The 57,671-nt window shown below is 63.1% G+C and carries 40 protein-coding genes and 1 pseudogene (2 of these 41 cut by a window edge); 17 read left to right on the top strand and 24 right to left on the bottom strand.

Translation table 11 applies throughout. The features are described from left to right. Positions 1-6,029 carry the 5' portion of an Ig-like domain-containing protein gene (locus tag BMX78_RS15065; RefSeq protein ID WP_091420758.1) on the bottom strand. Its footprint begins 7 nt before the window's first position, so 6,029 of the gene's 6,036 nt are visible here — the first part of the coding sequence; the start codon lies at positions 6,027-6,029; its stop codon lies off the left edge, out of view. Between the two features lie 474 nt (positions 6,030-6,503). On the opposite strand from BMX78_RS15065, the gene BMX78_RS23700 reads away from it, so the two are divergent. The 3 genes from BMX78_RS23700 (at position 6,504) to BMX78_RS15050 (ending at position 9,148) form a co-directional block, all read left to right on the top strand. Then, positions 6,504-6,839 (top strand): DUF4236 domain-containing protein, encoded by a 336-nt coding sequence (locus BMX78_RS23700; RefSeq protein WP_091420756.1) that lies wholly within the window; start codon positions 6,504-6,506, stop codon positions 6,837-6,839. Between the two features lie 66 nt (positions 6,840-6,905). Then, on the top strand, positions 6,906-8,117 hold the full coding sequence (locus BMX78_RS15055) for an HIRAN domain-containing protein (protein ID WP_170850836.1): 1,212 nt from the start codon (positions 6,906-6,908) through the stop codon (positions 8,115-8,117). A gap of 656 nt (positions 8,118-8,773) precedes the next feature. After that, positions 8,774-9,148, top strand: a complete 375-nt coding sequence (locus BMX78_RS15050) for a hypothetical protein (protein ID WP_139204986.1) — start codon at positions 8,774-8,776, stop codon at positions 9,146-9,148. Positions 9,149-9,941: 793 nt separating this feature from the next. Here the strand turns inward: BMX78_RS15050 and BMX78_RS15045 are convergent. Together BMX78_RS15045 and BMX78_RS15040 are read right to left on the bottom strand one after the other, a co-directional pair. Then, positions 9,942-10,448, bottom strand: coding sequence for a hypothetical protein (locus tag BMX78_RS15045; protein WP_091420746.1), 507 nt, complete (start codon positions 10,446-10,448; stop codon positions 9,942-9,944). A gap of 16 nt (positions 10,449-10,464) precedes the next feature. Continuing rightward, positions 10,465-10,803: a histone-like nucleoid-structuring protein Lsr2 gene (locus BMX78_RS15040; protein ID WP_091420743.1), complete on the bottom strand. Its 339-nt coding sequence runs from the start codon at positions 10,801-10,803 to the stop codon at positions 10,465-10,467. Positions 10,804-11,139: 336 nt separating this feature from the next. On the opposite strand from BMX78_RS15040, the pseudogene BMX78_RS23875 reads away from it, so the two are divergent. From BMX78_RS23875 to BMX78_RS15020, 3 genes and pseudogenes are all read left to right on the top strand, one after another. Then, positions 11,140-11,564 (top strand): annotated as a pseudogene (locus tag BMX78_RS23875) (DUF8548 family protein). A gap of 547 nt (positions 11,565-12,111) precedes the next feature. Further along, a complete protein-coding gene (locus BMX78_RS22805) occupies positions 12,112-15,414 on the top strand; it encodes a hypothetical protein (RefSeq protein WP_139204985.1) in 3,303 nt (1,100 codons plus the stop codon). Further along, the gene (locus BMX78_RS15020; RefSeq protein ID WP_139204983.1) at positions 15,407-17,188 is read left to right on the top strand and encodes a hypothetical protein; all 1,782 of its coding nucleotides are present in this window, start codon (positions 15,407-15,409) and stop codon (positions 17,186-17,188) included. Before BMX78_RS22805 ends, BMX78_RS15020 begins: the two co-directional genes overlap by 8 nt. A 283-nt stretch (positions 17,189-17,471) precedes the next feature. On the opposite strand, the gene BMX78_RS15015 is transcribed toward BMX78_RS15020, so the two are convergent. The 3 genes from BMX78_RS15015 to BMX78_RS15005 form a co-directional block, all read right to left on the bottom strand. Further along, positions 17,472-19,718, bottom strand: a complete 2,247-nt coding sequence (locus tag BMX78_RS15015; protein WP_139204981.1) for an ATP-binding protein — start codon at positions 19,716-19,718, stop codon at positions 17,472-17,474. 1,298 nt (positions 19,719-21,016) lie between these two features. Beyond that, positions 21,017-21,232, bottom strand: a complete 216-nt coding sequence (locus BMX78_RS15010) for a hypothetical protein (protein ID WP_091420727.1) — start codon at positions 21,230-21,232, stop codon at positions 21,017-21,019. 241 nt (positions 21,233-21,473) lie between these two features. Next, complete coding sequence (locus tag BMX78_RS15005) at positions 21,474-22,427, bottom strand: aldehyde dehydrogenase family protein (protein WP_286139041.1); 954 nt, start codon at positions 22,425-22,427, stop codon at positions 21,474-21,476. On the opposite strand from BMX78_RS15005, the gene BMX78_RS15000 reads away from it, so the two are divergent. The 4 genes from BMX78_RS15000 to BMX78_RS14985 all read left to right on the top strand — a co-directional run bounded on the left by BMX78_RS15000 (position 22,416) and on the right by BMX78_RS14985 (position 28,016). Beyond that, the gene (locus tag BMX78_RS15000; RefSeq protein ID WP_286139039.1) at positions 22,416-23,360 is read left to right on the top strand and encodes a tyrosine-type recombinase/integrase; all 945 of its coding nucleotides are present in this window, start codon (positions 22,416-22,418) and stop codon (positions 23,358-23,360) included. The genes BMX78_RS15005 and BMX78_RS15000 overlap by 12 nt on opposite strands. Further along, positions 23,354-25,867: a tyrosine-type recombinase/integrase gene (locus tag BMX78_RS14995; protein ID WP_091420720.1), complete on the top strand. Its 2,514-nt coding sequence runs from the start codon at positions 23,354-23,356 to the stop codon at positions 25,865-25,867. The genes BMX78_RS15000 and BMX78_RS14995 overlap by 7 nt, the downstream gene beginning before the upstream one ends. Next, entirely contained in the window at positions 25,864-26,433 is a 570-nt protein-coding gene (locus tag BMX78_RS14990) for a DUF6262 family protein (RefSeq protein ID WP_091420717.1), read from the top strand. The genes BMX78_RS14995 and BMX78_RS14990 overlap by 4 nt, the downstream gene beginning before the upstream one ends. Before the next feature lie 1,403 nt (positions 26,434-27,836). After that, a complete protein-coding gene (locus BMX78_RS14985) occupies positions 27,837-28,016 on the top strand; it encodes a hypothetical protein (RefSeq protein ID WP_139204978.1) in 180 nt (59 codons plus the stop codon). Between the two features lie 389 nt (positions 28,017-28,405). Here the strand turns inward: BMX78_RS14985 and BMX78_RS14975 are convergent, their stop codons facing one another. After that, a complete protein-coding gene (locus tag BMX78_RS14975) occupies positions 28,406-28,597 on the bottom strand; it encodes a hypothetical protein (RefSeq protein ID WP_211482580.1) in 192 nt (63 codons plus the stop codon). A 378-nt stretch (positions 28,598-28,975) separates the two neighbouring features. Between BMX78_RS14975 and BMX78_RS14970 the strand changes: the two genes are divergently transcribed. Both BMX78_RS14970 and BMX78_RS14965 read left to right on the top strand, forming a co-directional pair. Then, entirely contained in the window at positions 28,976-29,662 is a 687-nt protein-coding gene (locus BMX78_RS14970) for a hypothetical protein (protein ID WP_091420708.1), read from the top strand. A gap of 180 nt (positions 29,663-29,842) precedes the next feature. Next, positions 29,843-30,175 carry a hypothetical protein gene (locus tag BMX78_RS14965; protein WP_139204976.1) on the top strand — a complete coding sequence of 111 codons (333 nt, stop codon included), beginning with the start codon at positions 29,843-29,845 and terminating at the stop codon, positions 30,173-30,175. A 148-nt stretch (positions 30,176-30,323) separates the two neighbouring features. Here the strand turns inward: BMX78_RS14965 and BMX78_RS14960 are convergent, their stop codons facing one another. The 4 genes from BMX78_RS14960 to BMX78_RS14945 form a co-directional block, all read right to left on the bottom strand. Then, positions 30,324-31,490 carry a protein kinase family protein gene (locus BMX78_RS14960; RefSeq protein WP_091420704.1) on the bottom strand — a complete coding sequence of 389 codons (1,167 nt, stop codon included), beginning with the start codon at positions 31,488-31,490 and terminating at the stop codon, positions 30,324-30,326. A 403-nt stretch (positions 31,491-31,893) separates the two neighbouring features. Continuing rightward, on the bottom strand, positions 31,894-32,412 hold the full coding sequence (locus tag BMX78_RS14955; protein ID WP_286139037.1) for an SOS response-associated peptidase: 519 nt from the start codon (positions 32,410-32,412) through the stop codon (positions 31,894-31,896). A gap of 33 nt (positions 32,413-32,445) precedes the next feature. Continuing rightward, positions 32,446-32,592, bottom strand: a complete 147-nt coding sequence (locus BMX78_RS23155; RefSeq protein ID WP_170850826.1) for a hypothetical protein — start codon at positions 32,590-32,592, stop codon at positions 32,446-32,448. A gap of 275 nt (positions 32,593-32,867) precedes the next feature. Beyond that, complete coding sequence (locus BMX78_RS14945) at positions 32,868-33,863, bottom strand: RNA polymerase sigma factor (protein WP_139204975.1); 996 nt, start codon at positions 33,861-33,863, stop codon at positions 32,868-32,870. Between the two features lie 271 nt (positions 33,864-34,134). Here BMX78_RS14945 and BMX78_RS14940 point away from each other — a divergent pair, with 271 nt between their 5' ends. From BMX78_RS14940 to BMX78_RS14915, 5 genes are all read left to right on the top strand, one after another. After that, the gene (locus tag BMX78_RS14940) at positions 34,135-35,676 is read left to right on the top strand and encodes a hypothetical protein (RefSeq protein ID WP_286139036.1); all 1,542 of its coding nucleotides are present in this window, start codon (positions 34,135-34,137) and stop codon (positions 35,674-35,676) included. Between the two features lie 67 nt (positions 35,677-35,743). Next, positions 35,744-36,517: a hypothetical protein gene (locus tag BMX78_RS14935; RefSeq protein WP_091420693.1), complete on the top strand. Its 774-nt coding sequence runs from the start codon at positions 35,744-35,746 to the stop codon at positions 36,515-36,517. Continuing rightward, entirely contained in the window at positions 36,514-36,885 is a 372-nt protein-coding gene (locus BMX78_RS14930) for a hypothetical protein (RefSeq protein ID WP_091420690.1), read from the top strand. Before BMX78_RS14935 ends, BMX78_RS14930 begins: the two co-directional genes overlap by 4 nt. Positions 36,886-37,681: 796 nt before the next feature. Then, a complete protein-coding gene (locus tag BMX78_RS22800; RefSeq protein WP_139204973.1) occupies positions 37,682-38,482 on the top strand; it encodes a hypothetical protein in 801 nt (266 codons plus the stop codon). A 319-nt stretch (positions 38,483-38,801) separates the two neighbouring features. Further along, positions 38,802-41,846, top strand: a complete 3,045-nt coding sequence (locus BMX78_RS14915) for an eCIS core domain-containing protein (protein WP_170850834.1) — start codon at positions 38,802-38,804, stop codon at positions 41,844-41,846. Between the two features lie 169 nt (positions 41,847-42,015). On the opposite strand, the gene BMX78_RS14910 is transcribed toward BMX78_RS14915, so the two are convergent. The 13 genes from BMX78_RS14910 to BMX78_RS14850 form a co-directional block, all read right to left on the bottom strand. After that, positions 42,016-44,583 (bottom strand): DUF6519 domain-containing protein, encoded by a 2,568-nt coding sequence (locus tag BMX78_RS14910; RefSeq protein ID WP_091420679.1) that lies wholly within the window; start codon positions 44,581-44,583, stop codon positions 42,016-42,018. A gap of 1 nt (position 44,584) precedes the next feature. Next, positions 44,585-46,675: a phage tail protein gene (locus tag BMX78_RS14905; RefSeq protein ID WP_091420677.1), complete on the bottom strand. Its 2,091-nt coding sequence runs from the start codon at positions 46,673-46,675 to the stop codon at positions 44,585-44,587. Further along, positions 46,672-49,092 carry a baseplate J/gp47 family protein gene (locus tag BMX78_RS14900; protein ID WP_091420673.1) on the bottom strand — a complete coding sequence of 807 codons (2,421 nt, stop codon included), beginning with the start codon at positions 49,090-49,092 and terminating at the stop codon, positions 46,672-46,674. The genes BMX78_RS14905 and BMX78_RS14900 overlap by 4 nt, the downstream gene beginning before the upstream one ends. Further along, positions 49,089-51,608, bottom strand: coding sequence for a baseplate J/gp47 family protein (locus BMX78_RS14895; protein ID WP_139204972.1), 2,520 nt, complete (start codon positions 51,606-51,608; stop codon positions 49,089-49,091). The genes BMX78_RS14900 and BMX78_RS14895 overlap by 4 nt, the downstream gene beginning before the upstream one ends. Then, entirely contained in the window at positions 51,605-51,988 is a 384-nt protein-coding gene (locus BMX78_RS14890; protein ID WP_091420664.1) for a GPW/gp25 family protein, read from the bottom strand. Before BMX78_RS14890 ends, BMX78_RS14895 begins: the two co-directional genes overlap by 4 nt. After that, positions 51,985-52,317: a hypothetical protein gene (locus BMX78_RS14885; RefSeq protein ID WP_211482579.1), complete on the bottom strand. Its 333-nt coding sequence runs from the start codon at positions 52,315-52,317 to the stop codon at positions 51,985-51,987. Before BMX78_RS14885 ends, BMX78_RS14890 begins: the two co-directional genes overlap by 4 nt. Position 52,318: 1 nt before the next feature. Beyond that, positions 52,319-52,801 (bottom strand): phage baseplate assembly protein V, encoded by a 483-nt coding sequence (locus BMX78_RS14880; protein WP_091420662.1) that lies wholly within the window; start codon positions 52,799-52,801, stop codon positions 52,319-52,321. After that, positions 52,798-53,817 (bottom strand): phage late control D family protein, encoded by a 1,020-nt coding sequence (locus BMX78_RS14875; protein WP_170850833.1) that lies wholly within the window; start codon positions 53,815-53,817, stop codon positions 52,798-52,800. Before BMX78_RS14875 ends, BMX78_RS14880 begins: the two co-directional genes overlap by 4 nt. 67 nt (positions 53,818-53,884) lie before the next feature. Beyond that, positions 53,885-54,148 (bottom strand): hypothetical protein, encoded by a 264-nt coding sequence (locus BMX78_RS14870; RefSeq protein WP_091420657.1) that lies wholly within the window; start codon positions 54,146-54,148, stop codon positions 53,885-53,887. Then, a complete protein-coding gene (locus BMX78_RS14865; RefSeq protein WP_091420655.1) occupies positions 54,145-54,765 on the bottom strand; it encodes a hypothetical protein in 621 nt (206 codons plus the stop codon). The genes BMX78_RS14870 and BMX78_RS14865 overlap by 4 nt, the downstream gene beginning before the upstream one ends. Then, a complete protein-coding gene (locus BMX78_RS14860; protein ID WP_091420652.1) occupies positions 54,762-54,998 on the bottom strand; it encodes a hypothetical protein in 237 nt (78 codons plus the stop codon). Before BMX78_RS14860 ends, BMX78_RS14865 begins: the two co-directional genes overlap by 4 nt. Further along, entirely contained in the window at positions 54,998-56,899 is a 1,902-nt protein-coding gene (locus BMX78_RS14855; RefSeq protein ID WP_091420649.1) for an ATP-binding protein, read from the bottom strand. Before BMX78_RS14855 ends, BMX78_RS14860 begins: the two co-directional genes overlap by 1 nt. Further along, positions 56,896-57,671: the 3' portion of a Pvc16 family protein gene (locus tag BMX78_RS14850; RefSeq protein WP_091420647.1), read on the bottom strand. 415 nt of this gene lie beyond the right edge of the window; 776 of the gene's 1,191 nt are visible here — the last part of the coding sequence; its start codon lies off the right edge, out of view — the gene reads right to left on this strand; its stop codon occupies positions 56,896-56,898. The genes BMX78_RS14855 and BMX78_RS14850 overlap by 4 nt, the downstream gene beginning before the upstream one ends.

The following is a 57,671-nucleotide window of genomic DNA, read 5'->3' as shown; positions in this document are numbered from 1 at the left end:
TTCTGGTGAACTGTCGCGGAATACGGTCCGCTCAGCCGAATCTCGTACCAACCTGATTGCCAGTCGGCCTTGCCGCATACTTGCTGGTTTCCTGTTCCGTTGAGGAAGCCGCTCCACGAATCGTAGGGGGTCGTGCCCCCCAGTGTTTCGTTGGCGTAGCACTGAAGCGTGTAGTTCCCTGCCGGCAAGTTGGCGTAATTCAACTGCAGGAAATAAGTCCCGGCCTTTCGGGAGTCGGGATTGCCTCGTGAAATGCTCAGGCGGACCGGGTTGCTCGTCGCCGAGGCCGAGCCCGATGCGGTCTTGCGTGCAGCATCGGCGGCGTCGGTGGTCACGGTGACGGAGGCGTTCACTGTCTGGCTCGGGCCAAGTCCTGATGCTGTGTAGCTTGTCAGTCCCGCTCCTCCCGACGTGCTGCCGGCCGAGGTGTTAACCTGCACGCCGGTCACGTTCCTGCCATTTCCGTCCACTGACCAATTGAAGGACACTGTGCCGTCCCCGCCTACGCCCACGAGGTTGCGGACGAGCGGCGAACCATACGGGTTCACTGGGTTCGACGACGTTGCAGGCCCGGGAGCGACGCCCTGGACCGTCGATTCGCCCCAGACCTGGATGGTGTAGGACGTACCGTTGGCCAGTCCCGTGATCGTCCCGGTCGTCGCGCTGCCAAAGGAACCGCTCAACCCGCCCGGCGTCGCCTTCCACCGCCAGCTGATCTCATTCGGCCGGTTGCCGTTCAACGGACCCGGCGTGAAGCTAACTTGCGAGTTGCGGTCGCCTTCGGTGGCCGTGACACTCACAGGCGCCGACGGTGCGTTCGCGGCCCGGCGTGGTGCCGAGTCCGCGCTTGGCGCTGACGCTCCGGCCTTGTTTCGCGCCGTCACAGAGAACGAGTAGTCGGATTCGCTGGTATCCACGGTGACGTTCTGGCTGGTTCCAGCGAGGGTCAGGCTGTTCACGACGGCGCCGCCACGCCTAACACTGAGCGTGTAGTCGGCAACCGGGTCACCGTTCGCGTTCGGCGGCGCCCACGTTACGAGGATCTGTGCCTGGCTGCCGACCGCCGTCGAGGGCGACGTGGTCGGCGGCGCCGGCGCGTCCGGGACGCCGGCGGGAATCACCGAGGCCGAGTAGGGGCTCCACGCAGACGGTTCCGGGGCGCGGTTATTGGCCTGGACCCTCACCTGGTAGGCGACGCCGTTCTCCAGGCCTTCCCACTCCATTGAGTTGCCGGCGACACCGGTTTTCTGGACCGAACCATAGGCCGGCGCGGGCGAGATTTCGAGCGTGTAGCTTGTCACTGGCGAACCGTGGCTCGTCGGTGTGGTCCACGCGACGGAGACCTTCTTGTCGCCGAAGACCAGAGAGGGTGCTAGGGGCGCCTCGGGCCGGGCGTCGGGACGTGCCGGTGCCGACGCCGGCGACGGGTCGGAGGTTCCGACGTCGTTGGTTGCGGTGACGGTGAAGGTGTACTCGACGTCGTTGGTGAGTCCGTCCAGTGTGCAGGTGGTGGACGGGCACGCCTTGGAATAGCCCTTCGCTGACGAGACCGCGTAGCCGGTGATCGACGACCCGTTGTTCGACGGGGGAGTCCACGAGAGCACGACGGTGCTGTCCTGGATGGAGCTCACCGAGGGCACTCCGGGGACGCCGGGTTTTCCTCGCACTGTCAGCGTCACGTGACCTTCCACCTGACGTTCGGGGGCGTTGGTGGCGTCCTGCACCTGGTAGCTGACAATCATGACCCCAACGAAGTCCGCGCTTGGAGTGATGGCAACCTTGTCGCCTTCCAGCTCGGCAACACCGGAGCCGGAATCTACGTGGGCGCCGAGGACCTTCAGCGGTGTCTCAGGGAAAGGGTTCACGTCGTTGGCCAGCACGTCCACAACGGATTTTTGGCCTGCCTTGGCGTCGGCCACGACGTCGTCGTTCGCCGCCGCGGAAGGCCGGGAGGAAACAACAGTGGTCAGCGTGAACGTCGCGGTAGTGGGAGCTGAAGTGCTGTCGCTGACCTGCACGACCACTTTTTCGCTCGCACCCCGAGCGGCGGAAGCGTCAGCTTTTACCAACAGCTTTTGTCCCTCGACCCGTGCGGCGAATCCGCCCGAGGGGCTGCCTTGCAGGCTGTATGCCAGTCGGTCAAGATCGCCGGGGTTCGGATCCCGGGAAAGCCGTGCCAAGTTGACCGGAATTTCTGCTTCACCGGGAGCCACCTCGATGGTGGTGCCCAACAGGGTCGGCGAAACATTCTGTGCAGGAATGACCTGGATCGGTATGGAGATGGTCGAGGAGAGCCCGCTCGCGTCATCGGGGCCGGTGCCGTCGGTCACCTGGACCGTGAGGGTATCCGGGCCGTAGTAGTCCGCGGCCGAGGTGTAGCTGAACGTGTGTTCGTCCTTCAGCAAGGGAGCGCCATTGGAATGGGACGTCGAGACGCTGTCAGCGGTCGCAATGCGGGCAATCCGTCCGTCACGTACCTTCACCACGTCGGCAAGACTGATGGTGAGGGTTTCTCCGCTCTTCACCTCGAGGGGCTTGGTCACGGACAGTTCAGGCCGCAGGTCCTTCAGTCCCGGCACATGGACGAACGCGGATGCGGTGAGTCCGTCCGCGTTCGCCACCGTGTACAGAATGACCTGGGAGGCCTCGGTGAATCTGACGTTGACGGTTCCGCCGGGTCCGACGGAGGTATTGGGGTCATCCGTGGAGACCCGCAGGTCGGAGGCGACGCCGTCGGGATCTTCGTCGTTGGCCAGAACGGGTACATCAACCGATGTTTTGCCGTACATCTCGATCTTCGTCACATAGTCGTCCCGCGCGAGGGGTCGCTGGGCCGGGGCGTCCTCTTTGATGTCGAGCACGAGGGAGCCGACCGAGCTCGAGCCATAAATATCGGCGACCGTGTACCGGAGGGTGTATTGACCGGAGCGTCCGGGCCCGGTGACTAGGACGCGGCCATCGGTGACCTTGGCGGATAGGCCGTCGGGCACGGTCAGCCCTTCCGTCACCAGCAGGATCGGGTCGCCGTCAGGGTCGCTGTCGTTGGCGAGGACAGGGACGGACAGGGTGCGGCCCGGCTTCGCCGTGACCGTGTCTGTTGCTGCGTAGGGCGCCTGGTTTTGGAAGCTGGGCGGGGCAATGCCGACGACGACGGTGCCGACGGCTTCGGCTCCCCGGCGGTCACGCACGACGTAAGTGAAGGAGTCGCGACCAGCCGAGTCGGGATACGCCTCGTAGTTGAGCCAGGTGTCGCCAACAGTTACGCGACCCATCTTCGGGGCATCCCGCTGGCCCAGCAGATCCACGGAGTCGCCGTCGGGATCGATGCCGTCCAGCGGAACCGGGATGCGGACGGTGTTGCCGGCGATGACGCGCGCGGTGATGGGCTGGGGACGGGGAGCCGAGTTATGAGTGTCATCTTCCGCGACCACCTGGATGGTCACGTAGCCTGCGGTGCGGTTGCCCTGCGAGTCCGCTACCTCGTAGGTTGCGTGCACCGTTCCTGCATTCTGGCCGGCCCGGAAACGCAACTTGTCGCCGCTGATGAAAGCTGTTCCCTCAGCTGGCGTGGGTTCCGGGGCCACGAGGTCCGGACGGAGGGTGAGGGTGTCGCCGTCGGGGTGGTAGTCGTTGTGCAGGACGTCGACTGTCACCACGTCGCCGGTTCTTACCGTCGCCGTGTCATCGACGGTGACCGGGGGGCGGAGCGTGGCCGGGAGCGGGACGGGAAGGACAAGGACCTCACCTGTCGCGGCTTCGGCACCGTTGGAAACGGTGTAGCGGAAGGTGACCGGATGGCTAAGACCCACCATATCGGTCACCCGAATCACGCGGTTTTCCAGTACTTCAGCCGTGACCCCGGTTCCGGCGGGTACCTCGACGGATTGGACGATGAGGATTCCGCCTGCGGCATCGCTGTCGTTGGCCAGGACGTCCACCAGGGCTGATCTGCCGACGGGGACCAGGGCGACGTCGCGTACTGCGACCGGACGGCTTGTGCCGCTTCCTGGCAGTACGTCTATCCTGATCAGCCCGACGGCGGAGTTGGGTCCGTCAGTCACCAGGTACTGCATGTAGTAAGTACCCGGAGTGGCCATCTGGAAGGTGATCGTGCCGGCGGTGAAGTCGGCGGTGATGCTTGCCCCGGGGACCTGGTCATACTTTGCGAGCCGCAGAGCGGCGCCCGAAGTGCTGATGTCATTGAGCAGGGGAGACATCGTCAGAGGCGTAGACGCGACGGCGGTCATCCGGTCGGCGTTGGCGATCGGTCGCAGAGACCCCTTGGGCAGCACCTCGACGCGGAGCAGGCCCTCGGCGTCAGCAGTGCCATCCGAGACGATGAGTTTGACCTCTTTGACTCCCGTTTGGCCGGAGACCGCGGCGAAGTCGATAATGCCGTTGTTTCGGAAGGTGACGCGGTCGCCCGAGTCGGTGGTGGCAGATTTGAGGTACATCTCGTCGCCGTCGGGATCACGCCATCCTTGCAGGGCGTCCTGCTGGAGGGTAGCGCCGGACTCCACTTTCATGGATTGTGGCCGCTTCAGCTCCGGCGGAGAGTTCTGCCCCGCCGGACGGACCGCCAAGGTGAGATTGGCCTCGGCTGTTCCACCTCGCCCGTCGTCCACCCGATACCTGAAGGTCAGGGAACCGGACGCACTCGCGGGCACGGAGACCTGGAGGGCCGCACCGCCCAGAGCCGGCTGGACCTCGACACCCGGCGGGGCCGATCCTGCCAGCGCCGCTGCAAGTACGTCTCCGTCCGGGTCCGAGCACTCCTCCGTAACCCGCAGGAGGGACGTGCGCCCTGCCCGGACGCCGAATTGCTGATCGACGGCGACTGGTGGGTGGTTCTGTTCGGTGCGTTTCGGCAGGGTTACCTGCTGGTCCGGGCTTTTCTCCTCCTGGTCATCCTGGACGTCCGGCGGGGGAACTACGTCGTTCCAGTTCTGCACCAAGAGCATTTTCTGCGTGACCAGCCAGACGCCGCCGCCTTGGATGTCATTGAGAACGACTACATCGCGGTTCACGCGGAAGACCAGCTGGGCATTCGCCGGCATGTTTGGCACGGCACCGGATTCGACCTTCCCGGCCCCACAGTCCCGCAGATAGGTTGAGGTGCCGGACCAGGCAGCGTATGCGCAGCCGTTCAGCCAGACGGGGGCCGCTGGCGCGGAGTTCGTGCTCGTCTTAGGAGCGCGGGTAACCGTAGCGGAACCTCCAGCCAGAGGCTGTGCCACCAAGGCACTCAGAGTGCTCACCAGTACGCGGTCGTTTGCCTGCCCGTTTTCTTGAAGTGACCCACCTTTTCCATCGGCTATGGCTATTTTCTGTCCACCGGGCAAGTAGAGGTCTCCAGCGTTGGAATCGAACATCACCGCGTCGGCACCGACGGCAGCGATGCTCAGCTTCGCGTCCTTGGGAAGTTCAGCTAGCTTGCGAGCCGATTTTTGGGCGTAGTCTTTGTCCTTCGGAGCATAGTCGCGCACTTCGCCGAGGGTAGGCGAGAAGGCGTGGATGACGCCGTCGAGGCCAATAGTCGCCACCGCGCCGGCACCGAGTTTGGCCAGTGGTTCCGCGCCGTCTAAGCGAAGACCATCGATACTTCCAACGGGAACTGCGTATAGGTCACCGTCGGCCAGGATAGCCGCCGTATCAGATCCCGTGGAGACGGCTGCGCCCGCGGGCAGGGAGCCACTGCCTAGGAGCGTCACGCGCGCGGGGTCAATTTGGGTCAGCGTGGCATTGGCGCTGTCGTGAACGAGTACGGTGTCGCCTTGCTGGAGGACATCGTACTGAGGAGCCTTGGTACGAAGCCCGGCATCCAGTACCCGTGAGGGGAAATTCAGGTGACCCACCAGCAGATCGGACTGTTTGGTGACCCAGACGCCGCCATCATTGAGATCCAGGTCTGCGGCAGGAAGTCCGTCGTACTGGAAAGCCAGAGCGGCTGCCGCCAATGAGATGCTGGCCAGTGCCGAAACGGATGCCGTCCTACGGCGTTTTCCGTGCAGCAGCGAAGAGATCCCCATACGTGATTGCCCCCGAAATCGTCCTGACCGCGAAAACCGTCCCTACGGCTCCGTCAAGTCAAGTAGACAATGTGTAGCAGGTGCCTTGGCAATGGGACAAAATCCCCATGACGCGGAACTTCGTAAAAGTATTAGTGGTCGTAATAAAAGTAGAACCCACCTTGCTGATGTCACTTCAAGACGTTTTAGCAGCGCCTTTCGGAAAGGATTTGTCACTTACGGGGCAATTGCTTCTATCGGCCGATCGAAGGGCCGATGGACCTACTCGTGACTGCGACTGAAGAGCAACATCGAGAGATGCTGCTCTTTTCTTGATGCATTCTTGAGCTAATCCTGTGGTAATCCCGCGGATTTCTTGAGGGCTATCTGAAGCCGAACACTATCGGCTCCAACTGACACTCGTTATCTCATTCAGAACGTCGTGACGAGGACATAGAATCGGGTTCAAACGAGGAATACTGGCTTCCCGCGTGAATGTTTTGGAGGTGCGGGTTGGGGTTTCGTTACCGTAAGTCGAAGAGTTTTGGGCCTGTTCGGATCACAGCATCGAAGCGCGGGTTGAGCGCCAGTGTCGGCGCAGGTCCGTTTAGGGTTACCAGAACTGCCACAGGCCGAACGACGAGTACGGTGAGGGTCCCCGGAACCGGTGTCTCGTATGTCTCCAGCGGTTCGAGCGGTCGGCCGAGCCGTAGGTCAGCTGCCCTGATTTCCGCTCCCACTGCCGGTCCCGTTGCCCGTCAGGTCATTACAAACGAGACATGGCGGGAGCTTCTGACACCCGACAATACGGTGGTTGTGTCGAAGTTTTAGCGTAACCATGTTCGTGCTGCAGTCGCGCGCGCTACCGGGGCCCGCCCCAGCCTGATGCACCTTACAGTGGGACAGGCGGCCAACGTCCTGGCGCACGTTGGTGCTGACCCGGCCAAGTTGACTACTGGTGGCCGCGGCGTCCCTGAAATCGAAAAGGCTGGGGGAATTGCCCAGCGGACTTTGTTCGGATTGCTGCTGCTGGTTGTGACCTTCTCATCCCCGGCAGGAACTCTGTTGGCCGCAGGAATTGTCGGGCTGGCATTCCTGATGCGGAAGCGGCGTAGCCGTCGGCAGGCGTGGGAGGACATCAACTGGTCGGCAGGTTTTCTTGAGAACCCCAATACGCCTGCCGACGGCGAGCAAATGGAAGTCTTGGTTAGCGGGGCTCCGGTTACTGATGTGCCAGTCGCTGCGGACCCGACCCCGCGGGTAGATCAAGCAGTTCCGGCCACCAAGAATCTTTACCATGTTTCGCTTGGCCGGTCGGAATGGCCGAATGTCGAAGTTGTAGGCGAACACGCGTACGGCAAGGCGATCAGGGCGGCCCTGCGTGCAAATGGTGCGCTGGCAGCTGGTCGGAACGAAGGTGAAACTGAAGGTCTACTGGTGGAACTGGTGGCTGAACCGGACAACCCGCTTGACCCCAACGCCATCAGCGTCCGATGGAAAGGCCGAGTTCTCGGCTACCTCAGCCGAGAGGACGCAAAACGCTACACACGACCGCTGACGAGAATCATCGCCAGCGGAAACGTCGCTGCTGCCACTGCCCGGGTTTGGGCTTACGACGAAGGGGACCGCCTTCGGGCGCGCGTAACCGTTGCATTGCCTGAACCAGCGTTAATCGCACCCCTCAATGCTGCGCCTGCAGGCGTGACTACCCTTATAACTTGGGGATCAGCAATTCAGGTCCTGAAGGAAGAAAACCACTTCGACGTACTCGGCAAGTATGTGCCTGCCGATGGTATGGGAATACTGCTGGTCAGCCTGCACAAAGAAACCTACACGTTGAAGAATGGGACCCAGCGTCCCTTTGTCGAAATCCGTCTCGACGGCCAACGTGTTGGGGAGCTCAGCAATGTCACCTCCGCGCATCTGCTCCCGGTTCTCGAGCACACCGAGGCTGTTGGGGAAATTGCGCTGGCCTACTCAAAAATCACTGGCTCAACCCTGGCCGCACAGCTCGTTCTTCATGCAGCCAAAGCCACCGAGATCAGCGACGATTGGCTTGCAAACGGGCCGCATCCGGCATCAATACTCCTTCTTAGGGAACCAAGGTAAGACGTTCCGCCTGCCTACTCAAAATAGGAGAATGGCGTTGGGGCAGCGCATGGTGGGTGACTGCCAGCGGATTGGCGACCGACGCACCTTGACGTGCGCAGCGAGGTCCACAGCCTTTGGGCTGGCGGCTTTGAGTTCGGGCACCGGCCCCTGGGGGCAGTCTCGCGGATAAGCGCCTGGACGAACCCCTGCACCGGCCGCACGTGCTGGCAGGCGATCAAGAACCCCCGGGGCGTCGGTTGCCGCGAAACTCCGCTCCTAACTGGCAACGCAGCCCTGGGAAGGTCGGGCTTTTAGGTGATCGCCCCCTATTCCTTCAGAACATAATGTGGGGGGCATTTTGATCTGGTCACTCGTTAGTCAAAGGTCTATTCTCAGGCTAGGTGTCCATCGCGGGAGGACGTGATGGGATGCCACTGAGACAGTCTGACGTAATTCCCTCAAACGGGGACCTGACGGTTTGTCCTGGGTTAGCGCACCGGTTCGTTTTGGCCATAGCGAGAACGGCGCCTTGTCCTACGGTGAACCGCTATAAATTTCACACTTCACGGGGCCGGCCAGCAAAAGGCGCGGCCTCCGAGTCAGGGTTTCGACAGATGAAAACTAGGTCTTTTTCCGCATTTTTGTTCATCGTGTTGTTAGGGGTCGGTGGACTCGTGACCGCTACCCCGGCGCGAGCCGCCGCTTCGGTTATATCTGTGAGCGATGGCCAGATTTCAGCTAAGGGAACGGCTGTCACCGGAACCTACACGGTCACATGTACGTTCTTCGACGAAAACATCAATATTAACATGGAGTTGAGGCAGGTCACCGGCAAGACGGTCAATACGTCAAGTTTCAGTGACTCCTTCCTGTGTGAAGGTTACGTAGGCCGTGTTTACACCCGAACTTATAGGTTCGAGGCATTCACTGGCCGTTCCACTATTTTTGTGCAAGGGGGCGCAACCGTCACGGGCAATGCGCAGGGGTTCATTTGCTGCTTCTACAACGTGAACGAACCGATCAACAAGGAGATCCGCTTGTTTAGATAATCTAATTATTCACCGCAGGGTATGACGCGGCCTGACGACCCAGTTGGCTTGGGCGCCGGAGCCATCTACACCCAATTCGTCTGCACTACCTAGGTTCTCTGCGGCTAACGATCTGACCGGTAACAGGCAAGTCCCTGCCGCGAGCACGCTGGCAGGGAGTTCCTTTGTGTTGGCTCTAGGAGTGTAACCGTCGGCTAAAGTCGTAGGAGCCATCCTTGATGGACTGTTGACCCCGGGCTCAACAGCGACGGCCGATGCCTTCATCCCGCTCTTGCTTAAGGAACTGCCGACATGTGGTGTGCACTGAGCCCACAACTAAGTCAGCTTCCGCGAGGACGAGATAAATCCGCAGGACATTCGAGTAGTCTGCACTGCAGGCGATGCAGAACGACACCGCGCTCAAGAGCGGCGCAGTTTGCCGGGCAGAGAACGCCGTTCGTCTGGATGCACTCCCCCGCTGCTACACCGGCCGCCCTAGGGGTCACTGCGCCCTGGTCTGCGCGGTCGAGGCCGATGTAATAACCCAGCGCAGGTCCGAAAAGTCATACCGACAGTCGCAGCATTAGCGCTGGTGCCGTCGCAAATACAAGAGAAAGTGCCACGGCTAGGGACACGAGCATTTTTCGCATATTCCGACAGTCGCACCGGGTGCGATATGAGGGCAATTAAAAAACAGGGTCGAAACTAAAATAAGTTTCGATCCTGTCTATTTTTTGAGAATGAGCTTGTGGGCCGCCATGAACTTGCCCCAGATGTCCATGCAGCTGGTCGCCACATCTAACGCGTCCCGGGTCTATGTAGGGCCACTGGGAGGAGAGACCTCGATAGTCGCTTCGAACTTGGGATGCAGCTTTAGCGAACTGACTCTAGCGCTAGTTTCATTTGGGAACCGCGTGTGGTGCTTCGAGGTGTTGGCCATGGCGTTGCAGATGTTGATATCAATTTCGGACTGCAGCAACGTCTTGATTTCAGGCCAAGTGACGCTAGTTCCTTTGTCCTTTGAGAGCCAGTCCCCAAGATGCCAGCAATGGATGAAGAAGTCTTTCACAATCGTTTGTGCTTCTTGATTGCCGGCGCCGGTAGCAGCGTAGAGTTCCTGGAGCTTTTTGTATGAACGCTCCATCTGTCCCCACTGCTCAAGCCAGGACTTATCAACGCCATAGCCGATCTCAGTGACAACGGACGTGAGTGTGCCCAGTCCGCCTAAACGCAGGGTGCCCCAGGCATGCCCACAATGCGGGCACTGCCCAGACTCGGATTTCTCTGGCAGTTCGCCTTGACATTGCGGACAGGCGGCCACACTCGCTCCTTTTTCGTTAGTGAGCTGCTTCGTACTTCTCCACGACTTCGGCCTGGATTCGACCGCGAGTATTCACCGAGATGCCATTCTGAGCAGCCCACTGGCGAATGGCCTTAGCGTCCGGCCCGCCTTGTGAGGACGTTTTACGGCTGGAAGCTGAAGCGCGACCGCCGCGTCCGCCGGATAGCCTGCGTCCGGCATTGGTAAAACGCTCGAGAGCCTGCCGCAGTTCATTGGCGTGGCCTTCATTCAGATCGATCTCGTACTCGCTGTTATCGAGTGCGAATCGAATAGTTTCGCTGGCTTCCGAGCCGTCCAGGTCGTCGGAAAGAATCACTACTGTTTTGCTCGCCATGAAATAAGCCTACTGCCTACGCGCCCATGTTGAAGTCGGTGATGAACTGATTGACTACCAGAATGCCCAAAATCACAGCGGCCACTGCGGCTATAGCAGCACCAATAAAGAAAGACCGCGAAGGTTCTAAACATTCCGCTTGGATAGAGCAATGCTGTTGCAGACTCCGAAGGCTACTAGGCAAATGGCAAGTCCAAACGTCACACTTGGTGGTGATCCAACGAAATCAGCGGGGCTGGACGCGGCCGATAAATAGCAGGGGAACCTTCCGCTAAGGCGACTCACCAGCCTGTTCGCGGTGTCTCACTACTTTACAGGCCCGCGGCACACACAAGAATGAACGCCCCTCTGAAGGCCGAGGTCATCCGCCAGGCCGCAGAGAAGCTCCACGAGCTGGGCTACACGACGCGGGACCACCTGCACCGGGCGTACGCAGAAGACAAGGAACTGAAGGCGCTGAAGGACGCCTGGCTGCACCTGCCCAGTCAGCGGTCTGGGGTGACTACAACTACCTGCTCATCCTGGCCGGCTTCCAGTCGGTAAAGCCTGATCGCATGGTGATTAGGTTTATCAAGGAGCATGCGGAGCTGGGGGAGCGGGAACTGAGCACTTCTGAGGCTGCAGACCTGATTAGGCAGGTCGCAGAGCTGTACCCGATCGAAGCCAGAAGGCTGGACCACGTTGTCTGGCGGCATGTGTCGGGCCGGGATGTGTTCAAGGATGAGGACGTGGAGATTCCCGAGCGAAGTAGAGAACTGTAGTCAGATGCGTTGCCTTCCGGCCCCACGGTCTGCGCTTGGGGGTACCGCAACACACGGACACCCGACACGTTGACAAGCATCGAGGCCTCCATCGGCTTGAATGTTCTCTATGGGGCGAAATAAAGCTGGAAAGCCAAGAAAACAGCGACGGAGCGGCTTGGATCGGCTAGATCCTCTGGCCCGCTCAATGAGTAGTTTCAACGCAGACGAATTGTGGTGTCTTTTATTCGCAGCAGCGTCGTCGCCGTCGGCGCGCCACCGCTCTGTTTCCGTTGGTAGCGCCCTCGCGGCCGCCCTCCGTGCCCGCTCTATCGCGCATACCACTCTGTCTACTCCGCTTACATCAGTTCAAGAAGTCGTCGATCAGGCAGCAGAGGCTTCAGGAATTGATGGTGTTCAGGAGGATTTCATTCCTAAGGACCCGTCTGAATCACTATTCGTTCGGGTCGGCGATGATCTGCGGCATGTTGTACCTGGGGCCACGGAGCGCCCTTTAGCTGATCTGTCTCGTGCGCTGCGTTTAGCAGAGGCCCTTGACCCATTTCTCATGAGGAAGCATGGGTTTGGTCTCGAGAATGTCATCCGAGTGGCCTACAACTGGGCGCACACTGCGACCAACGGACTCTCGTCTTCATTCAAACCTGCTCCGAACCTAGAGTTGCGGGACGAGATTGTTCTTCCTGTGGAGGAGGTGGAAGCAGCTAAAGCCCTAATTTCTCGAGACCCCTTGACGACGTTTGAGCTCAAGGAAGGAGATGCTGCTGCTCTCGAGTGGATGACCAGATCATCGGATAACGCGAACTTTGATCCTTCAAGTCCGAACAGCCCGTTTGGTTGGTACTTGAGGTACAGAACGCCGGGACTACCTGACCGGTGGCTGCCTCCCGCTTACGTTCCGGAGATTGTGGGGGCTGCAGTGTCCGAATTAGTTGGTACTGTCAAGCAGAACCCGGAAGCTCGCCGTGCTTTGCGCATCTCAAGTCTAAATGCAGTGCGGAAGGCGCTCTGGAGGTTCTCCAAGTCATTGTACGAAGGTGCGCCGAAACGGGCAGGTAACTTTGCGTTGACTGGACAGGAGATCCAATGGATCCTGCCAGTGAATACGAATACGGCAATTGCTGTTTCCATGGTGCAAGTAGAAGATTTCTTGCCACAGAGCCGATCATTTGCGAGCGACAGGCTTGCGAAGAAAGTTTCAGGCAGTGACGAGCCCGTTGTCGTCGCCCTCGCCGGTGGGGGAGAGCTCACGCTCACGGCAGACACTGAAATAGTTCCGCTTGTTATCTTTGCTGCCGCCGGCCATCTCGCCGTACCCCAGAAAAAAGGCTCGGCGACACTGGCGTTAGAAGACCTGACGTGGATCGCTGAAACTGCAAAAGACGAAGATGACCTGTATCTCTTTGCACGCGACCTGAGCGATCCAAGCTTTCCAGAGAATTTCGGGTGGGAAGCCATTAACTACTGGGAGCCATGGAGGGCTAACGGTAAGTCTTTCTTCGCCGGGGGCATTGCCCCCTCCTTCTTTTACTTCGAAGCCCATGCCGGGGACGCGGAATGGGAGCGCGCATATGAGCTCTCGTCACTTGAGGAAGCGCTGCATGCTACCGGCCTTCCACCTTTAAGGGATACACAGGTCGCCGAATTAACTGCCCGCGGTGTGGCAACGATAGCAATCCAGCAGCAGTATGGACGCTACGATCCCCTGACCGGCCTCCATCAGGCACCTCCCGTGGTGGGCTGGTCGCTAGCGCTAACGAATCCACCAGTAGCAATCATTAGGTCAATTCCGTCCTGGAGCCCACCGGAGCACTATGAATTCCTTTTCGGCTTCTGCGGGGGCCTAGTATTTGCTTTTGACGCTATCCGAGAGAGATGGGAACAAGCGCATTCTCACTCCGAAGCGACTGGCTATCGACTGGTACTTCAAGCAATCAAATCTGACTCGCGTGTTGAACCTGATCAATCAATCATAGAGTTCAGCCCCCTTGATGAAGAAAGCACAACGGGTGAACGGAATTTCCAATGGGCAATAGATGTTGAAAGATTTGTCGAATTGGCTGACGGTGATCCGCGGGCCGCGAACCGAGTAACAGCAGATGCCTTTGTAGGTTTGCTTGGGTCACTTAACCTTCAAAGTGACGTAATTACAGACCTCAGGGAGGACTGGCTTTCGAACAAGCCGTTCTTGATCCTGGAAACTGCTCGATCGAGGACCACTCTCCACCATCTAGCTTCGGCATGGAGCCTAGACCCCGCAGACGAATCAGCTACGATCGCAGCATCAGCTCGAAAATTAGCTGCCAGTGACGTCGAACCTGGGACATACCGGGGCCATGACGCCAACAGGCTCGTGCAGCAACACCTCGCACCTCTTGCCCTGGCCGCGCTCAATGAACGCATTCGCGCCCACGATAAACAAGAGATACTTGAGACCGGTCTAGAGCAGCTCAACCGAGTCATGTACGACGGCACCCGCCAGCGAGAGGACCTCAGCAGGGTAGCCGCCCACCTACCCGTCACATGGGATCCTCAAGAACGAATGGCAGAAGCCATGGGCGACACGCTAATGCTCCGACAGTGCAACGAAATCATCGTCGAGGCATCGCTGCGCAGCACCGGCGCTGACGGCCCGCCCCTTCCGATAACGAGCCGGAGATGGAGCGGACTTCTTGCAGCAGCCAATGCATACCGGACCATGACGACCATCAGTGAGCGCCTACATCATAAGGTCGCCCCTTTCACCATCGAAATCACCCACGCGTACGAGATCAAATTCGAACAGGACGAACAGCCAGCACCGGGCTCCTGGGTGCTTAACGTCCAGGCCATGGACAAAGCTTCAGCCGGCGTCAGTCTCAATCCAGGGAAATCATCGGTAACAGAATCGCCGGTCTCCATGGTCGAACTCAATCAGGCCATGCTCGAAACAGAAGGCGCAAGCGTAGAGGACATCTTCCACGTTCTAACCGCCCTTGTCCGATGGGATTCTTTTGCACAAGGCAGCAGTGTCGGAACGGGTTACGAGACTGAGGTAATCGACTGGATCTGCGCAGAGGCCAACGACACCACCGGGGCCCGACAGGATCGGTACAGCCGAGCGCTAAAGCTCTTAGTCAGCACCACGGGAGAGTTCCAAAAATCTGACTGGGAACCTTGGCAGACCAGAACCAGGCGCCACCGACTCTTGGTTCAGCCCATCGTCCGATCCGACGCTGGCAGCCTCCTAATAGCCCCGCAATATTTGATGACAAGCCTCAGCGTCTACAACAACCACCTGTCCCAAGGCGTACTGCCATGGACAGACGGAATCCCGCCGGAGGTAGGAAAAGCCCTCGAACGTATCCGGGACCTACGTAACAAACACTTCGAAAAGACGCTTGAGAATGAATTGAAGAATCTGGGCTTCAGAACCATTGCGCGTGTGAAGGCCGGAGACCACAGACGGCTCGGAGTCCCAACGCTCACGACTGAGATCGACCTCGTCGCCGCGAAGCCCGGCGAAAATACCATCTGGCTCATCGAAGCAAAGGACCCTGCCTCCGTACACGCCGTGGCCGAAACCGCACGGCAGCTGCGAACCTTCTTCAGGGATTCCACAAACTCAAGAGGCAAAACCAAGCCCTCTTACTCGACTCAACTGGCCCGGAAGGAAGCCGAACTGAAGCCGTTCATAGACCAAATCGCTGTCAAACTTGGCTTGGAGCCGTCGATGGACGGATCTGCTTATTGCCTCTCCACCGTTTTCGTGACCCGTAAAGTGGCTCCGGCTGGCTTCGTGAACGAGAAATTTCCGGTGCTGACCCTTGAGGAATATTTACGTCCCTGGTTGTCGAGTGGCGCCCATGGCTAAGAAAAAATCGGAGACGTTTCGAGGGCAGCTGATGCTGCAGATCGCCTCTGGACGCTACTTTCGCTCAGAAGTTGCGCTGAAAGAGAATACTCATAGAAGGACTTTCTACACCAACGTGTCGTTCCCGTTTGCTCCCGCAATTCACTTGCCGGTGGGGACGGTCCACTTTTCCACAGGAATCACGGACATGGCGACTGTCACCATGGAAGCAGTGGACAGGCTTGAGGCCCAAGATTGGCACGGGAGAGACTCGATCTTGGTCGCCACGGGAGGTGACGAGCTCCTTGACGACGTTGCCTACGTGATGACTTTTTCCCTCAACCGGACGTTTGAACGGGACTACGATCAGGCACGCCGGCTAATTCTGATTGCTGGTCCTCGCGGTCACAGTAGCGGAGCTTCCAGCTTATTTCCACAGCTCTTTACTTCCGGACAAGTTATCGGCCCGGAGAGCTGGGATGAGCTCAAAAGCTTCATGCAGGCCCTGTTGCAGCTCCCACGCGCTGATTTTGCTCGCGTCATGAGGGCTATCCGCAACTCAGTGGATGCAACTCGGAGGGCCTTAGATGATCCAACAGGGGCATATACGGACCTCGTTGCAGCCCTCGAATCTCTTTCGGTGGACTCTCTGGCGGCGCCTACTACTTGGGACCGGTACGACCCTTCCAAACGCAAGATCATGGACGCAGCACTAATGGACTTGGCCGAGGAGGAGAAGGCAAACATCCGCGAAGCGGTGCTGATGGCTGACCGTGCAGGTCTAAAGCGCCGTTTCATCTCCTCAACGCTCGCTAGGATCTCGCCTGACTTCTACCGCGGGGACGCGACTGGGGCAGTGAGGCCTCCGCGTTCGGCTGATATCGAGCGGATGCTGAGCATCGCCTACGACATCCGTTCTAGGAGAAGCCACGTTCTGGAGAATCTTAGTCAGGAAGCTTGGGTACACACCGATGGAGCAGAAACGGCTTTCGAACCAAGGCTTCGGCAGGTCCTTACTTTGTCTGGTCTCTGGCGTCTGCTGCGTCACGTGGTCAGGCAGTTTGTCCAAGCGACGCCAGCGGAAGAATCTGCACCTTGGGACTATACGGATTCCCTGCCAGGAGTCATCCAGATGGAACTTGCCCCTCAATATTGGATCTGGCAGCACGAGCAGCTCGACGCCAAGTCAGCCCTCAAGAGATTTTCTGCCGTGGCGGAAGCCATCATCGACTGGCGGGCTGGCAGGAGTGAAGGATTCAATCTCACCAAGGTGGTGACCAAAATCGAGGAGCTGGTTCCCGGTCTTCCAGACGGAGAGGAAAGGACAGCCCTCATCGCCATCTACGTACTCTGGCACCAGGTCACGAATCCTGCGGATCATGGGTCAGAGGTGGGGGAGTTTCTAAAGAGGTACGAATCAGTACTGGAGAGACCCTCAGCTATCGCCCAAACCGTTGCATTTCTTTCGGATTACCGGCCACCTGAATGGACAGTAGAGCAGTGGTTAGCGTTGGCGGATTCGCGCCGCGCTGCTCGCGTCCAGGGAAAGGAGGCTCCGTTGCCTGCAGCCATTGACACCTTGATTCAAATTGAAGCGGCCGATCAGATGGAAGCGGCCGGGGACCACCACGCGGCAACCAGGTTGGCTGCGTACGCCGTGGAGGAATGCCCGGGTGATGAAGCGGTACTACTTTGGGAGCAGCGACTTCTGGCCGGGGATCACGACCCCAATTTTGACGTGCATAAGTGGTTGTTCGGTGGGCAGCAAGAACAACCATCCACGGAATCGTCGTAATACAAACAGCGACTCCTTAGTCCCGGAGGGGACATTTGTTGCACGCATTGGATAGGAGCCGACGGATCACTGGTGAGTAGCAAAGATTCAGCACAGCGTAGCTCCTGGAACCCGACTCTGACTTCCGGAAAAACCCAAGTCGTGGAGGGTAGTTCTCGTAGCATCTTCTCTGCCCAGTGTCCTAGAGGCCGGTGATGGCGATTCCGTCAGGCTAAGCGGCTCCAGCTGTGTATTGGTGGCAGTACCAGCGGGGACCGCCCTAGGGCAATCAAGGTAGACGACATCATGCGTCGAATTCTGAAGGCGCAGGTCGGAACCGATCGAACAAAGACCGCAACGCGGCGTCAGTTCCGTCGTTTTGGATAGTCTTGCTCGACCATCCTTCGCGGTCCTCTTCCATGATCTGTTCATACTCATAGATAGTCCTCGCGTGCTCCTCCAGATCCTCCACGGCCGCCGACAAACCAAGATTTGATGCCATTGACATTAATTCATCGATGTTGGTTAGATTCATGCCCTGAGTCGCGATTGCATCGTAGAGGTATACCTCGAATTCATCTATAAGCGAGCCAGGAATCTCGCTGCCTAGTAAATCCGTAAAGACAGCAAAGGCGATGTCCCACTCCTCGTCATCATTGATCTGTGCGGCCATGAGAGCTTCACGTGCGGCCTCCTCAAGTTTGGGCCTAAGTTCCTCGAAGCCAGGGCGACCGGTTGCAAACTCAAGAATGTTCTTGATGGCGGTTGGTGTTCCGATACTTTCGTTCCAGATTCCCGCCACCGCGGTTAGTTGTGAAGCCCACCAGGATTCGGCGAGCGACAATTCAGCATGCAGGGTGGCGAGTTCGGAAAGGTCACGTTCCCGATCGACCTTCTCTTTTTCGGTAGAACTAATCAAGTCATCCAAGGGTAGGAGTCGTTGGATCGCTTTTGAAACGTTGTCTCGCACGAGATGAAGAGGAATCGGCTGAGGTTTCGAAGGTTCAAGCTTGCGGTTTAGTCTATTGTAGGACAAGTGCCCAGAACCGGCCTGGGCCAAACGAATAACCTGGCTTGTTGAAACAGCTCGGTCGATGACGGTTCTTAGGGCCAGGCGATCAGTTCGCAGGACTTCTAGTAGGAACTCGCGAACGGCCGGGCTATGGAATGAAACGTAGATCTGATCGAGGATTTTCGAAGTTCGGAGAAAAGTCCCGTCCAAGGTCTTCAGAGATCGATTGATGCGTCGCTCGGTGATCGGGCCGACAGAGGAATCATATGGCCGAAGCGATTCCTCCAATTCAGAATATGTAATGCGCCCGTGAGTGCACATGACCTGTAGAACGACACGGTCGAACTCCTCCAAATGGTTTTCGAAGGCATTGCTCCATAGCAACTCAGGACTATCCAGTGTGCTGACGAAAGCTTCTAGGTATCGTCCGTCGAACCCGAGAGCCAACTGACTAGTCGCATACTCAATGAGACGTGGACTGTATCCATCATGATCGACGACCCGCTGCCATGCGCCTAGGGAAAACTGTTCCCTATATTCCTGCGGTAGGGAGGAGTGGTAGAGGTGGTTGTAGAGGATTCGGCCCCGATCAATTCGATCGTAATTAGGCATATCCAAGACGTGACGGCGGGATTTCTCTATCTTCTGAAGTAGCGGATAAGTATGCTCCGCATCCTTAAGTATATACTCGCGGGTAGTTAAAATAAGCTTATGACGCGCGCTCTTTGAGATCTCTTGAATAAAGTTAACAAGACGCCTATCCTCCTTCTTTGACAGGCGCTCGCTCAGCGCCAACTCGCCAAGAAAGTCGTCATAAAAGAACACCTGCTTAGTTGATAAATCGAGAGCCGCCCAGCCCTCCTCTACATCACCAGAAATCTCGATTGGCAGGAATCCTTCCGCCATCAAACGGGCGATCAAGGCGTGAGAAAGCATCGTCTTTCCTACACCAGGTGCACCTGCTATCAGACAGACGTTTTCTTTATCTAAAGTCTTGTTTGCGGTATCAAAAGCGCGTGTTTTGACAAAGCGCGGGAGATCTTCACTAACGCGATTAGCAAGGGCACGCGATCGGTTGTGCAGCGCACTGTTGGTGGCCCAAAATAGTTGAAGCCCGCTGTGAAGCCACAACTTGAGATGGCGTGTTTCGACGTCTTGATTTGCGTTGAGAAGGTCATCAATCTTTTCAAGATTCCAAACGTCATCAATAGACACCATCCATTCACTGAACAGGTCATAGACCTGCTTGTTCTGTGTCTCGACCGTTGATTGTGAAGTCATGAACAGGTAACGCGCTGGATTGCTCTTTTTGACCTTGGGCACTTCAGCCTTGGCAGCGGCAAGCAGTTGGGAAAAATTTGACTTAACGTAGTGCTTAAATTGCGCAATTCCTTGCCCGGGTAGTTCCTCCCAAATCAGATCCTTGCCCTTGTCTTTTCCTTTCGCGTACCGCCGAACAGCTACTCCTGAAGTGGTCTGGAGTAGGTCGGCACATAGCTCTTCGAACTCAACGTCGGACAGGACGGAAAAATCTCGCATTAGACCATCATGCAACGAGTTGCATCGAGTCTGGTGCATTAGCCAAGTGGTTCTTTGGAATTGTAGTAGGCGTGGTGGCGGCCCGATTGCGAACTCCCCGTGTATTGCTGTGCATCGGGGAATGGGTTCCTGTGGGCACTGTTGCGCTTCGACCATGGCGCCGGCGGGCACGGCTTCACCACGGATAAAGGCTCCACCCTCGTTGTCGGGGTCGCCGCGGGCACTATCGACTTGCTGGACCCAGCCGCCGAGATTTCCAGGCATCTAATGCCCCGGTAGTCCTCCAGCGCCCCGAAAGGAGGTGTGGACATTGTCCGCACTTTTCGTCTCGTATTGGGCCGAACAGCCTTCGGACTGGCTTGGATTCCGCATGTTTTCGCGGGTTCCTTGTGTTTGCAGGGGCCGGAATGTAGTTCGAGTCCCACCTCGGGCACAGCATATCCCCTCGTCAGAGGGGATTTTGCTTTAACTTGTTGACATGGCTTGTGGTGGCGTCCCTCTGACGCTAGGTGCGCGGGCTGTGGCCTGGCTGCCGCGGAGCCTCTTCAGTTATGTGGGGTGGCGGTTCAAGTCCCTGGCTGGTGGGCCTTCCGCCTGCTGTGGTGGGATTAGATGCTTCCTCGTTCCGGTTCTGTCGGGTTGGTCGGGAGTGGCCAACACCTGTTCATGGTCGGGAGTGGCGGGCACGACATGACGTCTCCGACTTTGGGCCGAAAATTTTCTTGCGGAGGCTCGTCTTCGACGTCTCGTGAGTCGTCTGAGCTCGGTTTGTACTGCCAAAGGGGGTGTGGACAATGTCCACACTTATATCTGCTTTGTAGGGAGTGCCCGGGCAGGGGAGGAGCGTCGGGCAGATTCCGGCGTAAGCCAAACATGAAGCTGGCTCCGTTAGCTCAAACGCGTGGACAGCGGACCCGAGCTCTGACATGCGCTGGGTTCTTTCATCGGCGGGTTCCCGGGCTGACGAAGCATAAGTGGGCTGCCACTTGAGCCGAGTAAGTAGCGTCAGGTTTCAGTCTGAGTGTTGTCCCGAACAGTCGTCAGCAAAGGTGAAGCAAACGTTAGTCTGACAACCGGCGTCTTCCTGACGTCAGGTTGGGGTGTACTCCAGCAGGGCTCTCGACAAGGCCGCCAGCTCCGCAGGCTGGAGCCAGCGCTTTGCCAAGTCGCTTTTCCCCAGCGAGTCTTTCTTGCCGCGACGCAGTGCACAGGCTTGAGTACCTGACGTGTTCCGCTAGTTGGCCGCTAGTCGGTTTCCGGTCCTGAGCAGTAGTGGCAATCCTCCGAACAGGGGTCGGTCAAGACGCAGTCGGTTGCAGGTTGTAGCCGTTATGGATATGGAACAGGCGGCGGCCACCAATAGGGTTGTGGACCCAAATGATGTCACCATCCGCTGTCCGCGCGTCCACTTCGCCGGCATATTCCGTGCGCCCGCTGCTGCCCAGCTGAACACTGTCTCCTACCTGGATGTCGTCCCAGCCGGAGGCACCGGCGCGTTTCGTCTTTGAAGTCACAATTTTCTCCTTATGCTTAGTCGGCAGAATGAAGTCGGGGGGGGGGCGGCGGTCGTGTCTGCTGTCTTGGTCAGATCCGAGCGTATGATGCATGTTTGCCGTGGCCCGGGCGTTGGGGACCGGCTAGCGATCGAGTCGATTTTTCGTGCTCTTATTCGAAGTAGTTGGTCGGCGGAGGGAAAGACGCCAGTGGGCCATGGGTCCCGTGGCCCACTGGGCTTTATGTGTGACAGATGAGCCGTTATTTCCCTGTACGAATGAGCTTCCTGTTGACAAATTCGTCCATGCCGTACTTGCCGAGTTCGCGGCCGACGCCGGAGCGTTTGATGCCGCCGAAGGGCAGCTCGGGCGCGGTGCCGGGGGCTTCGTTGATGTACACCATGCCTGTATCCAGCCGCGCTGCGATCGCCTGGGCTTTAGCTGCATCTGTGGACTGGATGACGGCGCCGAGACCGTACACGGAGTTGCTGGCCAGTTCCACCGCGTCATCCTCGGACGAGGCGCGGTACACAACAGCAACCGGGCCAAATAGTTCCTCGGAAAAGGCCCGCATGTCCTCAGTGACGCCAGCGAGAACTGTGGGCTGGTACCAGGCGCCGGGCTGCTCCAGCGGGGCCCCGCCGGTGAGCACGTTGGCGCCCTTGGCAACGGCGTCATCCACCTGCGCGGCGAGGCCGTCGCGCGCAGCGGACGAGGACAACGGACCCATGAAAGTATCCGGCTCCGTGGGGTCGCCCACCTTCACCGACGTGACGGCACTAACGAACTTCTCGATGAATTCGTCGTAGACAGCGTCGGCGACGATTATGCGCTTGGCGGCATTGCAGGCCTGGCCGGTGTTGCCGAAGCGGCCGAACAGCGCGTGCGTGGCGGCCTGGTCAACGTCTGCGGAGTCCAGGACCAGGAACGGGTCCGAGCCCCCCAGCTCCAGGACAACCTTCTTGAGGTTGCGGCCGGCAATTTCGGCAACCGCGGAGCCTGCACGCTCGGAACCGGTGAGGGACACGCCCTGCACGCGGGGGTCGGCGATGATTCCTGCGACCTGCTCGGTTGTGGCGAAGATGTTGACGTAGGCGCCTTCAGGCGCGCCGGCGTCCCGGAAGATCTGTTCCATCGCCAGTGCGGACTCGGGGCACTGTGGTGCGTGCTTGAGCAGGATGGTGTTGCCGTTCAGCAGTCCGGAGTGGACTGGCACGATCCAGAGTTCACAGAGCTGCACGCTTTTCTCCGCTGGTTGATCACAGAGCCCGTTCGGCATTCCGGCGGGAAAAGCACCGCGCGCTTGAGGTCAAAGGGCACGGCTAACGCGATCGTGACCACGACCAGCGAGTTTCTCAAGTTCGGTGCGAGGCTCGGGTGGGTCGCGCCCCGGGTTCCAGCACTCCTGTCACAGCCCAAATACCTCCGCTATGTCCCTCCCGAATTTGATGCCGGGGAGCGGGACCAGTTCCGCACAACGCAGGAACGGACGCTCAAGTTTCGTGCCGAGACGACAGAGCCGGCATTGCTCATGGACGAAGAGACAGCAGTGGTGGTCTGCGCGGCCGCGAATGCGCGCGACCGCTTTCTGGTCACCGCGCTGTTGGAGACGGGGATGCGCATCGGCGAGGCGTTAGGGCTGAGGAGATCCGATCTGCATTTCCTGGCCCGCTCGGAAGCGTTGGGCTGTGGGATACCCGGGCCTCATCTGCATGTCATACGACGGCCAAACGAGAACGGTGCACTCGCGAAATCACGCACTCCTCGAACGATCCCGGTGACCCAGAAGTTGGTGGCCGCCTACTCCGACTACCAGTTCGAGCGCGACCGCTTAGACCGTGGGGCCGCCAATGATGCGGTCTTCGTTAACCTGTTCCGTGAACCACGCGGCCGGTCAATGACCTATGCGAACGCCAAGGAGATGATGGACCGCTTGGCGCGTGACTGTGGCTTCACTGTCCGGCCACACATGATGCGACACACGGCCGCAACGAGGTGGATCGAAGCCGGAGTCGATCCCGACGTCGTGCAGGCACTATTGGGCCACGTTTCCTTCGCATCCACTCAGCGCTACGTCCACGCGTCGAAAAAACGGATGCGGGAAGCAGTCGAAAACACCGCCAAGACCAGGAGAGACCTACCATGGTGAGTGATTCAGCCCTCGTTGAACAACCGACCAATCAGACCACGCCGAACCGGCTGGCACCGGCTTTGGATCACGAAGCTTGGCTGCGATGGTTGGAAGGGAGAATCGATCCTAATTGGCGGCCGGGCGAATGGGATGCGGACAACTGGTTCTTCGACGGCGACCCGGACCGCGAGGACAACATCATCACGCGCTGCACGGTCCAGCGATGCGGAGCAAAGCTGGAAGGTGGAGCCCTCTGCACCGCCTGCTTGAAAACCTGGAAGTCATCCGATCTTGCGTTTGACGTCTTTACAGCTGAGTATTCGCCGCCGCGCGGTAAGGTCCTCCCGGGTAAACAGCCTGACGGATGTCTCGTCAGGAAAGGATCAATCCCTTGTGCACGGCCAGCGATCTGCCAGGGCCTATGCCGCAGCCACTACGGCGCGCTTCGACACCAGCGGGGCCGGGACACTTCCCTTACCCTCGAAACCTGGTTGGCCGGCCAAAATCCCTACCCGGCAGATGAAAGCCGGTGCATGGTGCACCAATGCGATCAACAGCCGGATCTGCGGGACGGGCTGTGCCGCTATCACCACGGGCTTTACCGGCGCGAAGGACTCAGAGCATCCGTTTTGGAGTGGGCAGCCACAGCCCACCCGCACCTGACCGAAGGCCAGTTCTCGATGCTCCCGCTGCCCCCTCTCGTCCGCGCGGAGATGCTCTACGCGCTCCAGCGCCGTGACGCATCAGGTGACCGCATCGTTCCCAAGATGCTCAGAAGACTCGTCAAGGACATCAAGCATCATGAGCATCTGGTTGGGTTAACTCCTCACCAGCTCAGCCCTCAGGGCGGCAGCAAAGCCCTGGACAGTCACCGACGTGACATAGTCCATTGGCTGCAGGCAGGCTACGAGGAGATGACCGGCGGTGACCCCACCCGACGCTTGGTTTGGGACTTCAGGATTCTTGACCTGCGGGGCAGCGCCCGGACCAAGCATCGCCGAATGCACAGCGGTCAGGCCGATTTCACGGTGGTCAGCCAGACGTGGCTTAGAGACCTCGCCATGGAGAAATGCCGGACCTTCGAGACAAGCACCAAAATCCTCGCGCTCCTCACGGCCGTCGAGGTGGCGTCACGGGCTCTCGAAGCTACCGCGGACGGCGGACACCAAGTCGAGGACCTTGGACCACACCATCTGGACGCCATTACCCAGGCTTTCAGGGAGTGGGCGCACCTGGACGGACAACCACGCAGCAGTACCCGCCGCTACGTCGGGCTCGAGACCGTGTTCGCCTTAGTGGATTTCGGCCGCCGATCCCGCATGATCGAGGGCATCACAGACGCGTTCCTGCGGGACCCCGAAGCCCATCGCCTCCAACTGGAACCAAAGTCCCGGGAAGAAGCCGGCAAAGCCATCCCAGAAGAAGTCATCACCCAACTCGATCAGAAACTGGACCAGCTCGAATGCAACGCCGACTACCCCGACATGTCCGAGGATCATCAACGCCTCATGATCCGGACCCTCTACATCGTCTTGCGCGACACGGGCCGTCGGCCAAACGAAGTATGCGCACTCCGCAAAGACTGTGTTGAGTTCGACCATGACGGACCAGTGCTGATCTGGGACAATACTAAGGCTGGCCGGAACCGGCGGCGTCTACCCATCCCGTCGGCGACAGCCGAATCCATCACCGCCTGGCGTGAGGTCAGAAACACGCTGTCCACCGGAGATGCCCGCGATAACTACCTCTTCCCCTCCGGAACGCCCGACCGAATCAACCCCCACTTCCGGCCGGCAAGCCTGGCACGATCCCTAAAAATCTGGGTCGACGGAATGCCGGACCTAGTCAGTGACGCGGTCGATGCCAGGGGCAACCGCGTCCCCTTCGACCGTCTAAAGGTCTATCCCTACGCATTCCGGCACTCCTACGCCCAACGCCACGCCGACGCCGGAGTCCAGATAGATGTCTTGTGTGAGCTGATGGACCACCGCAGTATCTCAACCACCCAGATCTACTATCGGGTAAACCAAAAGCGGAAACGCGAGGCAATCCGAACCCTGAGCAGGCACGTCACAGACCGCCACGGAATTGCCGCACCCACCGCTTCCACCACCGCATACGAGATGCGCTCGGTAGCGGCACCGTTTGGCAACTGCGTCGAGCCCTCCAACGTCAAAGCCGGCGGAGGAAGCTGCCCCATCCGGTTCCAATGCTCAGGCTGCGGCTTTTACCGCCCCGATCCGTCCTATCTGCCCGTGATCGAGGACCACATTCGCTCACTGAACGCTGACCACGAAACAGCTGCTGCCATGGACGTCGACGACTACGTACTGCGCAACCTCGACGCCCAGATAGAAAGCTACCGACACGTGCTCGACGTCATGAAGGAGCACCTGGACGCCCTCCCAGAAGACGAGCGACACGAAGTCGAGCAGGCCGGCACGCTGCTACGCCGCCTACGCGCCGGAGGCAGCAGCAGAACACCGCTACCACTCACCGTCAAAAACCGGGCGCACACCTCATGACCACAAACGCAGCAGGCAAAACCACACCCAGGACGCCCGCCCAAGTACTGCTGGAATCCCGGCAGAAAGACAGCCGCGAGAAACGCGCAGCTGTCGAGCAGCAACTCGTCGCGATGCTCACCGACGGTGATCCCATCACCTACATCAAGGTCGCGCGCAGGGCGAAAGTCTCGACATGGCTCGTCTATTCACCAGGGACCCGAGAACAAATCAAAAAGGTCATCAACAAGCAACAACAACCCAAGCAGACCCCCAACAGCCAACCCGCAGGAATCGGTTCCCTTCGAACCGATCTCGCACTGGCCAGGCAAGAAATCAGCACACTCCGCCAAGAACGCGAGGACCTGCGAGCAAACCTCAGACAGGCCCTCGGCCGCCAACTGAACAACCTCAGCACCGCCCCTCTGGTCGACCGGCTCAATCGCCTCGCAGGCGAGCTGGCGGAAGCACGCGCATCGAACACCGAACTGAACCTACAGATCACAGCCCTTCAGGACGACCTCGCCGCGGCCAGGACCAGTCTGCGCCGCATGATCCGAGAGCAGAACACGGACACTCTCAAATAGCGTCATTCAACGATCGGCCCGAAAGGGCATAGGTAGAAGGTCCATGGGCCCGCGTTTCCGTTCGTGTTCCTGCTCCCGGCACAGAATGTAGCAAGCCGGAAGACGCAACGGTCCGTCAGCGCCAGTGCACGATTAGGGATCGGCTTCCGGACGCCCCGCAGAAGGGTGTCATTCCGGGTGCTGCTTACCGACCAATAGGCTCGTCAAAGCAGTGGTTGAGCAGGATCGGCAGAGTAGCCTCTGCCTATGGGGATCTCACTTCGGCTTCTTGTTTTTGGCCTGTTAGCGTTACTAGCAGGTTGTTCAGCCGTACCTGCCTCAATCGCCGAAGCTGAACGCGAGGGCGGGCTCCCAGCGGAAGCAATCACCGCCAAGCCCAGTTCCTCCGCTCGAGTGCCGTCGTTTCCTTTTGCTGCAGCAGGCTGGCTCGACGCCGGCGCAAGATTCGCTGTCGTATTGAGCGGCAGTTCGAGTTGTCCCGCTTTCCCCGCCTCAATCGAGGTCGTCAATTCTCAACATCTAAAACTGAGCCTTGAAAGCCGCGGTGGGCCAAACTGTACAGCCGATATGGCTCCACGCACCTACATAATCAGGACTCCCAGTGCTGTAGATGTCTCACGCGAGGTCACCCTCGAATATGGCGAAACGACAGTCGTTCTGCCAGCCCTGTAACTCGTTAGGGCGGGCGGGGTCGCATTCACCTTGCCCCGTTGAAGGATCGACTTACGGGACGAGAGGCCGCGCCCCGCGGGACGCCGCAAGCGACAAATCGCGCCCAGTATGCTGCGACGCCGGTTAGTCTGCGGGTATGAAGCTCGCGCGACTCTTATCGCTGCTCTTGTGCTGGTGGTCATCGTGGTTGCCGTAATTGTGGCTTGGGCAAGTTTCGGTGATCGCCCAAGCCCCAAGCCCCATGAGCTCCACGGCGCTCAGCAGCGCCCGCTGACCGATCCTTTACCCGGCCATTACTTCACGGTCCTGTGTCAACTGCTTAGGCATCCGGTGCTGGATTGGTGAGACACCGTTCCTTGAGGAGCTCTAGGCTCGCACGGCTGGCTGCCAGCTGGAGTGTTGTGTTGTCTGACCTGATTGTCATCGCGAGACCTCCGGGAAAAACAGTCCAGGGGGCTTTTACAGGCTCTCCAACAGCCGTGGGCGCAGAGTAGATTTCCATTTGCCCGCCAAGAGGTCCGCTCTCAGTGGCACCCAGCTGGAAGATTAGTCGGTTTGGCTCTGCGCGTGCAAAACCTCGGGCCCATCTACTCCGAAGTCCGGATCCGGGCTCTCTGTGGGCACATTCGAAGAGACCTCGTTCCGCGTCCTGGGCCGCCCGCTTCTTTCGCAGAGGAGCAATGACAATGAGCTGGATGGCTGTTATGAGGACGATGCCAACCGTGATCACGATGACCAACGTAGGCCACCAGCCCAAGACGGCCTGCAAAGGGACAAAGAGGATGCCGGCCAAGAAGACCAGCGGCAAGGAACCGAAGGCATCGTATCCCCGTTCCAGCCGGCTCCTCGGCGTTGGTTCCAAGTCCGGCTCGCGCATGGAAAACCTGCTTCCTGTGATGTCGGGAGTCTAATCACCAGGACGGTCTTTTGATAAGGCTGGTCGTGGTGAGGGCCAGCGGGGTTGAAGGATCCTGTCAGGCTGTCCGTAAGCCGATCCTTTACCGCGCCTGACTAGGTTACGAGGCACCTACTGAAGCAACATTCGGAGGGTCGCGATGACTGCCCCGGCGGAGAAAAGTAATGCGCAAAACAAGGTGCCGATAGTTTGCATGCCCCGGACCTGCTCCGCTTTGTCCCTGGCAGGAAGGACTTTAAACCTCTCGGTAACGAGGTACACCTGATATTCCGCGATACGCCTCCGCAGAACGAACCAAGCAGTCGCGACCAGCATGAACACGATGCCTTCCAATTTCGCCCCCTCGATCTTGGCGCAGCAAGCTCTTTGGCATGCTGATGCTATTCACATCCGTTTTTGGAAATAAGAGATCAGTGGCGGCACCGTAATCGCGGTGGTTACGGCCGCCCCAGCTGCCATGTAGAGAATCTCTGCCTCTGGGAAGATTGCCCGGAGGACAAAAGTCACGATAATACCCGCGACCAGGCCAGAAACACAGAGAAGTATCAGCTTCGGGAAACGTTGTTCGCCCGCCATACCGACCTCCCTGGTCACCTTCGTGATCAGCACGACGAGGAGCCGCAGAGAGCGCACTCTTTCGTGGTAGCCCAATCCTAGGCGCCCTTTCGATCACAGGACACGTCCTCCCGGCTCCCATCAGCTTTCGTGGCCTCTTTCTTCTCCCAGAAAGGGGCAGTATGGCGGCGAACGTACAAGAGGTGCAGGAGGAGGGCGATACCGCATTGGCCAAACCCAGGTGTCCCGTTCCATAAGCCGGTGGCCAACGGGCACTCCTGCGATAGGGGATCAATTACCGTACTTTTGGTGCCCGTTAGTCGAACCCTCAACGTGACATTTGGGACCCGAAAGTCCAATTCCGTATACAGGCGGCCTCGTGTGGTTCATAGTCGGGGTATGCGAGTGGCCGGAATTCTCCCCTCAGACGCTCCTGACCCGCGGGCCGGATGGGCCGAGCGCCTGAAGCTGATGCCCATTCCGGTGATGGGGCTCGCGCCTCAACCATCGTTGGAGGACACCGACAGCGTTGGTGTGACCTATGGCCAAGATGATCGTGGGTACAACGAGATGACGGCGAGCATCACCTATACGCTCTGGCGAAACCCGGATGACCGCTCAGACCCGGTAAACCTCGCGGACCTCAACGAGAAGACACGCAGATCGATCGAGGAAGTTCCGCCATGGCCGCGGCCCCCTTGGCTGATCGAGTACGTGGAGCGCCTGCGTTACCCGCAACTTGAGGAGGCCGTGCGAACCACCTGGCACCGCGATCCATCCGAGCGTTCTTCGGTTCGAAGCCTGTTGGTTGACCATGTCAACCACATCCTCATGAACCAATATCGGCAAGAGCTCTGGCCGGGCAGCAACCCGTGGGACCAGCACGCCCCCACAGTTACCGGCCGGATGGTCAACAGCGAGGCCAGGACCGTCATCAACGGAGTCGATATGCCCGGTGCAGAGGTCGATACGGACCCGTTCGTCTACGGTATCGGAGCCCAACTGGCAGGCGGCGGCGTGGTGACCGCTGTGCTTCCACGCACTGAGCTCAAGTACATCCAAGTCCAATTCACGACCCGGAACTAACGGCTCCATCCAACACTGCAACGGCACTCCTTGAACACCTCCCGCTCAGACCGCCCCGTATGCCGGTGGCTCAGCGGACGCTCTGGTGCCCGCTGCGGGATCCTTTACCGGGCGGTGGGGCACCACTGCTACATGGGTAGCCGGAGTTGTCTCAGCTTCCTCGCGGCGTAGGCTCGCCCTATGCGTAGTGTGCGAGCCAATCCGGATGATTCCGTTGGATGCAGTGATTCAGCTCCGGTTTATAGAGTGCGCCTTTGGTTTCCACCGCCGTCCGTGGATTTCGCGTGGCTCGTCGATGAATGGGAAGTCACCGACGCCGGACAGGTCACTGAGGTCATTGCATGGGCAACAAGTCAGGCAGAAGGAAATCCCTTCGAGGTTTTTCTTCGCTGGGAGGATCACCATACGTCCAAAGATGGTCGGCTAGAGCCCTACTCACGCTATGCGCTGATCTACGGAAGGCCTGCCATCGTCGAAACGACCACCGAAACCGTCTTCTTTGAATCGGAGTAGGACCCGTCTCAGCAGCTCGGCCACGGCCTTTACCAAAGCCCGATCCTCTACCGGGCATTCACTCGGTTAAGGCGAGCACGTCGCCGGCATTTTGGCCACTACAAGAATCAAAGGGAGAGCGTACTCGACCGAGGTGTCTCAGGCCAGCTCATGCCAGGAAGGTGTCCTTGTCCAGAGCGGCCACGGCATCGATTATCTCTTGAATTCCCGTGTAACGGTTCTCAGTGGTCAGGTCTGTGCATTTTCGTACAAGAGCCCCGAGGTTGGCGCCGGCCACGTATGGGGCTTCCTTTCCGGTGAAAATGAAGGAGAGGAGGAATCCCACCGAGTAGATCTCGTTGCTAAGCGTGTAGTCCTTAAAGCTGATGAGAGTTGGGTCAAGGATGGTCCCTTTCATCTCGGTCCCTGTCCGGGTGAGTAAGGAACTTTGAGTCTTGTGCAGACCAAAGTCTGAGAGCTTCACCTGGACTACACCTGCGTCGTAGGTCTTGACGAGTACGTTCGTGTAGCTCAGGTCTCTGTGGAGGACGTTTTTGTATGCGAGATAGCTGATGCCGTAAAGGAACTGCTGTGCGATACGTTGCCGCTTGCTGAAGTCGAACTTCGGGTTGCCATTGTTTATGGAGATGTATTTTCCGAGGGTGTAGTCGCAAAACTCCATGGCATAGCTGATCCTGGTTTCGTTGTACCCGTAGACCGCCAACACGTAAGGGGAGTTGAGGTCAGCTAGAACGTCATATTCAGCTTTGAACCTATCCAGCTCGTTCTGAGCGAGGTTCTTCTTGGCCACCTTCACGGCAACGGGCATCTTGTATTCAAGATCCTTGTACTTATAGACAAGCGCGTAGGAACCCTCTCCAAGGGGCTTGAGTGGATAGTCTTTGCCGGACTTTTCGATGCGAACGATGTCTGCTGCGACGGTAAAAATGGCCTCGTAGTCCTCAAGAGGTATCTCTTCGAAATCTGGGGGCATGGGGCTTCCCCCACTAGGGGATAAAAAAGTACGGCAGCGTTCGAGCGCATCTTGATAGGACTTTCTCAGGCTTACCTCAACGTCAACCCTCTTAAGGTTCGTCCTGAGTTGTCCCAGCTCACGCATGACCTCAAGAAGGTCCCGGCTCTGTTCCGCGTTGTAGTGCCCTCCTCGCTCCCGTTTGTGGTTCATGTGGCCAAGCAGTGCGTTGAGCTTGTCGTGGAAGTAGGCAAAGGCCGGCCGGAGTGCCTCCCTTTGATCTTGGTAATAGCGGGCGTACCGGTCATCGTAAGGGTACGCAGAGTATTTTTTCTGTATGTCCTGAAAGACGTCTGCTGGCACTACCAAAGGTTTCCCCCAACGATGAGATGGCTATCCACCTATTCTCGGGCAATTGCGCCGATGCTTCCGTCGCTCCCCAGACGGCGGGGTTTATAGACGCGCTGCGCCCGTAACACGGTCGTCAAGCGCGCTGTCAGGGATGGATTCTTCCATTGGCGCCGTCTCTAGCCACTCGATGTACGTTTACCCCGCACGGTGAAATGCACGGTGAAGGTGGCCCTAACCGCTACGCTCAGGGCCAACTTCCTCGGTCAGAAGTCTGAAGAAATTTCAACGCCCGTCGACACGCCGCACGGACAAACCGGACTGCATCCTTGCCCGACGCTCCCCGCCGCAGCAGGAGTCGTACCTTACGTGGCTCAATCCTTCTGGGCAGATTTCCCTGGCCCAGAGCCCGTTACCCCTAGATAACGTGCCCCAAAGCGTCCTGCGTCGTTGTTGTTAAGACTGTGCAGCTGAGTAGCCAGCGGTTGGGGTCGTCCTCGGGCAGCGACGGGTCAGCCCACCACTCGTACAGGCCGGCGAAGCCCAACACGGGCTCTTTCTCCGAATACAGGTAGTTCGGGATCTTCTTGCCGTCCCCGGTCTTCTGCCACTCGTAGTACCCGTCAGCTGGGAGCAATCCACGTCTCTTCACCGCGGCCTTACGAAAGGACGGCTTCTCCAAGATGCTCTCACTGCGAGCATTTATGAGCTTGTTGCCGATTTTGATGTCCTTTGCCCACGAGGGCACCAGGCCCCAGTGGGCCACGAGCAGATGCCGCTCGATGCTGCCTTCGTCCAAGCGCTCAGCCACGATGGGCACGCTCTGTGTCGGCGCCACGTTCCAGTTCGGCGGGGGAGGAGTGCCCTCAACCTCCTTGGCATCGAAGTAGCTGAGAAGGTCCCCGGTGGCTTTGGACATCACGTATCTGCCGCACATGAGGCCATTCTGCCCGACGTGGACAGTGCAGAGTCAGCGGTCAGCACGGATGGCTATGAGCTTTTGGCCGTCTTCCAGGAGTGCGTATAGGTTTTCGCGCGCTTCCTCGTAGTTCTCGCCCTCGGCTTCGAGGTGCTGGTAGCTGCCGTCTGCATTGGTGATGGTGCCGGTAAGGATCACCGAACGATTCTATTTCGCGCCAACCGCTGACTTCCTGAGCCCCGGAATAGCCCTCTGAAGGCCCTTCCAAAGCGGCCACGCGCTCGCAAGCGTACCGAGCCCGAGAGAGAGCCCAAGATGCCCTCCGGAGAGCGCGAGAACAGCGGCCAGCGCCGAGCCAACCGCCACCATGCAACAGGTAATCGTGACGATTAGCGTCTGCAGCCTCACCGTCCGTTCCTGGTCACCGAGGGCACGGTCAATGAGAGACAGGAGAGTAGTGTCCCTGCGCTTGCTCATATCATCACCGGTCCCGTGGCCTGGGAAGGCACCGGTACGGGCGCAAACCCCGCTGGAGGACTAATCAGTCCGTCCTTGGTCGCTTGAACCACGCGCTTGCGCAGCTGGTACATCCGGCCCTCGATGGCCCGGGTGCTCAACCCCAGTTCCTTCGCAGCTTCCACCTGCGAGTATCCGGAGTACAGAAGGGCCAACACCGGCCTTTGGTTTGGTTTCGCCAGGGCGAACACCTGGCGGATGGTTTCTTCGATTGCTACCTGGTCAGTGAAGGTGTAGCTCGGGCCGAAAGGGGCTTCTGCCAGACGCGAAGAGTGGATCCACTTCCTCTCTCTCGTTTTGGCCCAGGACGAATAGGCGGTTTTGAACATGCGGATGCAGGCTCCGACGAAGTAGGTAGTCAGGGACGCCCCCCGCTCCGGCCGCCAGTGCTCCAATTGGGCGAAGAATATAGGGACGGTATAGAGCAGCACTTCAACCGTCAGTTCGTCCCGCAGATCCCTCGATTCGGTGAGAAGCCGTCGATCATCGTGCAGGAACATGACCGGCCGCCCGTTCGCCAAGCAGGCCTGCGCCATTTCGTCCGTCCGGAGAAGTTTCTTCACCGCCTTGAACCCGATGATCCAGAAGTATTCGCGCACGAGGGCGTTTTCCGCCGGCGTCAGGCGCTCGCGGACGATGGCCTCGGCCAGCTCTGCCTGCGGCCACTCCCGCCTGCCGATCATCAGGGGAGGGAAGCCTGATTTTTGAGGTTCTGGGGCGTCCATCTCACCCATTTTGCTACTCGGGGACACAACCCCTCCTATCTGATGTAGTTCGCGTTTTAGGCCTTGCAAGTCGTTGTATGAAAAAAGATCGGAATACCCCACAAAAAACTTTTCGGACGCCTGGCTATTAGCTGGAAACCAAGCCTTCATATAAATAGGTCCGATACTCGGCACCAATCTCCCCTTTACCTCGACGACCTGCTGCTGCTTAGCAACATGCGTAGACATCGCTAAGACTGCGGAGAGCTGCGCGTGCTGTGTGGGAAGGCTTGGCGGGAGCGTTTGCCGGCGGCGCGGGCTCCGGGCTCGGCTCTAGGCTGCTTAGGGGGACAAGATGGTTCAGAACGGGGCGGCAGAGTGGATCGACGGGGAGTATTCGACTAGGCTTTTGTTTAACTTAGTTCAACAAATACCTAGCGGGGGGACCAGTATGCGACCGAAGCCGTTTACCTACCGGCCGATCCCAACCCTTTGGGCGGATTACACAACAGGCAGGGGCGTGCTTTCCAACGGCCAGGCAGTGCAGCCCAAGATTGGCGCCGGCCGCAAGAACCCGAATCTGCAGGACATGTTGGACACCGCTGCCGCAGCCGGGGCTGAGCGCATCATGTTCACAGGCAACGTACCCGCTAATGATCGGGGAGTGCGTCACTGGCTGCTGGTGCAAACCCCGGGCTGGAATCCCGGCTGGGTGGACCGTGGGGGCTACGAGGTTGGCCACTGGCTCGGCACACCAGTCACAGGCCGATTTGAACGCATCGCAGCGCCGCAGCGTATCGAGGTAAAGACTGCCGCCGAATGGTTCGGCAGCACGCCACTCAGCCCTGAACAGGCCCGCCAGGCATGGGACGCCACCGCGTGGTACATCGAACAGGCCTTCAAGGATCAGAAGCTCGGCAAAACACCAGCCTCCACCGGAACCAACCTCTGGGCCGCATCCCTGCCCTACAACCTCGACCCCGAACAGGTCACGGACGACATCGCAGCCGAGCTGCACCGCACATCCGGCCAACACCACCTGGAACACCTGGTGGCAGGAGAATCCTTCTCCACCCACGAGGACTGCATCCCCCTGGTCAACCCAGCAGACACCCCGCGGCTCGAGAACTTCGCCTACGTCGATGGCAGATTCATGTACGCCTCACTCTGCCGAGAACTGGGCGTCGGCCCCGGAATGAGACTCAACCGGGCAGATACCTTCAACATGCTCGAACAGGACCCATACGCCCGCGCTCGCGTCCTTGTGCGGTTCAAGGTGCCGGACACTTGGAACCATGTAGGCATTTTCGGTGTGCAGCACCGCAAGGCAGAGGATGGCTGGTACTACCCGAACCGTCCCGGGGCTATTGGCGAGACGTGGGCGGATACCTCGGAGCTGCACGTTGCCAGAAAGGCCGGCTGGCTTCTGGATCCGCTTGAATCCGTGGTGTTCACCAAAACGACGGTGAACAAGAAGGGGGAGACGGTGGCCGCTCGGCCGCTGGATACCTTTGCCAGCCGCATCATCAAGATCCGTGAGAGGGCGGACGAAGATCCGGATATGCCCCTGGCTATCAAGGCCGGCGTCGGTGCGGCTCTCCGTGCCATCATGATTCAGACCATTGGCACCTTCTCGTCCAGGGGCCGGTCCTCCACCGTTGTCGCATGGAGTCCCCAGGATGTCCCTGCGCAGTACCAGCCCACAATGCGACGTGAGGGTAAAGCGTTCGTTTATAAAGTGCCGACAGTGGAGTCCTCCCAACTCAGGCCCTACTACCGGCCCGAGCTGGCTGCCCAGGTCTGGGCCCGTGGGCGGGCGAGGGTTCTGCTTGGCCCAAGTGCATTGGGTGCGGATACTGCAGGAGCGCTGACGGTGCCATCACAGTCGCTGCTGGGCATCAACGGTGACGCCATCTACACATCATTCGTTCCTCAGTGGTCTAAGCCCACTGAGTACGGCGGGGGTGACGACGGCAAAATGGGGCGGCTGCGCCTGCAGGGAGTCCTGGAGAACGTCAAGACACCCATAACCAAGGAAGAACGGGATCGTATGAAGGGTTAGGGCAGTGAAAAACGGAACTGACTCCGCGTTCTTTGATACCGAGTTCATCGCACCGGAGGACTAAACCATGCCCGCACAGGACCCCAACGAACTCAGTCCCCAGGAACTCGTCCTCCACCTCAAGGAGGCTTACGGCTACACCTGGAAAGAGATGGGTGAACGCCTAGGACGTTCAGAGAAAATGGTGCGCAAGGTCGCTGCGGGACAAAGCCGCGGCGAATCGTACCGACAGGCTTTGACAGACCTTTTCAACCATGGGGAAGTCACACACGTTCCGCCGCGCCGCCGGTCCAAAGAAGGAAAAATCGTTCCGGTCAGGGCAAAAGCTGGCGCAGCACAAAAGACCGTTGTGCCCGAGGAAACCGGTGGAACCTTTACCGCCCTTCCCAAGAGGGGGAAGCACACAAGCACCGTCACGGACCTGGCAGAAGGCGGCCGCCAGTATCACGTCGAAATGCCCAAGACAGCCCGCACCAAGGGCCGAAAAGCCGGCGTGGAAGACCTCAGACAGCGCCTGGTAACCATTTCACGATCCCAGGCCCGCAAGGACAAGCGCATAAAGCTGCAGGCCGTCTACCAAGTAGACGGCATCGGCCGAGTGATGGACATGGGCTCAAAATCGGGCTATCACGCATCCGACATCCTGAACGACGTGAAAAAGGACTTCGGGGGAGACATGACAGCGTGGATCGCCGCACAGAGCAAGGAGCGCTACACCAACCTCGACGTGGCAGCATCCCCAATCGTTTCGGTAACGATGACTGTTTTCACCGCAACAAGGTCAAAATCCGAGCGGAAGCAACGAGATGCAGCAGGCACCCGCAGGAGGCGGCGCAGGTGACCAGCGAGAAGGACAACGAACTGGCAGCCCTCATCGCCGGCCATTACGGAATCAGCGACCTGGAGAACTGCACCGACTCCGAACGTGTAGCCGATATACGTGCACTGGCAGCGAAAATCAATGCCGCCGGCCTAGGGCCATCGAGCATCCGAGGCATGGTCAACTCCGAAGGCATCAGGCAGATACTTGGCCTGGGCTCTCTAAGATCCACGTGGGTCACCATGTCCCGCGACCCGGCGTTTCCCGAGGCTGTAGTCACCGAGAAGCTGTGGAACGCCAGCGAAGTAAGGAAATACGCCAAAAACCGCGAAGCTGGGCGGGCAGGAAGTGTAGGAAGGCCGCCCAACTCATCAGCGCTAAAACAATAGCGAAAACCAATCTAAGCAAACAATAGAAACAATGCTTGCTTTATTCGGGAAACTACTTTGCGACTCAGGGGGACAAGACGCTACTGGCTGGCATCCCCCTGGGCCGTGACGCCGAGCGTCGGGCCTCGCGGATCCTTCCCGTGGTTGCCTCGCGTCCTTGGCTGGCGCGAGTGGGGCAAGAACTGTCCCAGGATCCCCGCGCACGGGTCGTAACGCAGCAGTAACGGCGTCTCATTTCTAATTGCATCACAGCGGCGGTTTTGCAGGGGATCTGCTGGTGTGGCGGCTTTTTCGGCTGGCAAAGTAAAGGGGACAGAGATGGCGCAGACTGTCGCAGCACTGATAGCGACTCCTACTCCTCCTGCAGCAGGGGCCGTGCTGCCTACAGACGGTCAGACGCCCAGTACATCTGCTGGTGCAACCGGCACAAGCAGCACTGGCATATTCGTCGTGGCCGAATCTCTCACGTTTCCATCTGCCGCGAGTATATGTGCCGCGATCGTTAGCGGCTTGAAATTGTTCTCGGGTGACGCCTACTCAGCGTATTGGGTGCTGGCCGTCTGCAGTGTCGTGGGAGGGATCATAATGTGGCTGGGTTGGCCAAAGAATCAGGGGTCCAGCAAGTCCCCAAAGCAATTCAAAACTAATTCTGGCTACTTCCTTATTGGTGTGCTGAACATCTTCTTGCTATTCGTCACTGTCATGGGAGTGCTGTCTATGTCAACTCAGCAAGCGCCGACAACTATTCAGTAATAATTTCCCTATTCCGTTTTCTACAAAATTAAGGAGTGTGGGCATGGCGTCGACCGCGGGCAATGTAGTCCTAAAAATTCCGGCGATGACGGTCAAATTGCTGAATGACGTGGCTAATCGAGGGAAACGTGCACTATCGACACAGCCTTCGTTTCCGGAGGGCACGGCCGAGGGGTCTGGGGTGATGCAACCTTCAGTTCCGCAGGCTACGGCCGCAGGGATGAGCGAGGGAAGCACTGCATCAGTTCGCGTCGCATCTGCACTGCCTCCAAACTTCATAGTTATCGGCGGAAAGGCTATAAATTTCGAACAACAATGCGGCATCGCCCGCGGTGAACACAATGAGGTTGTCCTCGAATGCGGAGGAGAAGCCGGCTTGGTGCTTGGAGCGGCGGTTCTGGCTTCGGTAGGTATATCTGCCCTTGCTGACGCAGTGAGCAAGAACCCTAGACGTGTTTGGCCGTCCGATTTTCCGGAAGTGGGAGTGGCTCGGATTCCTGCAAAGTACCATCCATTTATCGGAGACAAAGATCGGATTGAATTGCAAGTGGTTCCCGCGTCACGGCCTGGCCGCTGCAGATTGACCCTCATCGGAAACCAACCCAGTGGATGGATGAAGTCGCTCCAGCTTGTTATTACCAGAGACAGAGACCTAGTCGTTTCTACTAAGGGAACAAGACGCGAACAGTCGCTTGATTTTCCGGATGAGTTTTTAGGCCTTAGTTCTGCCAGCATTATTTTGGGAAAAGCTAAGTTGTTTGGCGTGCTGACGCAAATGTACCAATTGAAAGATCTTTCAGCGTGGCGGGGTTACGACATCAAGTTCACTTGGGCCCGGGACTAGGCCTGCTGGCGGCTCCCCTGGCGTCGCCGAGCCGGTGCGGCCTGCCCCTGCCTACGGCCGTCCTCCTGGTGGGTGCTGCTGGTGGCTGGTCGCCGACGCTCCCGGGCTGGTGCTGGCTGTCCCTTGGCCGGGGTATTGCGCTCGGACGCTGCTCAGCCAAAGGCTTGGAAGGGATAGGACGGAGTTCCCCATGTCCCAGGCGCATGCTGTAGTAGCACCGGAGCATGCACCATCGCGGGCTGCGTACAACCTACCCGCCCGGCCGCTTGTGCATGCCCCGCGTCCCAGTGACCGCATCGCGGGTCACGAACTTGACCGCATGACGCAGCAGCGCGCCATGGCAGGACCTGGACGGCCAATTGACGCCGCACGCCGCGCGGGTGCCGAGCGCGCGACCGGTGTGGACTTGTCCAGGGTCCGGCTGCACACCGGTCCCGCCGTGCGCGTCGCCGCCCTTGCCGCGGGTGCATCGGCCTTCACTGTGGGCGGTGAGCTTGCAATCGCCGTAGGCCCGGAGCAGGCTGTCCCGGAACGGCTTCTCACCCATGAATTGGTCCACGCAGCCCAGCAAATGACTGACGGGTCCGCGACCGCCGAACAAGCCGAGATCCAAGCCCGGGCCGTCGACTCGCGTAGAAACCCCGTACACCTGCTCGGAACTGGTGGCGATTACGTCGCCTACGCGGCTACGGACTGGCTCCAAGTCACCCCGGACGTGCGCAGTTACGGGTACACCGCACTGCTCGATGAGCTGAACGAGGTCGACGAGTGGCTGGGGCGGCAGATCAGCAGCTCGCCGGACGTCGACCGCATGCAGGAGGCAAAGGCGGCGCTCGAGGCGGAGGTCCATCGTCGACAGGGTGCTATGACTGCCCAGGACCGACCGCAGCGCCGTCGGGCGGGTCGCCGCGACCGGCCGCAGGCACCGGCCGAGCTGCCAGCACAGACCGAGATGCCCCGGATCCTGCGTGAGCATACGAGCACGCAGCTGACCGAGCCGGCGGAGATCCGCGCCGAGGTCGACCGGATCACCGCCTGGCTCCAGCGGCCCGGCCTGAGCCGGGCCGACCGCTCTATCCTGCGTCAGGAGCTCTCGAACCTCGTCCCCGGGCTGGGGGCGGACCTCGCGCAGGCCAGTGGCGAAAGGCGTCAGGCGCGGCTGGCGAGCGCCCTCTCCCCGAGCGTGTCGAACGACCGTGCGGGCGTGCTGGCGAACCTGCGCATGATCGAATCGATCCGGCCCTACCAGGAGCAGCCAGGCATGGCCTACGTCGTACATGACGGCGAGATGCTCGTGTTCCCCCAGGACCTCGCCGACCGCGTGCGAGCGGGGACTGTCGCCGCCCTGCGCGATGCCGCGAGGCGTGCGGGGGACATGAACGAGAGCAGCCGCTATCGGATGGGCGAGCACATGCGGCTGAATTACGAGGAGCAGCCGTACGTCGGCTTCGTCGTCAGCCTAGTCAGTGGGGAGGAGCCGGTCGAGGTCCAGAGCCGCATGCTCGACCCGCTCTCGGACTCGAACATCGCATTGAGCCGATTCGCCCGCGCCGCCGAGGCCGGGTCGCTGTCGGAGATGGGCGACGCCGTATTCACCGCAGTCGAGAAAGCGGACCAGGCGCAGCAGATCGTGCTGGCCGGCATCGACCGAGCGATCACCGCGGCCGGGACCGTGGTACAGGGCCTGACGATCACGCGCAACCTCGCCTTCACGATCTCGCTGTCGATCGGCGCGATCCTCGCCGCTCCAGTGGTCGCGGCGGGGGTCGCCGGCTTCGGCGCCACCGGGCTCACCGCCACGGGGCTCACGGCCCTAGGAACCAGCGGCGTCGTCGGTGCCGGAGGGTTCGGGCTGGGCTTCGCCGGGGGTGCGGGGGGCGAGCTGGTGTCCGGAGGCGGCGGAAGGCGCGCCCTGAGCGCTGGTTGGGGCGAAGGCTTGCGGGTCGGCGGGCAGGGGGCGGCGATCGGCCTGGGCGGCGGCGCGACGCTGGGCCTGGCACGCAACCTCGGGGTCGGCGCCGAGGGGCTGTCAATGGCGCAGAACATGTGGCGCGGCGCGCTCGCCCAGGGGACGGGCGGTGGGCTCGGCGGGGCGGCGAGCGGGTTCCTCAATGCGCCCGAAGGCATGGGCCGCGTCGCGCTCGCCCAGGGGACGGGCGGTGGGCTCGGCGGGGCTGCGAGCGGGTTCCTCAATGCGCCCGAAGGCATGGGCCGCTGGGAGTCGGCGCTCCGCGGCGGCCTGACCGGCTTCGGCCTCGGTGCGTTCGGCGGCACGGCGGGAGCGTACGCGCGGACCCTCAGCTCACCGCTCGCTCAGTACGGGGTCGGGGTCGGGCTGCCCAGCGTCGCAGCGGGAGGGGTCACGTACCTGCAGACCGGGGACTGGAACCAGGCCATCCAGACCGGCGGGACGGCGCTCACCATCGGGGCTGTGGGGCAGATGCGCGCCGGCCAGGGGCGGACCGCCGGCCAGGAGCGCGCGTTCCAGGCCGGCATGTCGACCCGACAGACCCTGGGCTCGTGGACGGGCACGGGACGGGCGTACGCACTCGCGCTGGGGCTCGGTCTGTCCAACTCCGCGCCCGCATTCCGGATGGCGGAGTCGGGCGGCTCCTACACCCTGAGCGACCCGCGGGCGGGTGGGTACGCGATTGGGCAGGCACCCACCCAACAGGCCCCGGCACAGCCGGCCCCCACCCAGCAGGTGCAGGTGTCGGCACAGCCGGCCCCCACCCAGCAGGTGCAGGCGGCGGCCCAACCGGCCCCGGTGCAACCTCCGCCGGCCGTCCAGCAGGTGTCCATCACGCAGGCCGCCGTGCAGCCGGCAGCGATCCAGCAGGCCACGCAGGCGGCTCAGTCCGAGACCAGTTTCGCCGACGTCATTACATCGACCCAGTCGCCCGTTCCCCTGCGCCGTGCGGCCGTGGCCGCTCGGGAGGGCAGCACCCTGCCCGTGGACGTGATGGTCGGCACGCACTCCTCATCCCCGCTGGTGCGGGCGGAGGCCGGGGTCACCGGCGCGCAGTTCGAGTCAGCGCACATCTTGGCACAGACAATCGGTGCGGCGATCAATCGGGTGCTGCCCGGCCGCTACAGCTCCGGCCGCGCCTTGGCCATCCTGCTCCGGCCGAACGTCCATCGGGCGTTCGACCAGGGGTGGGTGGCCCTGTGGAACCAGAGGGTGGCCTCCAACCAGCGCACGACCGTCGGTGATGCGCGCAACCTGCTGCGCGCGGCGATCGACAATATCCCAGGCAACCTCATGACCCCGGGCGAGAAGGGTGCCCTGATGACGGTCCTCGACCACCAGCTGTTCCAGGTGCTCGGGCTCTCAGCCGACCTGGTATTATTCGGCGGGCCCTAGCCTGCGCAGGCAAGCGCGAGGGGGCGCCCGGCCGAAGCCGACGCCCCCTCATGGTCCGGGCCAGCCATGCAAGGATTCGAACCCCACAGTCTTTGACACCAAAGGGTCGTGACTGCCGCTACCGCACGTGGAACAGCATGCCCGGATATCTCGAGAGTAGACCTAGTGCTCAGGGAACGCAACGCTCCGTGGTCACCGTTGCAGGCACGCTCACGGCTTGCGCTCCGTCGAGGTTGAGCACATCGCTGATGTGCCTGACCATCCGCGGCCGGTTCCCCGAGCGCGTGGTGTCACGGACCAGGACCCCAAACCGGAAGTCGCCGGTCAGGTCGAGTCCACGCACTTGGAGGAAGGGGCCGATCAGACCCCATACACGGACGGCATCCACTGAGGTCCCTTCAGTGGAGCCCCCGGTTCTGGCTAGGTTCGCGCGGTTATCAACAATAGTAAGGCTGTTCACGTTCCCGACGTAGATAGCGTGACGCTGCCGCATCCAAAAGTAGGGAACGCGACAGCCCACAACGTTGCCGCTGATGATGACACGCTCTGCCGTCGCATGCTCCGGGCCCTCCTCGTGGAGTCCCACGTGTATGGCTTGGAGGGTGTCCAGAACCGTGTTGCCTTCGATCCTCACGAGCCCCGCGCGGGAGCCTCCCACAACGATGCCTTGGCCAATAGCCCGGATGTCCCTGACAGATGCCCGGAGAAAGCGGGTGCTCGAAGCGCCGGCCGTGACCTCGTGCGGTTCAACGAGGCTCGCGACGGCAAAGTGTTCCAGCGCCTCCCGGAGGGAGCGTTCGCGTTCTAGCCCACCGGTCGACATCGCCCGGCCCCAGGCGGCTATGAAACGGCGAATGTTTGTTGGGCCGCTAACACGCAGTTTCGTCCCGTCGAGCATGACAATCTCCTCCCCCTCCTCACCTCCCTCGGCATGAAGGTGCTGTGCGAGGAACCGTCCGAGCTCCCTGGCTACACTCCGGTCGACCGGTTCCCTTTCCCGCGCGCCGCGCGGTCCCAGCATGATGTCGTTGTCGACGACGGTCGAGACCCGTGCCGACGTGATGAGCACCCCGACCTGACGGGCGCCGATCTCCAGACGGTTGCCCCTGATCTCCACCCATCCCGGCTCGGTGCGGCCCTCGGCGGTAACGTAGATGCCGGATTGTGCCCGCCCGCCGCTGTCGGGGCACCGAACCTGGCAGTCCCGCACACGGACCCGGCTTCCGCCAAGGAAGGTGAGGGCACCGAGCAGGTGTCTCTCGCCCGGGGGCGAGGGCTTGCTGGGTACGGCCGATTCAGCCCGCAGGTGGGTGACCTCGATGTCGTCGCACTCCTTTGCGACTAGCACGGCCTCATGCCGATCGGCCACGAGTATTGTGGCAGGGCCCACGCCGGCGATTACGATCCGCCGCTTGCCGCTGATCGTCAGCGGGGTGCGGACGGGATACGTCCCGGCAGCCAGGCAAAGCTTTCCGCCGTCAACGGGAAGGGCGTCGAGCGCTGCCTGCAGGTCGTCGCCCGGGAATGCAACGACCGTGCAGGTCCCGCCCCGGATGTCGACGAGGTGAGGAAACGTGCGGCGGCAGTCGGTGAGAACCGTCATGGTCGTCAGATCGACCACGGCGAGCGGTGCGCTTGCATGCACGACGCCATCTGGCGGTGCAGCGGTCCGCGTCTCGACGGCGTCGGAGGCAGAGCCGCGCACCCGCACCCCCCACCAATCCCCAGCCATATAGGTCCCGGGTCGCGCCGTGAACGCGATGCCGACATCGGCGGCGCCGAGGGTCACCGTTATGCCACTGGCAGCCCCGACGGTCTGCCCGTCCCAGCGACGCAGGCACGTCCCCGGAGGATCGCCCGTCACGGGGCTCGGGGTCGCCAGAGTCACCAGGTCCCCACCGGCCTGGGGCGTGACCGCGGCAACAGTGTGCAGGGCGCCGTGGTTGCGGCGGTCGGCGCGGCGGGCCAGCGTCGATACCTCCGCGAGTTCACCGGGCCGGAAGGCGACGGACGCCGAGGGGACCAAAGTCACTGCCGTGCCTGCGACAGAGGCAGCGACGGCATCCCCGCCGCCGGCGTAGGACCAAGCGAAGCGTGCAGTGAGCTCAGACCCGCCGTCGATCACCTCAATACGCAGTAGGCCGTCGGGCAGCTTGCTACGCGGGTCGTCCGGAGGTGCACACGGATCTGTACTCACCGGTCCCGACGTCCGTGTTACATCCAGCGTCCCGGTGCTGATGGAAGCAGGGAGTGTGCCCGACCCGCACTCTGCCGAGGCGGCAGGGACGATCCGTACACGCCATCCCACTCGGGTACGGGTAGTGGTGTCCACTCCGTCCAGGGCGGGGTCGAGCAGCTCGGGGTCCTCGGCGGCCTGCACGCCTTCGTCGAAGGCATCGAGGTAGACGAGCGCGAGCCCGGTGGCTGGCAGGGGCGGGACCTCGGGCTGGGTGCCGTAGGCGAGGTCGGCGGAGTTGCGCGCCGCGAGGCCGCCGATCCACATCAGCCCCGGCCGGACGGTCAGCACCCCGGCGACGACGTCGACCCGGAAGGCGCTGCTGCCCTGCGGGACCCCGGCGAAGCCGATCGTGTCCCGGGCCAGGCCGCGGGTCTCCCGCGCCGCGCCGTCGATCGTGAGGTTCCAGTCAGTGTCCAGGAGCACACGGCCTTGCTGCATGCGTGCCGCGGTCCATCGGTCCTCGGGTCGCAGCGGAACGCTGGTAAAGTCGCCTGTCATCTCAGTCCTCCGGGTGGGCGAGGCTGAGGTGCGGGTGCACCGTCAGCGGGGTCATTTCGGGCAGCCGTTGCCCCAAGCGCAGGGTAAGTGGTCCGCGGCGGGCGTGGTGGTAGGCGCCGATCTCGCCGCCGTCCCCGGCGCCGGTGAGCAGGGCGGGTACGGGGACGGTCCCTGGTCCGTCCAGCACGGGTGCCCAGTAACCGGCGGAGTCAACGCCGACGCCGCCCATCCGGGGCAGCGGCCCCGACAAGCAGCCGTAGCCGGGCGGGTGCGCCTGCGGGTCGTCGGCGGGCCCGAGGTGGCAATGGCGGACGCAGCCGGAGGACGTTACCGTCGTCCGCAGCCCGGCGGTGAACAGACAGTCGTTGACCCACACCTGGCCCGCTCCGACCGGGCCGACGAACGTCACACCCCGCGCGACGATGTCGGGCGGGAAGCGGTCGACGGCCGCGAGGGCCACTCCGCCCGGGGTCCCGCCCGGGGCACCTCCGCAGGGCATCGCGGCGGCGCCCAAACCGTCGACGACGCAGTCGGTGAGCTCGAGTGGGAACGCAGAGAGGTCCGCCCGCATGGGCCCCAGCAGACACCGTGTGGCTGTCACGCGGGTCGTCCATGCGGTCGGGTCCACCACGACGCTGCCGCCGCTGGTCGCGTCGAGGGTCAGCCCGACAAGGTCCACGCGGCTCATGGCCGCCCCGATGCGCAGGTCGCCGTCCAGGAAGAACCCGGCGAGCTCGACCTGCACGCCGGTCAGCCGCAGGTCGAGGTCCCCCACGACCACTGGCGTCGCGCCCACCGGGGCGACTACCCGCCACCGTGTCAGCGCGGGAGCGCCGGTGACGGGCGCAGCCGGGGAGGGCAGCCGGTCGCTGGTCAGCAGGCGGATCTCGACCTGGGGCACGTCTGGTTCGCTCGTGCTGGTAGTCGCGGCGGCGGCGGCGCTGAAGGCTGCGGTGAGAGTGGCCACAACGGTCTGCCCCGGCGGGCGGGGTGCGCCCGACGGATCCACGACGACCACCACGCCGACGTCGTCGCGCAGCTGGGCCGTGCTCGCTGCGGGGCCTAGGCGTCCTGGCGCCGCCCGGTAGAACGTCGCACGCAGGGTGCCGGTCACGTCGGCCGCAGGCACAAGGACGCCGCGTGCCGGGTCGATGAGCACCTGGCCGGCCGCGGGGACCGGGGCTCCGACCGAGGGCAGCCCGGTCAGGCCGATCCGGTTCCAAGGCACGGGCGTTCCACCCGCCGTGACCCGCAGCAGCGCGGGCCCCTCGGCCGGACTGTCGGCGGCGAGCGGATGGTCCGCAGCAAGGGTCCAGACGGGCCCGTAGCTGACGTCGCCAAAGGCATCGATGACCCGCCACGTGGCCCGTACCGGCAGGGTCCCGGGTGGGCGCGGACCGCGCGGTTCCGGCGGGACATCCGGGGGCCGCTCGTCCTCGGCGTCGCTCGCGATCCGCAGAGGGCGGGGTCGCAGGTACAGCGGCGCGGAGATCCCGAGCGGGTGCAGAGCAAACCGTCCCCCACCCAGCGGTGCGGCCTCGACGTCCTCATAGCCGAGTACATGCCAGGGGTAGACATGGGCGGTGACCGCCGCCGGGTGGAAGGGGCCCCCCGGGGTCACGCTGTGCCGCGCCGGGTCCAGCCCGGCGCCGACGAGCAAGTGCTCTCCGCGGCGCAAGTCCAGCGAGGCGGTGCGGCGCACGGGGTGGCGCAGCTGCTGGGCCCACAGGGTCTTGGTCCAGCCCTCAACGACCTGAGCCGGCCATCCCGTGACAACCTCGGCGAAGTCCTCGAGGGCAGCCGGGGTGCCCTTGCGGCGGCGCAGGGCGGTCGCGTATGCGATCTCACGTCGGTCCGCATCCGCGGGCAGACCCAGGAGCGCAGCGAGGTAGGGCAGGGCCCACTCGGCGGCGCTGTCGGGGAACGCGTCATCCAGCAGGGAGTCGACGTCGGCCGCGAGCAGCAACCACTGCTTCTCGAGGGCGGCGAGCAAGGCGAGGACCGGAGGGGTGTCGTCCTCCGGCGGCCACGTCTGCAGGACGGCGGGTGGAAGCATGCGTAAGAAGCGCTGGGAGGGCAGGTCCGGGCTCATGCGACCACCACCTTCACCGTACCGACGCTCAGCACCTCGTAGCGGGCCGCCGGTGTCCGGCCGATCTCCGCATCCCCGGTCGAGGCCGCCCGCAGCCCCTGGCCGACGACAAGGGCCGTGACACCCAGGACGCCGGGCACCCGGTGGACCACGGCCATCACGTCGCTCGCGTCGAGCGGGAGGCCCATCGCCCGCGGTCGAGCCGCCAAGTGTCCGGCGGGATCCGTCAGGGCAGCCTCGACGGCGGAGCGGACCACCGCCGGGTCGCGGGTAGCATCGACCGCCATTGTCACGGTCAGCGGGACGGGGCTCGCGACGCCTTGGGCGACGCACAGCGGGACCGTGGTGTCTCTGCGGGCGTCGAGGTAGCCGGCCAGTGATGTGAGCTCGGCGGGCGCTGGCGCCCGCACCCCCGTCGTCGTCAGGCGCAGCGAGGCGACGTGAAGGCCGATGCGGCCGCACGGGCAGCCGACTGGTCCGGGGCCGCGCCACGCGGCGGCGTGGCTCGTCCCTGGGACGGTCATTGCCAGGTCCGCCAGGTCGGTGGCCGAAACCACGCGGTCCAGGGCCCGTATGCGCGCGGCCGCTGCCTGACGCATCCGGTACGGCTCCTCCTGGTCGGCAGCGCCGGTGGTGCGCCCGACGCCGGAGACTTTGCGCACGCCCTTGACGCTGCCGAGCAGCGTATCAATCCGGGTGGCGTCGAGCTCACCTGCGAGCCCACCGCCGACGCGCCACCGGGCTGTCACGTCACCACGCGGAGCGGCACCGACCACGCCGTCGCCGAACTGCAGGACCATACGCCCGTCGGCGGCCAGGCGTGCGGTGAACACCTGCTCACCCGCGCCCCGCGCGTATAGGCTGCTGACCTCCTCGAAGGCGACGCCGCTGACACGCACGCTGAGGCTGTTCCTGACCTCACCGGAGGGGCTCACGTCGCCGGTCACCGGGCCGGCGACCACGGTGGTCTGCCCGTCCAGGGTCAGCGGCCCGGTGCTAGTCGTGCCGTGCCGCACCTGAACGAGGTTGGCCGTCGCCGCCGCCGTCGTCGCGGTGCCGGTAAAAGGCGTGCCGAGCACTAGGAGCATCCCGCCGGTGTCGGAGGGAGTGTCCTCGGCGTCGAGCGAGCACGTAGCCAGCTCCCACCCAGCCGTGGTGTGCACGGCGACGCGCTCAGGCACGACGGCGGGGCGCGGGTGTACGCGCAGCCGCTGCACCCCGGCGGCGAGCGGGGGCAGCTCGTAATGCTGCGCCACGACGCGGTCGTCGACCAAGGCGACCTGCACGTTCTCGTTCACCAGGGTGGAAGGCAACCCGGCAGCGAGGGTGATCCGACCCACCTGGTTCTTGGTGCCCGGTGCGACCGACCAGCTCAGGACGTCGACCGCGCTCACCGTGGTGACGTGCGCGCTCGAAGCGCCCCAGACGACGATTCCGACGCCTGGGGTCACGGCGCTCGCGTCGGTGACGAGCAGCTGGGTGACCGTAACCGGTGACTGCTCGCCGGAGTAGGTCACCGGGGCGGCTGCGGCGGCGCCGGCCGGCGTCACGTAGGAGAGCTTCTTCAGCCGGTGGGCGAGGGTGAGTGTCGTGCGGACGCGGTAGGCGGCGTAGGTCGTCGAGGCCGAGGAAGCCAGCAGGGTTCTGAGATCGCGGTCGGTGGTCAGCAGGAACGCGCCGAGGTCGTCCTCCCGCTTCCTGACCTGGACCATGCCGCGCACGGTCCGGCCCGCCGTCGCACCCGCGGTGACCACTCTGATCCACTGCAGCCAGGCCCACCACACGGTCGGCATCGTCACGTAGGTGACCGGGGTCTCCGCCACGAGCAGCACCCGGTCTCCGGTGGCGAAGCCTGGGTCGGCGAGTACACGCAGCGAGCGGCCCGTTGGTGCGGTCGGCTGCGGGACCGCGGTAACGGTAAGGGTCGCCCAGTCCGCCCGGAGCAGGGTGTCGCCGACGGTCTCGAAGGTCTGGGCGTCCTCGGTCGCGGTCCCCGGTGCTTGGACCCGTGTCCCGGCAGGCACCAGCGGGCTCGCGTGGGCGTCGGTGAGGAACCGGACCCATCCCCGCGACGCAGCCCGCTGCGCCGGGCGGTGACCGAGGAGGTCCGTGGTGCGACGCAGGTCGGTCCAGTCCTGGGCCGTGCCGAGGTAGCGTTCGCCGGCGGTCAGCTCGGTGTACGCGGCGACCGAGTCCGCGACGCGGGACCAGAGCTCGGCGACCGTCACGACCGCGGGGTCGCCCGCGACGTCGAGGCGGGAGCCGAGCGTCGGTCCTGTGCCGGCACGATCCTCGGCCATCGCGGCGAGCAGCGCGTCACGCAGGTCGTGGCGGTCCGCCAGACGACGGCTCAGACGCGAGAGCCCGGGGGGCGGGTCTGGCCGCGGGACGAGGGGCCGGGGCTCGGGGACGCTCATCGTCCACCGTCGATGCTCAGCTCGATACGTCCGCGGTCCGGCGCCGCTGGGTCGTCGTTGCACACTGGGAGCTCTGCTGGTCCCATAACCAGGACCGGTTCGTTGGTGCCAGGCGGGTCGGTCAGGCGCCGGGCCTCGGTGACCCGGACCGCGTCCACGCCAGGCACCGCGGCGACCTTCGCCACCACGGCGGACGTGTGCAGCGCGGTGCCCAGGGACAGGGAAGCCGGATCGAAGACTGCGTCCGGCCGACCCGGACGCAGCCCCGCCAGAATACGCAGCCGGGTCGTCGCCGTATCGGCAGACGGAGTGAGGCAGACGGTCAGGGCGACGAGCAGGCCCACGGGGGTGGCCGGCAACGCCACCGTCTCCGTCCCGGCCATCCGGACAGCGTCGAGAACCCGGCCCGCGGCCTGCGTCACGGCCGCCTCGTCGCCTTCGACCACCGGCTCCACTGCGACTAGCCCGACGGGCCAGGAGCCGGACCACGAACGCCGGCCCGCGGCCATGGCGACGCCGGGAGCCTGAACCGCGAAGGAAGGCAGTTCTCCCACCAGCACGGCGCGCCGGGGGACAGCGGCGTAGGCCTCCGGTGCGTCCCGGCGGACGGTGTCGAGCGACATCGCGGGGAGACCGCCGCCACCCGGGGTGAGGTTGCGTGCCGTGACTCGCGGATCGGCCTCCTGCCAATTGCACGGCTGCCCGACCGGGGTCGAGGTCCGCACTAGACGGGTCAGGGTGTTGGCCGCGATCATCCCGGACGGGCCGGAACCCACCTGATACCGCACCGTGATCGAGCTCTGGCTCGGCGGGACGAGGCCAAGCGCACCCGTACGGAAGCGCAGGCGGGGCGGTTCGTCGTCGTCGTGGTCGACCACGACACTGAAGCCCTCGAGGGGGGCCCGCAGCAGGCTCGTCACGCGCAGGGCCGGCACTACGATGCCGTTTGGCAGCGCGACCCGCGTGTCTAGCTGCCACGGCCGCCCGCCCGGCGTGCAGGACAAGCCGGCGGCCGATGCCGCGACCAGATGGTAGTCGCCCACCTTCGTTGTCGCCGGGTCGGGACGGCTCCCGGTGAGCGGCTCGAACGGCGCGACAGCCTCGGCGCCGTCGACGCACAGGCCGTGGTGCGCGGGCAACAGGCCGAGGCGGGCGACCCCGATCCGGGGTGTGCCCCCCGAGGTGTGGACGCTGACCGGGACCGGACGGCGTAGGGCGTCCACACGGTCCCAGAACACGCGGACGAGCGGGAGGCCTGGGGAGAGCGGGTCGGTGAGCGGCACGACCCGGGTCACCCGGACGATCTGCGCGGGGTGGCTGGCGAGCGGGATGCGGGTCTGGCCTCCTGACCCGTCCGAAGGTGGCCAGAGGGTGAGCCGCCGCGCCCAGGCCTCATGGGCGCCGGGTAGTCCAGGGGCCACCACCTCGAAGGCCAGGAGCGAGCCGACCGGGAGCCAGGTGGTCAGTGCGACGCCCTCGCCCGGTCTTGGCCGGACCAGCACGGCGCTCGTGGCCCCGGCGGTCAGTACTGCATCCGCCTCGGTCCAGTCGTATAGGGCGACCTCGCCGTGGGAGGAACGCACCGTCCTCGGGGCGGGGGTCTCTAGGGTGAAGTGGGCAGCGTCCGGGGCCTTGGCGGGGTCACCGGCGGCGTCGGTGGCTGTGTCGCCCGGCTCGATCACGAAGGTCGCGTCCCCCGGTCCGGCATTGTGGTGCGCGACGTGCACCTGGACGACGGTCGCGGCGCTCGTCGCCGGCGGGACGGCGAAGTCGACCAGACGGGCGTGCCGGGTGACCGAGGAACGTCGGCGCGCGGTCGGTAGCCAGGACTCGGTGGCGAGCCGGTCCTGACGGTAGGCGAGCAAGTCGCCCATGTGGGCCATAAGCTCGACGAGGGTGGCCGTGAGGTCCGCCGGGGACTCGTCCGCGCCGGGAGACAGGGCGCGGAGCCGTTCGAGCAGCATCGTATGCAGCCCGGCGTAATCCCGCGCCAGAGTGTCGTAGTCGGGCGCGGCCAGCGGTGCGGGCTGCGGCGGGACGGTTACGCAGTCCGGGGCGTCCCCGCACTCGGGGCGCAGCCGTACGGGGATGTAGCGCCGCAGCGGGTCGAGCGCGAGGCCCAGAGCATTCAGGCCGACAGGGTCGACCCCGATGCGATATGGGGCCCGGGCGGGCAGCGCGGCGCCGACGGCTGCGACTGGCAGTTCCAGATGAGCCGGCACGGGGTTGCCGTCGGGGTCGGTCCCCGCCGCGACGATGGTCCCTGCCCCCGTGAGGGTCACCTCCGGTCCGCCCGGCCCGCCGTCCAGGCTCCAGAGCGCTGCCGCCGTCATCCCCGCGGGCGGGTCGCCGTAGAGCCAGACCGAGATCGTCCGCACTGCCCCCACCGCCGTCCCGGACGCGACGCGCAGGCCGACGACGCTGGCGGGTGCGGCGAACAGGGCCCGCGGACGCAACACCGCAGCTGCCTGCGGCTGGTGCGGCAATGTCCACGCGTCGTGCGGTCCGGTGCTCACAGTGCCGCCGCCGGGAGGGTGAGGGTGACTGTCCGGGTCTCACCGGCGGGCTTGGGTCGGTAGACCACCAGCGCGGAGAGGGTCGAGTCGGTGACCTCCACCTCGACGTCGACGACATCGAGCCGGTCTCCAAGGGCGTCCATGAGGCTTCCGCGGGCTCGCGCCCGCACGGTTGCCGCGAGGCCGGGGGAGAGGGGCTGGAAGAGCGTCGAGGCACCCAAGCCGGCCCCGAATCCCGGCCGGTGCACCCGCTCATTCGGTTCAGTGAGGAGCACGATGCGGACGAGGTCGTCGAGGTGCTCGAGGGCCGAGCGCGTGCTGAGGCGCCGCCCCGTGACCACGGCCCAGGGCTGTCCGGCATGGCGCCGCGGCGCGGTCATTTCGCCGTCACCTTGGACTGGACGGTGCTGATCTGCAGGCTGCCTTGCGGGGATGAGGCCGCGCTCATGCAGAGCCCGGTGCTGGTTTCGAGCAGGACGGCGGTGCCGCCTGCGGTCACCCGCGTCGCGGGCCCCTGCCACTGCACCGTCGTGCACGGGCTCGGCGTGTTCCCGATCATGAACGAGCAGCCGGTGATCGTCGTGGTGTCGGTCGCGACCAGCGCCGAAGACCCGTCGATTGTGACCGCCCTCTGGCTCGCCGTGAACGAGGCCTGCCCCCCATGCGGGCAGCTCGCCACGGTCGCTGTGGTCAGGACCTTCCCGGACATCTCAGCTCACCTTCAGGGCGCCGTCGTTGATGTTCACCGATGTGCCCTCCATCTTCAGCGTGGCGCCCTGCCCGTTGTCGATCGTGATCCCGTTGCCGTCGAGGGTGATCACAGGACCCTCTGAGCAGGTGATTGTCAGGGCGGTCTGATCGTCGGAGAGCTCGAGCCGGTGGCCTCCGGGGGTCAGGACGATGACGGTGTCGGGACCCGCGCCCTCGACGCCCTCGCCCGCCGCGTATGTCGCCCCGGACCAGACCGGTGGCGCGGAGAGGTCGCCTCGCGGCCACTGCACGAGCACGGTCGCGCCGACAGGCGGCACCATGGCGAATCCGCAGCCGGCGCCGGCGTAGGGCAGCGACGGTGTGCACCACCCGGTTGCCCCGGAGAGCACCTCGGGGACCTCGGCCTTGATCCGACACTTGCCCTCGGGGTCGTCGTTGTCGGTGACGACCCCGGTGTACAGCCCGACGTGGCCCTCGCTCACAGGCTCACCCCCGCGGCTGCGGCCAGGGCGCCGACTCCGCCGGCGGCGGGGTCGCCAAGCGCATTGCGGGTAAGGCTGAGCGCCTGCGTGTGTCCTCCGGGCGTCACCGTGTGTCGGACAGAGCGCACCAGCCACGGCCCGTCGAGGATCTCGCCTAGCCCGGCCACCCTCACGGTGCGCCGGGCACGGACCAGCGGTGCGTCGGGTGCCGTGAGGGTCACGGTGAGGGTCGCGCCGAACGCGCTGCGCTCTGCCATCGCGATCGCCGTCGTCCGGGCGTCCACGACAGACATACCCGCCGAGGTGTTCGTTCGGACGAGCGTCACGCCACCCAGTGACCGCGACCCCATCGCCTGGCCCATCCCGTTGTCGTTCGCGACGTCAACGTCCGCGGTGCCGGGGACGCTACGGGTTACATGCACCTCCTGGCCGGTGAGCAGCTGCACCGAAGCCCCTACCCTGCCGCCCTGCTCGCCGTAGCCGAGAGTTATGCGTACCTGCGGTGCGGCGGTCACGTCGATCTTGCGGAACATCCCGGTGGGCACCCCCTCGACGGACTCGACATAGACGTCGAAGCCGTTGCGGCCCGCCAGGCCCTTGAGGAACGCCCAGTCCGTGGCGTCTTGCTGCGGCGAGTAGGTCTCCGAATCGGCACCCGACGGGGTGCTGTCGACCTGAGCCGGCAGGCCGTGGTCACCGAAGATCGTCCGCGCGATCGTCGAGTCCGTAGTGTCCTGCCAGAGTTTCTGGACGTCGCGCCGGTCGAGCTCGACCGAGCGGTCCATGCCCTCGACCGTGAGGGTCGAGACGCCGCCGGGGACGAAGGACCAGCTTGCGGCGACGCTGCGGGCGTCGACCGAGAAGCTCCGACCGCCCCGGTAGATCTCCACGCCGAATCGCGCGGCCGGGGCGACGAGCGAGTCCAGCGGGCTGTTCCACGTGCTGCGCATGCCGGTAGCCATGGTAACCACCACGCTGACCTTCGACTGGCCACCCAGGGCCTCCTCGAGGGTCACGCTCTGCACACGGTCTAGGTAACGGGAGTCAAGAGGCGATCCGCCGACGGTGACAACGGTCCGGGCCTCAGGCATCGGGCACCGCCAGGAGGATCCCCGGCTCCTCGAGGGCCAGCGCATCGGCCTGCGGGTTGGCGTCCGCGACCGACCACCACCGGGTGCTGTCGCCCAGAGCGACGTCGGCGAGCAGGTCCAACCGGTCACCCGCTCGCACGGGGTAGAGGATATCGGCCCGCGGTGCGACGCTGATCCGCGGCACGCACATCGGCCGGGTCGTCCCGTCGTCCTGCGGGACCTGCAGATGGGTCTGGGACCCGTAGCGACCGCTCACAGCATCAACTCCACTCCTTGGGCGATGCCCACCGCCGCCGAAGCCGTCCGGACGGCCTGGTAGGCGGTGGCCATGACCTTCGCGAGGGTCATGTCCGCCTGGAGGTCACGGTCGCGCAACACCGTGAGGGAGAGGTCGACGGTGGCCTGAACGGGCTGCAGCAGCGCATCGAAGCCGGTCTCACGGGCGGTGAAGCTGTCGATCCGCACGGGGACAATGCGCGTCACGCTCCAAGCGAAGACCACGAGCGGCAGCGTGGGCGCAGGGACGGTCTGGGCTCCCGCACCACCGCTGCCGAGCACGCCGGCGACGGCACCCACGAGGGCCGCGAGGCCGCCTCCGCCAGGCTCGAGCATCGCTTCGATGGTTGCCAAGAGTGGGCCGACACCCAAGGCGCCGGTGATCGGCTTTTCGATCGCGCCAAGGGCGTCTAGCTCGATCTTGAGTGTGTACGACTCAGTGGGCGGACCGGCAACCCGGAGGCCGGACCCGCCCCCGCCGCCCTGCTGGACGCGCAGCACGCGGGTGACTTCGGCGGGGTTGTATTGGAACGGCACCAGGCTGGGCACCATCCCCGCCACCGGGTCGGAGAAGGACATCAGCATCCCGCGGCTCACCACGCGCCTGCCCCACTCTGCTGCGCGTCGGCCACCCGCGCGGCCACGGCCTCCGCGACGGCGGCCTCGGGACCCGCCGGCCATGCCCGCCCCATGAGCGCGGCCTCGATCGCCGGACGTAGGAGTCCGGGCTCGGGCACCACACCGACCTCGACCCGCAGGTCTGCGCTCTCTTGCCCGCCGGCCGTGTGCCGGCTGTTCGCGTGTCCCGTGTCCGCGTACTCGGTGCTCATCACGTCCTCCTGTCCGGTCGCGCGGTCGGCGGCCGACGGCTCTTCTCCAACTCACGGCGCACGGCGGTGGCCAAGTGCTCCTCGCGCACCGGCGTCCCCGCGTCAATGGCGCTGACAGTGGCGGCAAGGGCCGCGGCGCGGATCCCGGCACCGGACAGCTCCTCCCGCGCGACGTCTGCCCTGCTGACGCCCTCGTCCAGCAGGGCGTCCGGCAGATAGCGCGCCCAGATCTCCTCACGGGACTCGTGGTCGGGCAGGTCGAAGCGCACGGCCAGGCGGATCCGCCGGGCGAAGGCATCGTCGAGCGCTCCCGGGCGGTTACTGGTCAGCACGACGACGCCCTCATGCAACTCGATCCGCTGCAGCAGGTGGTCGATCTCCAAGTTGGCATAGCGGTCCCTCGCGTCGGTGACTTCACCGCGCTTGCCAAACAGCCCGTCCGCCTCGTCGAACAGGAGCAGGGCGCCCGCCATCGACGCTTGGCTCAGCACGGTGTCGAGATGCCGCTGAGTCTCGCCGAGCCACTTACTGACGACCTTGGCGAGGTCGACGATCCACAGGTCGCGGTCCAGCGCGGCGGCCGTCGCCTCGGCGGCCGCGGTCTTGCCCGTGCCGGAGGGCCCTTGAAAGAGGGCGATTACCGCACGCCCCCGCGCTCCGCTGAGCCCGAGACTCACGTGCGCGGCGGGGGACCATCGGGCGTGCGCCATGAAGTCCGCGAGGGCAGCGCGTGTGGTGGCGGGCAGGACCAGGTCGTCTAGGCTTCCCGAGGCCTGGAGTCGGCGGGCCAGGCCGCCGGTGTCGTGCCGCGGATAGGCGCGCAACGCCGCGCTCACGTCCGCGAGCAGGGGGGGTCGGCCCAAAGCTGTGGCCGAGGATGCGGCCATCCGAACGATGCCGGCGATGGTGTGCTCGGCCAGCGGCAGCCGTCCCGCCAAATCGACGAGGACGGGTTCGGCGGGCCGCAGCCCCGACCGTCGCAGAGCGACGCGCCACACTTGGGTAGCCGCCTCGAGGGACGGCGGCTCGGCGTCGACTATGTGCCAGCCGGAGGGCACCGTGCTCGCCGGCCCACCCAAGGCGAGCACGGTGCCCTCGGGCGGCGCGTCGTCGTCGAGAAGCACGGCCGGCAGCTCGTGGCCGAGCTCGAGCAGCAGGGCCGCCACCGCTGGCAGTCGCGGGACAGGCGCGACCGCGGTGCCCATCAGGTTCGCAACGGCGTCGCGGAGAACGCTGCGGTCGTCCGCGACCGCGCAGCGCACCAGAACTCGGGCGCCCGTGGCCAGGAACGCGCGCACCTGCTCCGCTAGCGTAGCCAGGCGGCCCCCGACGACGCAGGGGCTCGGCGCGGGCCGCTTGTCACCGGCCAGGACTGCGACCGTCGTGCTCGGCAACCGCAGCGGAGTGGCGGGGTCGGGCACAGGTTCCATGAGCCCTGACGTGACCAGCGCGTGGTGCTCGCCGAGCAGCAGGGGCACGTGAAGGCCCAGCGGTGCAAGCACCTGAGCAAGCAGTCCGAGAGTCGCGTGCCGGCGGGCGGCGTCGTCGTGCACGCAGCCCAGCAGCGCCGCGACCTGGGGGTCGACCGCGGCCCACCAGGTCGTGGCTAGCACAGCCTCGTCAGCGGCGTCGATCCCGGTCAGGCGGGCAAGCCGGGCGAGTTCGCCCTGCTCCGGCAACAGCAGCAAGTCCAGGTCAGGCCGCGGCTCGACGACCCCCACGGCCGCGGCGGCGCGCCCGGCCTCGTCTAGCAGCGACTGCGACCATGCCGCTTGATACCGCCGCAGGACGTCGACGCAGGCCAGAGCGACCACGTCGCGCCAGGCGACGAGGCGAGGGTCGGCGAGTCCCGCGGGCGCGGGGATCAAAGGGCCGGCGGTGCAGGTCGCGGGCATGCTCATGGAGCCACCGCCACGTCCGTAGACGGACCGGCGACGGTGCCGGCACGCAGGCTCACCGGAACCGTCGCCGTGGCGGGCAGGGGCGGCACGATGGTAGTCACGTGAGTCGGGTCCGTCAGAGTGTACGGCGCAGGATTCCCGGCAAAGAACGCCTCGCCGCCGTCCCCGGGGTGCTGCACGGTGAGCGTCACGGCCGCCCCGGCCTGCAGCGGTGCCGCGGCCGCGACCACCGTAGGGACGACCGTGAGGAGCGCGTGCCCGCTCCCCGCCGGAAGTTCGTCGGCCAGGTTGGTGACGACGAGCACCCGCGGGCCCGGGGTGAGGGCGTCGTCCGGCAGGCGCACGACCAACCCGTCCGGCGCGAGGGTCGGAGCCAGACGCCACGGACCCGTGCTGTGTGGCTGGGTGGGCGGCCGCCCGTCGGTCGGGTCGTCGGGGTCGCCCGGCAGCCGCCCGAGCGTGACCTCGTGGTCTTCAGTGATCCTGCGTACCCGGACGGCGATGTCGATTCCCGCGTGGACCGTCGACGGCGCCAATGATGAGACCTCCGGGGCCATGGCGGGCGCGACGCCGACCCGTCGGGTGTGCACCGGCGGCCCGGCCGTGAACGGCACCTGGGCGGACACGGTGACGAGGCTGACGACGTAGGCCACCGACACCCGCATCGCATTAGACCCCGATCCCCAGATAGCCGTGATGGTCTCGAAGGGGACCTGCTCGAGGGTGATCCGCACCGGCTCGAGGAGGCCGTCGAGCGCGGGGGCGACGTCCC

This window comes from Arthrobacter sp. OV608 (assembly GCA_900110595.1).
GTDB lineage: Bacteria > Actinomycetota > Actinomycetes > Actinomycetales > Micrococcaceae > Arthrobacter.
The sequence above is the reverse complement of the archived record's forward strand: the minus strand, read 5'-3'. Positions and strand labels throughout refer to the sequence as shown.

Excerpts from the sequence above, each read along its gene's own strand:
- BMX78_RS23700 (WP_091420756.1), top strand. The coding sequence starts at position 6,504 with ATGTTTTGGAGGTGCGGGTTGGGGTTTCGTTACCGTAAGTCGAAGAGT.
- BMX78_RS15040 (WP_091420743.1), bottom strand. The coding sequence starts at position 10,803 with ATGGCGAGCAAAACAGTAGTGATTCTTTCCGACGACCTGGACGGCTCG.
- BMX78_RS22805 (WP_139204985.1), top strand. The coding sequence starts at position 12,112 with ATGAGGAAGCATGGGTTTGGTCTCGAGAATGTCATCCGAGTGGCCTAC.
- BMX78_RS15020 (WP_139204983.1), top strand. The coding sequence starts at position 15,407 with ATGGCTAAGAAAAAATCGGAGACGTTTCGAGGGCAGCTGATGCTGCAG.
- BMX78_RS15015 (WP_139204981.1), bottom strand. The coding sequence starts at position 19,718 with ATGCGAGATTTTTCCGTCCTGTCCGACGTTGAGTTCGAAGAGCTATGT.
- BMX78_RS14995 (WP_091420720.1), top strand. The coding sequence starts at position 23,354 with ATGGTGAGTGATTCAGCCCTCGTTGAACAACCGACCAATCAGACCACG.
- BMX78_RS14990 (WP_091420717.1), top strand. The coding sequence starts at position 25,864 with ATGACCACAAACGCAGCAGGCAAAACCACACCCAGGACGCCCGCCCAA.
- BMX78_RS14985 (WP_139204978.1), top strand. The coding sequence starts at position 27,837 with ATGACCAACGTAGGCCACCAGCCCAAGACGGCCTGCAAAGGGACAAAG.
- BMX78_RS14975 (WP_211482580.1), bottom strand. The coding sequence starts at position 28,597 with ATGGCGGGCGAACAACGTTTCCCGAAGCTGATACTTCTCTGTGTTTCT.
- BMX78_RS14970 (WP_091420708.1), top strand. The coding sequence starts at position 28,976 with ATGCGAGTGGCCGGAATTCTCCCCTCAGACGCTCCTGACCCGCGGGCC.
- BMX78_RS14965 (WP_139204976.1), top strand. The coding sequence starts at position 29,843 with ATGCGTAGTGTGCGAGCCAATCCGGATGATTCCGTTGGATGCAGTGAT.
- BMX78_RS14955 (WP_286139037.1), bottom strand. The coding sequence starts at position 32,412 with ATGTGCGGCAGATACGTGATGTCCAAAGCCACCGGGGACCTTCTCAGC.
- BMX78_RS14945 (WP_139204975.1), bottom strand. The coding sequence starts at position 33,863 with ATGTCTACGCATGTTGCTAAGCAGCAGCAGGTCGTCGAGGTAAAGGGG.
- BMX78_RS14935 (WP_091420693.1), top strand. The coding sequence starts at position 35,744 with ATGCCCGCACAGGACCCCAACGAACTCAGTCCCCAGGAACTCGTCCTC.
- BMX78_RS22800 (WP_139204973.1), top strand. The coding sequence starts at position 37,682 with ATGGCGTCGACCGCGGGCAATGTAGTCCTAAAAATTCCGGCGATGACG.
- BMX78_RS14915 (WP_170850834.1), top strand. The coding sequence starts at position 38,802 with ATGACGCAGCAGCGCGCCATGGCAGGACCTGGACGGCCAATTGACGCC.
- BMX78_RS14910 (WP_091420679.1), bottom strand. The coding sequence starts at position 44,583 with ATGACAGGCGACTTTACCAGCGTTCCGCTGCGACCCGAGGACCGATGG.
- BMX78_RS14905 (WP_091420677.1), bottom strand. The coding sequence starts at position 46,675 with ATGAGCCCGGACCTGCCCTCCCAGCGCTTCTTACGCATGCTTCCACCC.
- BMX78_RS14900 (WP_091420673.1), bottom strand. The coding sequence starts at position 49,092 with ATGAGCGTCCCCGAGCCCCGGCCCCTCGTCCCGCGGCCAGACCCGCCC.
- BMX78_RS14890 (WP_091420664.1), bottom strand. The coding sequence starts at position 51,988 with ATGACCGCGCCGCGGCGCCATGCCGGACAGCCCTGGGCCGTGGTCACG.
- BMX78_RS14885 (WP_211482579.1), bottom strand. The coding sequence starts at position 52,317 with ATGTCCGGGAAGGTCCTGACCACAGCGACCGTGGCGAGCTGCCCGCAT.
- BMX78_RS14860 (WP_091420652.1), bottom strand. The coding sequence starts at position 54,998 with ATGAGCACCGAGTACGCGGACACGGGACACGCGAACAGCCGGCACACG.
- BMX78_RS14855 (WP_091420649.1), bottom strand. The coding sequence starts at position 56,899 with ATGAGCATGCCCGCGACCTGCACCGCCGGCCCTTTGATCCCCGCGCCC.